Raw genomic sequence first — 51136 nt, forward strand, 5'->3', positions numbered from 1 at the left:
CTCACCGGCCCACGACCTGACCTCAGCAAGATCCCCACCCATGACAACACCAACGATCGACCTGCCTACCCGTCACGGCAAACACCGTTGCAGTATTAGGGCGCGTATCGGGTCGTGATCAATGAGCATCGCAGCTTCCGGGGCGGGTGTCCGTCTGGGGTACGGGGTCCGGCGATCTGCGGCTGCGCCGTGTGGGCGCGAGTGACCGGAAGCGATGCCGCAGGCAGGCAGCGGCGGGGCCCGAGGGCCCCGGCTGCGTGCCCGCCGGGATGGTGTGTCAGAGGACGGCGAGGCGGTCCACCAGCAGTTCCACCCTCTGCTCGGTGTCACCGGGCATCAGCCGTCCCGACCGGGTCAGGGTCGCAACCCCGTGCAGGGCCGCCCAGAACACCTCGGTGAACAGCCCCGGGTGGACGCCGTCCCCGGCAACCTCGCCGAGGCTCTCCAGTAGCGCGGCGAAGGCGTCCTTGAGCGGCTCCAAGGTGTCCTCCTGTGCGTACGCCAGACCGCCGTCGAGCTGGAAGATGGCGTCGTAGACCGCCGGGTTGCGTGCGGCGAAGTCGAGGTAGGCGCGCGCGAGGGCGGCGACCCGCTCGCGCGGGCCATCCACGGCGGCGGTCGCGGCCCGCACCGCCGCGGCCATCTCTGTGGCGCCCTGGAGGGCGACGGCGCCGATGATCTCGCGCTTGCCGCGGAAATGGCTGTAGAGCACGGGCTGGCTGTACTCGACGCGCTCGGCCAGCCGGCGCGTGGTGACCGCGTCCCAGCCCTGCTGCTCGGCGAGTTCACGGGCCGTCGCCACGATGAGGCGCTCGCGAACCGCCCGTTCGCGCTCCTTGCGTTCCTGTACCGACATAATTCGAATCCTAGCACCGCTAGACAAGCGAGCGACAGCAGCACTAGCGTTGCCACATCGGCTAGCAGCGCTAGATCCCAGGAGGGGCACCATGCTCAGCGCACTTCAGGTCATCACCACCGTGGTCGTCGGTCTGATGGTGGGGGTGGAGTTCTCCGTCGCCTTCGTCATGAACCCGATCTTCGACGCCCTCCCGGAGGACAGCAACCAGCAGGCCCACTCCCACGGGGGCCGGATGCTCGGCGCCGTGATGCCGGTCTGGTACATCGGCTCACTCGTCCTCGTCAGCATCTGGGCCGTCGCCGGATGGCACCACCACGGCACCGGCCTCGTCGTCGTCGCCGCCGCGCTGCTGATCGTCAGCGTGATCATGTCGATCCTGCTGCTCGTCCCGATCAACAACCAGGGCAAGACCTGGACCCCCGACAACCGGCCCGACGACTGGACGCAGCAGATGAAGCGCTGGGACCGCTACCACTACGTCCGCGTCGCCGTCATCGTCGCCGCCTTCGCCGTGCTGGTCGCCGCGCTCGTCTGAGCCAGGACACACCCACGGACCGATAGCGAGAAGAAGTACCGAAAATGGCCAAGCTGCAGAGTCTCGACCCGCACACACCGATGTTCGCGCAGTTCAAGGAGAAGACCGGGCCCATCGTCCTGGCCAACACCTTCGTCGTCCCGAAGGAGAGGACCGAAGCGTTCCTGGCCCTCTTTCGCAGGCAGGCCGAGTTCATGAAGGCCCAGCCGGGATTCGTCTCCCTGCAGATGCACAAGGGAACGGCGGGCAGCCGGCTCCTGATGAACGTCGCGGTCTGGGAGTCGACCGAGGCGCTCGCCACGGCGTTCGCCAGCCCGGAGTTCCAGCGCATGGTGGCCGAGTCCCCCAACGACATCGTGTCGTACCCGCACATCTTCGAGCAGATCGACGTATGACACGCCCCGAAAAGGAGTCACCATGCCCGTGGAACTGAATCACACCATCGTCCCCGCCCGTGACCCGCAAGCCTCGGCGCGGTTCCTGGCCGACATCCTCGGCCTGAGTGTCGATCCGCCGGTGGCGCACTTCACGCCGGCCACGCTGGCCAACCAAGTCAGCCTGGACTACGACCAGCTGGACGACTTCGAACCGCACCACTACGCGTTCATGGTCAGCGAGCAGGAGTTCGACGCCGCCCTCGCCCGCATCCAGCACGGTGGAATCACCCACTACGGCGATCCCGCCTGCCAAGACATCGGGCAGATCTACCGCAGTAAGCACACCGAAGGCCGCAGGGGCACCTACTTCCGCGACCCCGACGGACATCTCATGGAAATCCTCACCCGGGCGGCGCCGGGTCATGAGGCCGACGGCGGCGCAGCGGATCACGGCTTCGCTGGTGGCGGGATCGCGTTCGTAGATGCGCGGTCAGCCCCGCCGGCTCGGGGTCCCGCCCACCGACCAGACGTCCGGCAAATCGGCATCGGCGAAGACGAACCGGCAGGCCGGCGCGGTCAGAGACGCCCCGAGTAAGGCGATCCTGGCGCCCTGCCGGGCGGTAGGCGACCTGCTGGTCGCCGCCCTCATCCAACCCCGCGGGCCGACACCGCGCCGGTGGCGCGCAATCCCCACTCCCCGGGCGGCAGCGGGCCACCGAAATCCCGACATCCGGGAATGCAGTTGCCGCTCAGATCCCACAACTGCGATCCCGACAAACTACGCCCCTCGATCAGCCGCGTCCGCGCGGCCTGATCAGGCCCCACACGACTCAGCAAGCTCCACGAAGCTCACCAAGCTCACGAAGACTCGCAAGGAGAAGAACAATGCCGCTGAAGGAGATCAACACCGTCCTGGCCGCCGCCTTCATCCTCTTCATCCTCTGGTTCGGGGGGGGGGAGTTCATCCTGAGCCCGGAGACGACGGCGCCGAGCTTCGGCCTGCCGAGCTGGCCGTCGGGCGACGGCGACGGCTTCCTGATCACCAAGGGAATCCGCGACGTCGTCCTGGCCCTGGTCCTGGGCATCCTGCTGGTGACGGGCCACCGCCGGGCGCTGGGCTGGGTGCTGCTGATGGAGGCCCTCGCCGCGTACGGCGACATGACCACCGTGCTCGCCCACCACGGCTCCGTGGCCACCGCGCTCGGCGTCCACGCCCTGACCGCGACACTGATGGTGGTCAACGGCCTGCTGATAATGCGCGAGACCCGCAAGGTCGCGGCCGCTCCGACGACGCCCGCCCCGCAGCCCGCCTAACCTCGATCGTTCATGAGTCCTCGTCGGTGTGCTGACGGGGACTCTGTGTTTGCGAGGTGCGGTCTTTTCGGGGCTGGGGCACGTTGACGGTCCGGTTGTCGCGTCGGGTGGGCGCCGGGTTCCACTTTCCCGGTTTGGTGGCGCGGATCGTTGGGGCGGTCGGTGTGGCTGGTCAGCCGGGGCTCGGCAAGGCATTGAGCCGGTCGATTGCCCGGGTGACTTCGTCGGTCCAGGGCCATCGGGCGGTGAAGCGGAGCCAGCGGCGGCGGCCGGTGGTGACCAGTTGGGCGGCGGCGGAGAACAGTCGCAGGCGGAGTTTCTTGGGTTCCCAGCGGCGCGTTTCTGCAGTCAGGGCGAGCATCGGCATCCAGGCGAGGAGGTCGAGTGCGAGGGAGACGATCTCCAGCCAGATCCGGTTCTGTGCGGCGTCGTGCAGGGGCAGGTTGCGCAGGCCGGTGTCGCGGGCGTTTCGGATGCGGTCCTCGCAGCGGGCCCGCCTGCGGTGGCGTAGTTCAAGGTCGGCGAGCTGGCCGCCTTTGGTGTTGGTCGCGAAGCAGGTCAGTCGCAGTCCGTCGAGGTCGGTGAAGCGCAACTGGGCGCCGGGATGTGGCCGTTCCTTGCGGACGATCAGCCGCATCCCCTTGGGCCACGTGCTCAGGTCGGGCATGTCGGTGATCTCCGCGACCCAGGCGCCGGGCCGCTCGGCGCCTTCGGCGTCGTAAGCCGGTGTCCACGCCTTCTTCGGGATCTTCAGGACGGTCTGGTGGATGGCGTCGGTGATGGTCATGCCGACGGAATACGACAGCCACCGGCCCCGACGGGAGAGCCAGTCGAGGAAGGCGTGGGTGCCGCCGGCGGAGTCCGTGCGGATCAGTGTCTGCCGGCCCCGCCGCAGGTGTTTGGGGAGTTGGGCCAGGGCGAGCCCAGTGGTGGTGATGTGATCGCTCGCGGTGTTGGAGCCTGCGTTGCCGGGCCGCAGCAGGGCTGCCACCGGCACTCCGGAACCGGCCTGGCCGTGGTCGACGAACGCGACGAGCGGATGATGGCCAAAGGTCTTCTTCCAGGTCGCGGTGGCGTCCTGCTTCTCGGAGTGTGCAAGGACGAGCACGCCGTCGATGTCCACGATCACCGAGCCGTCGGCGGCGGGGCTGTTCGCCCCGGCCAGTTCCCAGACCCGCGAGCGTACTTCGGCCCGCGCCGACCGGATCGCGGTGAGCCATTTCGGTCCGGCTGCGGCGAGGGCGTCGATGAGCCGTGAGACCGTGGGGTCGGACGCCATCGGGCCGAACACGTCGGGCTCGGCCCGCAGCATGGCGACATCGGCGAGGCAGTCCCCGCCCAGAGCAACTCCGAGTGCGACATCCAGCAGAACCTTGCCTGGGTCGTGTACTGCCCGCGGCTTGCGCCACGGTGCCAATGCCACCGATATCGCGGTGTCCAGACCGGACTTGCGGACCGTCTCGACCAGCAGCACCGCCCCGGCCTGCGAGACCGCCCCGCTGCCACCGCCCTCGACGCGGACACGCGGGTACAACCCGATACGCTTGCTCACCTGGAGAGTGCTTCTTTCCGTGCAGCCAACAGGACCCTAGACAAGTCCCATCGTTGCAGTTCAGGAGCACTCTCCGCTTATTTGATCAAGGCATGGACGAGCACGCTCATGAAAGCGCGAGCCTAGGACCGCGACGGCAGCGTGAGCGCGGCGGAGGAACTGGCCCGGCTGCGGGCGGAGAACGCCCGGCTGCGCAAGGCCGAGCAGGAGTGGCAGCTGGAGCGCGAGATCCTGCGCCGGGCAGCGGCCTATTTCGCCCGAGAGGTGAAGTGAGCCCCCGCCTCTGGGACTTCATCTCCAACAACCGCGCCGACTTCGGCGTGCAGCGGATCTGCCGGGTGCTTGGGGTGTCCCGCGCCGGCTACTACCGGCATCTGGTCACCGAGCAGGCCCGAGCCGAGCGCCGGGCCGAGGAGAAGCGGACCGTGAGCGAGATCCGCGCCATCCACGCCGAACACCAGGGAGCGTATGGGGCTCCGCGCGTCCATGCGGAGCTGTGTGCGAGGGGACGGAGGATCAACCGCAAGCGCGTCACCCGGCTGATGCGGATCAACCACATCGTCGGCCGCCACCTACGCAAGAAGAAGCGGACGACGATCGCGGACAGGACCGCGCCGCCCGCGCCTGACCTGATCATGCGCGACTTCACCGCGGACACGCTGAATACCAGGTGGTGCGGCGACATCACTTACATAGCTGTCGGCTCGACGTGGTTCTATCTCGCCACGGTGATCGACATCTGCTCCAGGAAGGTGGTGGGCTGGTCGATCGCCGACCATATACGCACCTCGCTGGTCACCGACGCGATCGAGATGGCTGTGGTTGCCCGCAGCGGCCGGGTGCGAGGCGTCGTTTTCCACACGGACAGGGGCGCCCGATACAGCGCGGCCGCCTTCGCCGAGGTCTGCCGCCGGCACGGCATCCGCCGCAGCATGGGCCGGGTCGGCTCAAGCTATGACAATGCCCTCGCCGAGTCGTTCTTCCAGAGTCTCAAACGCGAGTTGCTCCACGGAAGGCACTGGACCTCGAAGGCACAGACCCGGCTGGAGCTGTTCCGCCGGCTGTCGTACTACAACCGGCGCCGTCGGCATTCCGCGCTCGGCTACCTCACACCAGCCGAGTTCGAACAGCAGCTGACCACATCACGTACGCTGTCACTCGTCGCATGAAACCCGGTGTCCACTCCCGGGGATCAACCTCATACCTCGACTTGCACCCTGCGTGATGAGTCGATAACGGTTCATGATCGCGATTCGCCGCAAAGTCGAGTTGAAGCTGACTCACGAATCAAGCAGCGCGCGACACGCCGTAGTGCCAGGCATCGAAACTTCCCTCTGGTCACTTTCACTCACCTGGCTGGCTGTCACTGCTCTGCGGGCCACATCAAGATCAGTTCGGTTAAGCCTGCGTCCGCTGCTCCCTCCCGCGGCCGGACCCGGCGCAGCGCGGCCGCTCTTCAGTCAGAGTCCGACCATTCCGAGCGGGCGCCCATCCTTGATCTGCACGATGACGAATGGATACCCGCTGCCAGTAGACGCTCGCTCCCACTGCCGTCGGACGAAGGCTTCGCCCGCCTCCTGCGAGTACGTCGCGGGAACAGTCATGATCAACGGGATGTAGTTGTCGGCGTACACGCGAATGCGCTCAGCCGGCTACGGGGATATGTACACAGGCTGCGTGGCCAGTCCGAGCGTCTCGGAGGGCGTGGTCATCCGCCATCTCAGGGTGGCGGACACGCATCGCCGTCCAGGGCTCCCTGCGGGCGTTGCCTGCGTCGGTGTTCCTCTCGGCGAGCCCGCACCTCATCGATCCGCCACCTCGTCTCCAAGCCCGGCCCCGGCCATCGCCGAGGCCCTTGGCTACCACGACAAGGCCGCAACACGACGGGTTGCCGATTCCGGAGAAACGTGAGCCCGAATCGCCCATCCGACTTTCAGGCAACTATGACCCGGCGCCCGCGCGTGTGGCCTGCTTGGCTGTCGATGTGCGCCGCCGCGGCCTCGGCGAGCGTGTACGACTTCTCGACCGGGATGTGGAGCTTTCCCCGCGAGATGAGGTCGGCGGCCACGGCGAGCGCTTCTGGCATGCTCCCGGCCACGCCAGAGAATCGGACACCGAGCTCCGGCGCACCGAGATCGGCGATGGAGATCACCTTCTGCGGGTTCCCAGTCAGATCGACGAGCTCGCGGATCACGCCCGAGCCGGCCAGATCGAGAGCCGCGTCGACATGGCCGAGCTGCCGCACCCGCTCGACCCAGCCCTCGCCATACGTCGTGGCGAGGGCGCCCAGGCTGCGCAGATAGTCCTGGTTCGCGGCCCCAGCCGTGCCGATCACCGTGATGCCGCGGTCTCGGGCGATCTGCAGCACCGCTGAGCCGACTCCTCCGGACGCGCCGCTGACCAGCAGCGTCTGCCCGGACTGCACACTGACCTCGCGGATGATGCGCAGCGCGGTCTCCACCACGGAGGGGTACCCGGCCGCCTTTTCGAACGTCACACCCTCGGGCATATGGGCCCAGGCCGACAGCACGGCGAACTCGGCATAGGTGCTGAAGCCTTCGCCGAACACATGGTCACCGACCTCGACTTCTTCGACGCCCTCGCCGACCTCGTCCACCACCCCAGCGGCGTCCAGTCCGACTCCGGAGGGCAACGCGATCGGATGGGCCCCCAGCTTCTGGCCTTCACGGATCCTCCAGTCGACGGGGTTAACGCCCGCCGCCCGCACAGCGATGCGTATCTGGCCGGGGCCCGCGTGGGGCTCCTCGGCGTCCACAAGGTTCAGAACGCCCGGACCGCCGAACTCGGCGAAGCTCACTTTCTTCATGCGGTGGACCATAGCACTAACGGTTAGCTTTTTGGAGCTGATGCAGGTTCGTATCTGATAGTGTCAGGGCATGACCGTGCCGCCCGGACGCCGTGAGCGCAAGAAGGCCGCGACCCGCCAGAAGATCGCCGACACGGCCCTCCGGCTCTTTTTGGAACGCGGGTACGAGGCGGTGGGAATCCGTGACGTGGCCGCTGAGGCCGACGTGGCCGTCACCACGCTCTTCTCCCACTTCGCCTCGAAAGAGGCCCTGGTGTTCGAGCAGGACGATGACTTCGAGCAACGCCTCACGCAGGCGGTCACCGGCCGGGCGCCGCACGAGCCGCTCATCCCCGTGCTACGCCGCGAGATCCAGTCCCTGGTCCGACATTGCACGGCGGACAGCGCCACCCCGATCTGGCGCATGATCGACGAATCTCCCGCCCTGCGGGAGTACGAGGAGTCGATGAGGCTGCGCCACGCGGAGTCGCTGGCATCGGCCATCGCCGCCGATCCCGACCTGTCACAGACCACAACGGCGAGCCGGACGATCGCGAGGTTCGTGATCGACGCCTACTCACTGGCCCGCGAGGCACCCAGTCCGGACGCCGCGTTGGACGAGATCTTCCGGATGATCGAGGCAGCCTGGGCCGTCACCTGCCCCTCCAGAAACTCCACCGGCACGGCCGGACTGTAGTCAGGACTCGACCCCGCCCGACGCTCACCCATCCGGGAAGCCGTCGCCAGGGCGTACAGCTTCATGTCTACGTACGGCCGTACCTCACTGAGCACACAGACCTGTACGCCGACAGTAGTCATCGCTCGATGCCTCCCGCACGAGAGGCAGATCGCCGAACTCCCAAGGACGGAGCAGGGACCTCTCGCCCGCGACATCCTCCCGGCCGGCCCTGGCGCCCGGAACCTCACCGAGCTGTTCGCCAGCATCGACGAGAAGCTCGACGCAGCGGCAGCAACGGCACCCAAGACGCAGTGCAGTGACCGTGACGTGCTGAACCTGTTGATCAAGCGTGCCAAGGTCCCTCACCTCGGGCCCGCGAACTACGGCTGGTTCACCGACCCATCCTGGGCACTCTGCCTCAAGCCGGCCGGCACCCCGACAGCCGACCGACCGCTGGTCGGGATGTGTGACTCCGCCCGTTGCCCGCAGGCCACCCATCACCTTTGCCACCGTCCCGTCGGGGCCGAGCACGCGGAACGCACCGGGACCTTCCTCGGCCAGCTCGGCACCACACGAAAGACCGAACACACCCGGCTTCAGGGCGACTACGACCGGGCCCTCCGCGTCGTGGCCGAGATCGACGCCGCCAGCGTGACCGAGGTTGAGGAGTCAGCGTGAGAATTCCCCGAGCCCAGCGGGCTGAGAACGAGAACCGTATCCGGGCAGCCATGGACCGCCTCGTGCGCGGCGAGCTCCCGCCCGGCGAAAAGTGCGACATCAAGACCCTCCCCCGTGAAGCGGGCGTCGACCGCACGGCCTTCTATGGCACCCGTCCCTACTCCCGGCTCCGTGCCGAGTTCGAGCGTCGCCGCCCGTTGACACCCATCTCGACGCCGACTGTGCTGAGCACCACCGGGACACCGATGGCCTTCGCGAACTTCGCCAGGTAACGGGTGTTGAGCTCGATGACCCTTCGATCCTGCTCGAAGAACAGGTCGAGCACCCCGTCCTGGTAGTCGATCAGTGCCAGGACGGTCTCCGAGGCGTCGAAGACGGGACGTGTCTGCTCACTCATGATGCTGCCTTTCTCGGGGTCATATCTCACCAGCCACGCGCCCAGCACTGAGGCCGACCGAGCGGTGAGGTGCGGCGGAGCGTCCGCCGCACCACGAGTTTCCGAGCAAGGACCAGGCCGGCACATCGGTCGTACGACTTCCGGTTGACGGACACCTACGGTGCAGTCGATCGACTGCACCAGGTGCAGGTACCGAGCAACTCCCTCACGCCCCGAGCACGCACACCGACCACGGGCGACCGCACTTCGCGCCCGCCATGAACTCCGCGTCGACGCAATTTCAGGGTGTCCAACGGGATTTCGCCGGCACCACGCACCAAGTTCCGAGACCAGGTGCGGACCAACTCGGCTTCGCGCAGGGTGATTCCATTCATTGCCGCAGGTCAGAGACGGGCGAGGCCGTGCAGCACAAGGAGACGAAGAACCTGCTGGAAGCACTCCTGCACGGCATCCCGCATCTGGGAGCAGTCCAAGATCGCTCGCCACGACAGCCACTTGCTTTGTGGGATTTCAACAAAACGCCAGGCCGAGCACCGCGGCCCCGCACCAGAGAGTGACTCGGTCGCCCGTCAGGCGGAATCGATCGGTGGCCACCCAGCCTGCAACGACCACCTCAGCGCCGCCGAGGTAGGACACGGACCCCTCACTGGTCGGCACGGCACTGCACCGGCGTGCCGAGTTCGCCGTCACGGCAAAAGCGGAGTTCGCCGCCCCGAACAGCACGGAGTGTCCGCACGTTCAGGATTCATCCACCGTGGACACTTCCACTTCTGGCCACCACGGTGTACGGCTTCGCCCCAATAACACCCCGTTGGGCTGGTCCGCAGTGCCCTACCCCATCCCGACCAACGGCAATCAGTCTCACCGTAGCCGCACGGAAGACCGCCCCTGACGCAATCACTGGCTGGAGCGTCCCGCCGCACCCCGTGCAGACGATGCGCGATCCACGCTGGACGTCGGCGTCCAGCCACAACCGAACGCACCCCGCTTCGGGAACGGGGCACGCCCACGGACGTTCTCGCGCGTGACCTTCGCTGCCGCAAGGCCGATACTGCCGACAGCGGCACTCCACCCGAGCCCCACCCGACCGTGCGCCCAACCTGACGAACCGTCACCAAAGTCAGCATTGAGTCAGCATCAGTACCGCCACAGCCCGCTCCCGGCCGCTACGGACCGCCAAGATCAAGAACTGCCCATACCTGCTCTGAACAGCAAAAAACACAGGTCGAAGACCCACCCGCTAAGCTTCCCAGGAGGTACCCATGAGGATGCTCATCAACGTCCCCGAAACCGTTGTCGCGGACGCGCTGCGCGGTATGGCCGCCGCTCATCCCGAGCTCACCGTGGATGTCGAGAATCGTGTCGTCCTACGGCGTGACGCGCCCGTGGCGGGGAAGGTTGCGCTCGTCTCCGGGGGCGGATCCGGGCACGAACCGTTGCATGCCGGGTTCGTCGGGCCGGGAATGCTCTCGGCGGCCTGTCCGGGAGAGGTGTTCACCTCGCCCGTGCCGGATCAGATGGTTCGGGCCGCCGCCGCGGTCGACAGCGGGGCGGGGGTGCTCTTCGTCGTCAAGAACTACACCGGTGACGTACTGAACTTCGAGATGGCCGCCGAGCTCGCCGAGGAGGAGGGGGTGCGGGTCGCCCAGGTGCTCGTCGATGACGACGTGGCGGTGACCGACAGCCTGTTCACGGCCGGGCGGCGTGGCACGGGCGCGACGCTGTTCGTCGAGAAGATCGCCGGGGCGGCGGCCGACGAGGGTGCGCCGTTGGAGCGGGTGGAGGCCATCGCCCGGCAGGTGAACGAGGCGTCGCGAAGTTTCGGCGTGGCGCTCAGCGCCGTCACCACGCCCGCCAAGGGGTCCCCCACGTTCGACCTGCCGTCGGGCGAGCTGGAGCTCGGGATCGGCATTCACGGCGAGCCGGGGCGGGAGCGGCGTCCGATGATGACGTCGCGGGAGATCGCGGACTTCGCCGTGGACGCGGTGCTGGAGGACCTGCGGCCGAACGCACCGGTGATCGTGCTGGTCAACGGGATGGGCGCGACGCCACTGCTGGAGCTGTACGGGTTCAATGCCGAGGTGCAGCGGGTGCTGTCCGAGCGGGGTGTGGTAGCGGCTCGTACGCTCGTGGGGAACTATGTGACCTCGCTCGACATGGCGGGCTGTTCGGTGACGCTCTGCCAGGCCGACGAGGAGTTGCTGCGCCTCTGGGACGCGCCGGTGGAGACTCCGGCGCTGCGCTGGGGCCGTTGACCCGCCGACAAGGAGATCATGTGCTCGACGCCGACTTCTTCCACCGTTGGATGACCGCGGCCGCGACCGCCGTGGACCGCGAGGCGGACCATCTCACCGAGCTCGACTCGGCGATCGGGGACGCCGACCACGGCAGCAATATGCAGCGCGGATTCGCCGCGGTGACCGCGGTCCTGAACAAGGAACAGCCGCCCACCCCGGGTGGTGTGCTGATGCTCGCCGGACGGCAGTTGATCTCGACGGTCGGCGGGGCCTCGGGCCCGTTGTACGGGACGCTGCTGCGACGCACCGGAAAGGCGCTGGGCGACGCGCCCGCCGTGACACCGCAGCAATTGGCGGAGGCGCTCGGGGTGGGCGTCGCGGCCGTGGCGCAGCTGGGCGGGGCGCATGCCGGGGACAAGACAATGCTCGACGCGCTGCTGCCGGCCGCCGAGGCACTCGACACGTCGTTCAAGGCGGCCCGGGAGGCGGCCGAGGCGGGAGCACTGGCGACGGTGCCCCTGCAGGCTCGCAAGGGCAGGGCGAGCTATCTGGGTGAGCGCAGCATCGGGCATCAGGATCCGGGGGCCACGTCCTCCGCGCTGCTGATCGCCGCGTTGGCGGATACCGACGGTGCCGACGGGGGTGACGCGTGAGCGGCGGGAAGCAGGTCGGGATCGTGCTGGTCTCGCACAGTGGCCCGGTGGCCGAGTCCGTCGCCGAGCTGGCCAGGGGCCTCGCCGCCGGTGGTGCGACGGCGCCGGTCGCCGCCGCGGGCGGCACGCCCGCGGGTGGGCTCGGGACCAGTGAGGAGCTGATCGCCGAGGCCGCCAGGTCGGTGGACGGTGGTGCGGGGGTCGCGTTGCTGGTGGATCTGGGCAGCGCGGTACTCACGGTCAAGACGATGCTGGCCGACGGCGACGAACTGCCGGTCGGCTCGCGGCTGGTGGACGCGCCGTTCCTGGAGGGCGCGGTGGCCGCCGTGGTCACCGCGTCGGCGGGCGGCGACATCGCGGAGGTGGAGGCCGCGGCGTCCGAGGCGTACGGGTATCGCAAGGTGTAGCAGCCGGAATTCCACGGTCCGTGAGGCCGCCTCGCACCCGGTGTTCATGGGGTGCGGGGCGGCTCCGGGCGGGTTCTCGGGCCGTCAGGCCGCCGGCGCCGACCAGGCTGCCTCGATCCTGACCTGCACCTTCTGTGTCGTGCCGTTGACCGTCACGGCGAGCGTGATCGTGCCCGGCCGGAGCCCGGTGAGGATGCCGGTGGACGGGTCGAGGACCGCCGTGTGGCGTGGGCGGGCACCGTCGCGGTCACCGATGCGGACGTTCGGGGATCCGGTCCAGTCCGCGGCCAGCGGGAAGCCGACCGGAACACGGCGGGCGCCCTGGGTGACGGTCGCCGTGACCTTTGTACGGCTTCCGGTACCGAGCACCGGCGGCGCCTCGATCTCCAGCGCGTCGACATGCGCACGGGTCTGCACGGAGACCCAGTCGGGACCGCCCTGCCACGGCCGCTGCCGGGCGATGGCCTGTTCACCGGAGTTGATGCGGTCGGCGCCGACCAGCGACCAGCCGGTGAAGCCGCCCTCGCCCGCCGGCCCGGCCGGTGCCTTCCCCGAGTTGCCGTTGATCAGGTACGGCACTCCGTCGACGTGCGAGGCGTGGAAGACCCCGACGTGGCTGCCGATGAAGGCGGCCCCCTTGCCCGTCGTACGACGGAAGTCGGCGAGCCAGTGTTCGACGAGGGCCGCTTCCTTCCGGTCCCCGAGCTGGCTGCCCTTCTGCACGGTCGGGTCTCGTGGCGGCACGTGCTCGATGAGCATGACCGAGTCGACGGTCCGGTCCTTCGCCGCCGCGTCCAGCTGGGCGCGCAACTGCTTGATCTGGGCGAAGCCCCCGGCGCGCAGGCTGAGGCCGGATGTGTCGAGGGTGACGAAGCGGGTGCCCTTGTGGTCGAACGTCCGCTGGGCGGGTCCGAATTCGGTGACGAAATTGTCGATGCTGCCGCCCATCACCTCATGGTTGCCCGGTACGTAGTACCAGGGCAGTGAGTCGCCGAGTTCCTCGGTGAGGATCCGGTGCGCGAAGGCCAGGTCCGCGGGCGATCCCTCGTCGATGAGGTCACCGTTGATCACCAGGAAGTCCGGTCGGGCGGCCTTGATCTCGCGCAGGGTGCGGCGTGCCTGGGCGACGATCGCGCTGTCCGGGTCGCGGGCGACGAACTGGGCGTCGGACATCACGGCGAACCGCCAGTCCCGCCGCTCGGTCACGGCGGCCGGATCGATCAACGGGTCCGCCGGTGCCGCCTGTTCGGGAAGGTCGACGGTGGGCGGCACCTGGGCGGTGAGCTCGTCGATGACGATTTCGCCCGTGTACTGCTGGGCTGCCGCGGTCTCCGCGAGGTAGAAGCGGAACACGGAGAGCGGCATGGCGGCTCCCGGGGGCACGGCGAAGGTGATCTGCCGCCAGCCGGTCCAGGTGACATACGGTCCACGCAGCAATTGGTCGGAACCCGCGGCGTCCTTGAGGTGGAGGGTCGGCCAGGCGCCCTTCCCGTCGCCCTTGATCCACAACTTGAACGACTGGGGCTGGCCGGGCACGGGGACGGGCTGGGGCGGGGCCGCGTAGGCGGCGCGGGTGGCGGTGGACCGGGTGAAGTCGTAGGTGAGTTTCAGGCCGGTGCCGGTGCGTCCGTCGGGCGTGCCCGAGAGGGATCCGCTCGCCCGTGCCTGGCTGAACTTCCAGGAGTCCGCGTCGTCGAAGGAGGAGACGGCCTGCTCGGTGAGGCCGACGCCGACGGCGAGGACGGTCGTGGTGCCCGCGACGGTCGCCCTGATCTGTCCGGCGCCGGCGCCGGTGCGTGAGGTGACTCTGTAGGAGCCCCGGCCGTCGTCGCGGACGTCGAAGAGCGCATGGTCGTAGTCGAGGGCGATGTCGCGCGGCTCGACGGGGGCGCTGGTGCCGTGGGCGTCGAGGCCGACGATGCCGAAGGTGCCGGTCGCGTCGGCGTCGGCGAGACCCACCCGTCGGGTGGTCGGCTCGATCCGGGCGAGCTGGTCGAGGACGGTCAGGGTGGTGGTACCGCGCGCCGCTCCCTTTTCGGCGCGTATGCCCGTGGTGCCGCCGCGGCGTGCGGTGAAGAGCCCGTGGCCGTCGACCGCGCCGACGGCGCTTCGCACCGTGTGCCAGCGCGGGGTGCCCTGGGCGGGGCCGTACGTCTCGTCGTATCCGGTCGCGGTGAGGCGTCGGCTGAGCCCGGGGAAGACGCGGTCGGGGTGGCCGCCCTTGACGGGGTCGACGCCCGGTGCGGAACCGGCCGGTGTGCGTGGCTGGACCCAGAAACCCTTGAGCCGGCCGCTGCCGTCGGGAGCGGTGAGGGCGAGACCGTTGGGGACGGTGCGTTCGCTGCCGTCGGACGGGCTGTTCTCCACGCGGAGCGCGTCGCTGCCGGGCTCGCGCGCAACGAGGGTCGACGATCCGCCGCCGTCCAGGTTGAGGGCGCTGTACGACCCGGCGCGCCGCATCATCAGGCCGAGTTCGGTGAGGGTGACGCCGCCGCTGTCGGCCTGCCTGCCGTCGACAGTGAGGATCTGCATGCTCCCGCCGTCCTTGGAGAAGCCGACGGCGGTGCGGGGTGCGGCGGTGTTGTTGCCCTCGCCGTCGTGGTTCTGCGGGACTCCGTCGACGACGAGGAGTTCGCGGCCGCCGACCGCGGTGCGGGGCACGGCGCCGCTGTCGGGGCGTGCCCGGTACGTCAGGGACACCGGGTCGCCGGGCTTCAGGGCGTCGAGTGCGGCGGCTGCTGCCTCGCGGCCGACGAGGACGGTGGTGTCGTCGGGGACGGCTCCTGATCCGGGGCTGTGCGCGACGGAGACGACCTTTCCGTCCCGTACGACCGCTTCGACGACGGGGGTCGCGTCATCCACGGTGAGGGCATGGTCGGCGCTGCCCCAGGCGGAGGTGTACGCGCCGATTCCCCCGGCCGGCACATTGGCGGCGTTGTACGCGGCGAGCGGCCGCTGTCCGGAGGGGAGAGTGAGGGTTCCCTCGAAGTGGAGGTTCAGGATGCGTCCCGCGCTGCCGGGGCCGATACCGACGGCCCGGTTGATTCCCGGGGCCGGGGACTGGACGGTGACGCCGTCCTTGATGCCGATCCCCTCCGGCGCACCGGTCTGGTTGATGTCGAAGAAGTCGGCGTTGATCGCGGCGACGGTGCGGCGGCCGCGGCCCGCGTCGTGTCCGGCGGCGAGTTCGGAGACCGTGTGCCGTTCGGAGACCTTGCCGGAGGAGAGGTAGTCGGCGTTCACCCCGCTGCCGACGAGGTCCACGGAGAGGGAGTCGACCCGTAGCCACTTGTCGGATTCGAGCCGGTCGTAGGAGCTGAGACGGACACCGGGGGCGATCGGGCGCGATGTGCGAGCGGTCTCGATCCCGTCGCCGTCCACGACGGATCCGAGCTCCCCCGCCGGGTTGCTCGCGGGCGGCGGGGCGACCGGTCTGAGGACTTCGGCGGCGGTACGGGGACGGGGGTCGGGGCCCGAATCGGCGAGGGCGGGCGAGATCGCGCCGGCCGTCAGGGCGCAGACCGTCGCGAGCAGTACGAGCGGTCGCGCGACACGCCTGTGGCTTCCCGCGGCCCCGGAGCGCGATCGGGTCGTTCTGTCGACTGTGCCTCGGGCCACAGATCCTCCTGGAATCGCGATGGTTGCGCGGCCCGGTCCACGGGCGGAAAGCGCTGTCGGCGCACAGCATGTCCGCGCCCACGGCGGCGCACCAGAGGGCATCGGGGACCTCGGGGGAAACAGCGCACGTCGACTCGATGACCGAGATGATCACTAGGACAGGGGTGTCGTCGGCGGCGGCGTTCGGCGCCGGCACGCAGACTTGAGGACATGTCATCCCAGAAGCGCTCCACACGCAGTGCGGGTCTTCTCCTGTTCCGCCGGCCGTCCGGGGCCGACCGCGCCGGGTTCGAGGTGCTCATCGGCCATATGGGCGGCCCGTTCTGGGCGGGCCGGGAGAGCGCGGCATGGTCGATCCCCAAGGGTGAGTACGGCCCCGACGAGGAGCCCGCGGCGGCCGCCCGTCGTGAGTTCGAGGAGGAGTTCGGCCGCCCGGCGCCGGAGGGCGAGTGGGTGGCGCTCGGTGAGGCCCGTCAGTCCGGCGGCAAGACCGTGACGGTGTGGGCGCTGGAGGCGGATCTCGATGCCACCGCGGCCGTTCCCGGGACGTTCACCATGGAGTGGCCGCGCGGGTCCGGTGTGTTGCGGGAGTTCCCCGAGGTCGACCGGTTCGCCTGGTGCGCGGCCCAGGAGGCGGCCGAGCGTCTGGTCACGGGGCAGCGGGTCTTCCTCGACCGGCTGCGGGAGCATGTAGGGGGCGGACGGGTGACGCCCGCTCAGGACGGCTCCTGAGCGGGCTGTTCGCCGTCGCGCGGCCGGTCTCCCGCCCGTACGGGCTCCGCCGGCCGATGCTCTTCCGGCCTCGGCCGACGGGAGTCACGGCACGACCGGACGGCCCTCGCACAGTTCCAGCCGGTCGCCGGTGAATCGGCTGCGGAAGCTGCGGTCGTGCGAGACGACGACAACGGCTCCGCGGTACTCCGTGAGCGCCGTCTCGACCTCCTCCACCAGGCTGAGCGCGATGTGATTCGTCGGCTCGTCGAGCACCAGCAGGTCGGCCGGGCGGGTGACCAGACGGGCCAGTGCGAGGCGCCGTTGCTGGCCGATGGAGAGGGCGGCGACCGGCACCGTCAGGTCCTCCGTACGGAAGAGGCCCAGAGCGAGGAGGTTCTCGGCGTGTTCGTCGGGGTGGCCCGGCCGCCCGGCGGCGAAGGCCGCCAGCAAGGAGCGGCGCGTCGGTCGTACGGGGAGCTCCTGGGGGAGATATCCGATCCTGGCCCGGCGGCGCACCGTTCCCTCGTCGGGGGTGAGTTCTCCGGCCAGGACCCGCAACAGGGTGGACTTCCCGGCGCCGTTGGGGCCGGTCACCAGAAGGCGCTGCCCGGGGGCCACGCGCAGCTCCGGCAGACGCAGCCGGTCGCCGACAGCGATGGAGCGGAGTGCGACGAGCGGTCCGGGTTCCGCCTCGCCGTCGGCTGCGACGGCGATGTCGGCGCGGAAGCGCAGGGGCCGGGGCGGGGCGGGCACGGGAGCCCCGCGCAGCCCGTCCAGGCGGGTTCTGGCTGCCCTGACCCGCCCGGACAGCTTGGCCTCGTGCGAACGGCGGTGCTTGCCCCAGCCCTCTCCCGGGTCCTTTCCCGTCCCGGCGAGGCGCCGTCCGGCCGCGCTCACGAGCTCTTCGGTACGCGCCACCTCGTCCAGCCATTCCTGGTGGTCCTGTGCCCAGCGGCGGCGGGCGGCGGCCTTCGCCGTGCGGTAGTTGTCCCAGCCGTCCCCGTACCGGACGACGCCGCGCAGATCACGGTCGACCTCCAGGATGACGTTGGTGGTCCGCTCCAGGAAGGTCCGGTCGTGGGTGATGACGACGACGGTGCCGCGGTGGGCGCGCAGGCGTTCCTCCAGCCAGGTGGTGGCGCGGAGGTCGAGGTGGTTGGTCGGCTCGTCGAGCAGGAGGAGCTCGGGATCGGCCGCCAGCACGCAGGCGAGCGCGAGCCGGGACCGTTCGCCTCCCGACAGCGTGCCGAGGACCCGTTCACGGATGAGATGGCCGAGTCCGAGGCCGTGGAACGCCGCGTCGACGCGGGCGTCGGCCTGGTATCCGCCGCGTTCCTCGTACGCCGTCAGCAGATCGCCGTACGCGGTGAGCCGGGGGCCGTCCGGGGCCCCGGGTTCGGCGAGCGCCTCTTCGGCGGCACGGATCTCCTGTTCGAGCGTGCGCAGTTCGGCGAGGGCCGTGTCGACGGCGTCCTGGACGGTGTGACCGGGGGTGAGAGCCGGGGTCTGGGAGAGGTGGCCGGCGCCGCCGGGGAAGCGGACGGCGATCTCGCCGCTGTCCGGAGCCTCCCCTTGGGCCATCAGCCGGAGAAGCGTGGACTTTCCGGAGCCGTTCTCGCCGATCACTCCGGCTCTGTCTCCGGGGCGGACGGTGAGTGACACCTGGTCGAGGACGGTTCGGTCCCCGTAGCTCTTGGAGACGTCCTTCATGGTCAGCTGGGCGCGGGTGTGCTGGGGAGTCATGGGTGCTTTCCCTGAGGTGACATGCCTCGGCGGCGCACGACGGTGCGCGGCGGGGCAGGGCTGTCGGACGGGCGGAAGGGACCGCGGCACGCGGGGGACCCTCGGGGTCACGCGGCGACGCTCGACGTCGCGCGGCGGCGTCCCTGCCCGGAATCAGCGAAAGAAGTAGTACGAACCCATGGGCGCCAGTGTAGCCACGGTCGCGGGGCGGTCCGGGAGAATTTCCGGCCGTCCTACGAACGGTTCAGACGAGGCGTACCGGGTAGGTGCCGAAGCCGCACGCGATGAAGGACTCCAGAGGAGCCGGTGCCGCGGCGTCGTCCGCGCGCAGACCGGGAAGACGGGCGAACAGGGCGGGCAGCGCGATCGACGCCTCCAGCCGGGCCAATGGGGCGCCGACGCAGAAGTGGACGCCGTAACCGAAGGAGAGGTGTTCCTTGTCGGCCCGGGAGATGACGAATCTGTCCGCCTGCGCACCGTGCCGCTCGGGGTCGCGGCCGGCCATGGCGTAGGTCGCGAGGATCGCGTCGCCGCGTGCGACGGTGACGCCGTCGGGGAGTTCGATGTCCTCGACCGCGTAGCGCAGCGGCAGGTTGGTGATCGGTGGGGCCCAGCGCAGGGTCTCCTCGATGACGTGGTTCCAGGGGACCTCGCCGCCGAGCACCCGGGCGAGCTGCTCGGGGTGGGTGAGCAGGGCGTGGACGGCGTTGCCGATCAGGTTGACGGTGGTCGCGTGGCCTGCGGCGATGACGAGGAGGAGGGTGCCGATGAGTTCGGTCTCGGTGAGGCTGGACCCCTCCTCGTCGCGGGTGGCGATCAGCACGCTGGTGAGGTCCTCGGGAGGGTGGTCACGCTTGGCGGCGACCAGCCCCACGAGGAGTTCATGGACCTCCTGCAGGGGGGCGAGGGCCTGTTCCGACGTCGCGGTGGTGGCGAAGATCTCGCTGACGAGCCGTGCGCTGTCGGCCCTTCGGCCCTCTGGAAGACCGAAGAGTTCGCAGATGACGCCCACCGGCAGCCGGTGGGCGAAGTCGGCCCGCAGGTCGGCCCGGCCGTCGGGAGAGGCTGCCATCCGGTCGAGCAGCGTCGCGGTGATCTCTTCGATGCGGGGCCGGAACGCGTCCGTCCGCCGTTTGGTGAAGGCGGGCGTGACGAGCTTGCGCAACCGGCGGTGGTCGGCGCCGTACGCGGTGAACATGTCGCTCACACCGACCCAGGTGTTGACCCAGCTCTCCCGGAGCTCGCCGCCCTGCCAGGCCGGCCAGTGCTGGTCGGGGTCCTTGGACACCCGGTCGTCGGCCAGCAGTCGCTTGAGCACTTCGTACCGGGTTGGTGCCCATGCCCTGATGCCACCGGGGAACTCGACCAGGACGGCGGAGCCATGCGGTCGGAGCGATTCCGCCTCGCCGTGGATGTCGCGCCCCGCGGGGTCGATGACGAACGGTTGCTGCCCCATGGGATTCTCCCGTCTGCGTCGCGGAACGGCCGGCACGGGCGTTGGCAGTACAGGAACTTATGTTCGGGGTAGAGCGACGGAGCACAAAAGGGCGCGCAACGGCTCGAAGGAGCCAGAAGGGGCGTACTACGGATTCTCTCCCTGGGCCGCTTCGATACTGCTGTGCAGATCGTTCGTCGCGTCGAGCGTGGCGGCTCCGGAGACGACCAGGCAGGCCAGCAGTGCCGCGGCGGCCACCCGGCCCATGCGGGGGCGTGGGGCGCTCCGGCCGAGCAGCGCCGCGACGCGACGGGGTACGGGTCCGGCGGCCGCGGCTAGCGCCACTCGTGGGCGGGGCCGGGCGGCTCCCTCGGCGGCGCGAGCGGCGAGGGCGGCGCGGCCGATGGCCCGGGCGGCGACCCGTCGGTCACCGACCGCCGAGGCGGCGGCCTCGTCGGCGCAGCGCTCCAGGGCATAGCGCATGGGGGCGCGCAGCGAACGCAGCGCGGGGTGACAGAGCGCCGCCAGTTCGGCGGCGGCGATGAAGAGGTGGTGGCGGCCCGTGAGATGGGCGCGTTCGTGTGCCAGCAGGGCGTCGCGTTCGGCGGGGTCCAGGGCGCGCAGCATGCCGGTGGTGACGACGATCCGGCCGGGAGTGCCGGGACGCCCTGGCAGGGCGTAGGCGTCGGGGCGGCTGTCGCGCAGGACGGCCAGTTCGTCATCCGCGCACCCGGGCGACCGCGCGGCCCGGTGCAGCTCCGCCCAGTGGCGGTGGGTGGCGCGGGCGACCGCGGCGGCGCAGCCCGCGAGCAGCGCCAGCGCCGCGGCCGCGAGGGGGACGGCGACGACGGGAGCCGCCTCGGAGAGCGGCCTGACGAGTTCACCGAGGGCGGAGACGGCGGAGAACCGGGTGGCTCCGGGCACCACCAGCAGGGCCAGGGCGAGCAGGCTGCACAGGGCGAGACCGACGCCTGTCGAGGCGAGCAGCCGTACGGCGCGTACGGGCGACAGGGCGTCCGCCAGCCGGCGGGCTGCGGGCACCGCGACGAAGGGCATCAGCAGCGGAACCCAAACGGCGTAGATCATCGGGCTTCTCCGTCGAGCAGGTCCCGGAGCAACTGCTCGTCCTCGTCGGTGAGCTGTGACACGAATCGTGCCAGCACGGTACTGCGGTCCTCCTCCTTCCGCAGCTCGCTGTGCATCCGGCGGGCGGTCAGCCCGGGTGCGTCCTCGGTCGGGGTGTACGCGAATCCCCGGCCGGCCCGGGTGCGGGTGACCGTACCCTTTTCGTAGAGGCGCGACAGAATCGTCGTGACGGTGGTGCGGGCGAGTGCCGCCCCGATCGCGCCCTGCACCTGACCGGGGGTGAGCGGCGTTTCGGCCGTCCACAGGGCTGCCAGGATCGTGGATTCCAGCTCACCGGACGGGCGCCGCTCCGATGCGGTGCGATGCGGCGCCGTGCTCTCGGGTGCCGTCTGCGGTGACGGCCCCGGGGCGGGTTCGCCGTGCGGGCGGGGGGCGGGTTCTCCGCTCGATATCCCCTTCACCTGGGACATGGGAACTCTCCTCCCCCTTCGGGCGTCTACAGTGACGTAGACCGTCTACATCACTGTAGTCAGTCCGGGCGTTCCGTCGGGCCGCCCGCTCACCATTATGGGAGACCCTCCACCGTGTCCGTATTCTCACTGGCGGCCGCGCCACAAGCGGTGAACGTGCTGGACGCAGGTTCACTGCTCGGAGCGTTCGGCGCGCTCGGCATCGCCGTCGTGCTCTTCGCCGAGACGGGACTGCTCGTCGGCTTCTTCCTGCCCGGCGATTCGCTGCTGTTCACGGCGGGCCTTCTCTGCGTGTCGGGCACCCACGGTCCGGTCCATCTGTCGCTGCCGCAGGTGCTGATCGCCGCCGTCGCCGGTGCGCTGCTCGGTGCGCAGGCGGGATACTGGATCGGGCGCCGCGGTGGCCGGGCCCTCCTCGCCCGCAGCCGCGCCAGACGACTGCACGAGGGCGCCGCCCGCGCCGAGGAGCTGCTCGGCAGATACGGCCATGCGCGGGCGATCGTGCTGGCCCGCTTCGTACCCGTCGTGCGCACGGTGCTCAATCCGCTCGCCGGGGCGCTCAACGTCCCTGCCGGACTGTTCACACTGTGGCAGGTCGTCGGCGGGGCCGTGTGGACCGTGGGGCTGGTCCTCGCGGGGTACGCGCTGGGCTCCTCGGTGCCCAACGTCGACCGTTATCTGCTGCCGATCGTCGCTGTCGTGGTCGTGGTCTCCCTGATCCCGCTCGCCGCCGAACTGCTGCGCTCCCGCGGCCGGCGCACCGCAGAAGGAGAGAACAGCTGATGCCACTCGCCTCCACGGCCACCTCGATCGACGGTGGCCTGTACACCTGGATCACCGAGCTGGCCCAGCGCTCCCCCGCCGCTCTGGACTCGGTCGTCCGCCTCTGGTCGGACTACGGGCTCGCGCTGTTCGCCCTGCTGATGCTCGCGTCCTGGTGGCGCTCGCGCTACGCGGGGCCCGCCCGCACCGCCATGGCGCTCTGCACCCCGCTCGTCGTGGTGGCCGCGTATCTCGTCAACGACGTGATCAAGTCGCTCTTCCATGAGCAGCGGCCCTGCCAGACCCTCCATGTCGTGACGGTGGAGGCGTGCCCCGCACTCGGTGACTGGTCCTTCCCCAGCAACCATGCCGCCATCGCGGCGGCCGCGGCGGTGGCGATCTGGCTGACCGACCGCCGGCTCGGGGCCATCGCGGTGCCCGCCGCGCTGCTGATGGCGGCGTCCCGGGTCTGGATCGGTGTGCACTACCCGCACGATGTGCTGATCGGGCTGGTCACCGGCGCGCTGGTCGCCTGGCCCTTGACGGTCGCGGCACGACGCTGCGCCCCGGCTGTGGTGCGCCTGCGCGAGAGCCCGCTGCGCCCCCTGGTGGCGAACCGGTGACCGGGAGCGCTTCGACGCTCGCGGGCGGCCGGTCCGCGCCCGTCGCGTTATCGCTCCGCGCGCCGCTGGGGGCCGCGCTGGTGGGGCTGCTCGGACTCGTCGGGCTGGCGGCTCTCGTCCTGGCCGCCCGGCACGGCTCCCCGCCGGCCCTGGACCGGACCACCCACGACTGGTCGTTGCGGCACCGGCCGTCGGGCCTCGTGGCGACCGCTCGGGCCGTCACGGCCACCGGCACCGGGGTGTTCCCGTACGCGGCGGCGGTGACGGCCGGGCTGATCGCGGGCGGTGACACGCGTCGACGGCTGGGATACGCGGTGGGGGCACTGGCCTTCCTGCTGCTCGCGCAGGGCGTCCGCTACGGCCTCATGGAGCTGATCGCCCGGCCCCGCCCACCGCTGGACGACTGGGCCACGCACGCCTCGGGCTTCGCCTTCCCCTCCGGCCACGCGACGACGTCCGCGCTGATGGCCGGTCTGCTGCTCACGGCCATCGGTGTCCGGGTGCACGGCCGGAGGGTGCCTCGTCCGCTTCGCGCCGCCGTCGCGGGCCTGATCGTCTGCTGGGCCGCGGCCGTCGGCCTGAGCCGGGTTCTGCTCGGGGTGCACTGGGCGACGGACGTGCTCGCCGGATGGCTGTTCGCCGCGGTCTGGATCGGACTCGGGACCGCGCTGATACGGACGGCGCTGCCGCTTTCGCGGTGACCGGTCCCGCTCAGGTCCCACCCTCATCGAGGTCCGTGCGATGCCCCTCATGTCTTCCGTGCGTCCCACCCGTGCCGTCCGTCCGCCGATGGTGCCGCGTGCGCTCTCGCTGCTCCAGCGTCGGCTGACCTGGGTGACGGTCACCGCCTACGCGGCGGCCGCGCTGCTGCCAGGGGCCGGACTGGCCCTGCGGCGGTTTCAGGTCGCCGCTGTGCCCCTGCCCGGCGGCTCGCGCACGCAGCTCACCCTGCCGTCGCTCCTGCTGGGCTATCTGCTGTTCAACGCGGCGTTACGGGTGCCGGCCGGCGGGCTGCCCCGGCTCGCCCGCCGACCGCTGTCACTCCTGGTCGGAACGGCCGCCAACACGCTCATTCCGCTGGTCCTGCTGCCCTGTCTGGCCGTGGTCCTGGGGCGACTGCCCGATGCGGACGGCTGCAGCGGGCTGATCACCGGACTCGCGCTCGTGGGAGCCATGCCGGTCGCAGCCGGTGCCACGGTCTGGGGCGGTCGGGCGGGCGGCAACCACTCACTGGTCGTGGGGATCGTGCTCGCCTCCACGATGCTCAGTCCGCTGACCATCCCGCTGATGCTCTCGGTGGCCTCGACCGTGACACGCGGCCACTACGCCCATGATCTGTCGCGGATGGCCGCGACGGACGGCGGGGCGTTCGCCGTGATCAGTGTGATCGTGCCGTGCGCCGCCGGTCTGGCCGTCCAGCGGCTGACTCCCCGCCCCGTGCTCGAACGGCATCTGCCCTGGTCGGGGCTGCTCGGAGTCGTCGCCGCGGTGCTGCTCACGTACAGCAACGCCTGCGGGGCTCTCGGCGGCTTCCTGTTCCATCCGCGGCCTGCACTGCTGGTCGCGGCCGTCGTCGTGGCCGGGGCACTGTGCGCGGCTTCCTTCGTGATCGGCTGGTGTCTGGCCCGTACGGTACGGGCCAATCGGGCGGACACCGTGGCGATCACGCTCAGTTGCGGAATGAACAACAGCAGCGCCGGTGCCGTGCTGGCGGCGACCCATCTGCCCAGCAGCCCCCAGGTGCTGCTGCCGGTTCTCGCGTACAGCCTGCTGCAGAAGTGCGGGGCGGGGCTGGCGGACTCGATGCTGCGCCGCAGGGCAGGCACCGGGGCCCGCGAGCCCGGCCTGAGCCGGACGAATGACCTTAGTGACCGGGCAGGCGGATGACGGCGCGGCCGCCGTCGAGGTCGACGGTGCAGCGGTGGGGCGGGGCGCCGTCCTCCTCGTCGTCGCGCAGCAGCAGGGCGCTCCGGCGTTCCTTGAGCTCGCTCTGCTTGCCGGGCGAGAAGCTCGCGTGCAACTGCTCGAACCCGGTCGCCGACACCTGGCCCTGGCGGGCACCGTTGCGCCACGGCAGCAGACCGGCCCGGCCCGCACGGAGCATCAGCTGGTCAAGAAAGGCGACGACGGTCAGGCCGATCACCAACCCGGGCAGTGTCATCAGCGCGACGAATTCCATCGGCCCAGTGTTGCCGATGCGCGGGCGGTGCGCATCGGTCGCGGGTATGACGGTGCGGGCCGTCGCACCGCGCGACGGCCCGCGGCGTCCTGAGGATCGGGGCCCGACCGGTCAGCCGTTGGGGAGGATGACCGCCCGGCCGTTGATCTTGCCGTCGTGCAGCCGCTCGTACGCCAGCGGCGCCTCGTCCAGCGTGTAGGTCTCGACGTGGACCTCGACCGCTCCCGCGCGGGCGAGGTCGAGCACCTCGGCGAGTTCGGCGCGCGATCCCCAGTAGGGGGAGGTCACCGTCGTGTTGTACGGCAGCGAGCCGAAGCCGACCGGCAGCGCACCGCCGCCGAGGCCGACGATCGTGACATCGGAGTCGATGGCGGCCGTGGCCCCGGCGGTGGCGACGGTCGGCGGGGCTCCGACGAAGTCGAGGACGACCTGCGCTCCGACACCGCCGGTCAGTTCGCGGACCTTCGTCGCGGCGTGCTCGTCCGAGAGCACCGTCTCGTGGGCGCCGACGGCACGGGCCAGGGCCAGTTTCTCGTCCGTGACGTCGAGGGCGATGACCCGGACGGCCGTCATGGCGCGCAGCAGCTGGATCGCGACATGGCCGAGACCGCCTGTGCCGATGACGACGGCGGTGGCACCGGGCACCAGCTTGGGCAGGGACCGCTTGATCGCGTGGTAGGGAGTCAGGCCGGCGTCGGTGAGCGGCACGGCCTGGACCGGGTCGAGGTCGCCCAGCGGCAACAGATGGCGGGCGTCGTCCACGATCATGTACTCGGCCATGGCGCCGGGAGATCCGAGTCCGGGCGGGGTGATGCCGAGTTCGTTGGCGCGCAGGCAGTAGTTCTCCTTGCCCTCGGCGCACTTGACGCACGTACCGCAGCCCCAGGGGCCGTAGACCGCGACGGGCTCTCCGATCGAGAGGCCCTTCACGCCGTCGCCGAGTGCGGCGACGGTGCCGACGCCCTCATGGCCGAGGGTGAGCGGCAGCGGGAAGGGTATCTGCTCCGCGGGCCGGCTCATCACGGCGATGTCGGAGTGGCAGACGCCGGCGGCGGTGACCTTCAGCATCACCTGGCCGGGGCCGGGCTCCGGATCGGGCAGGGTGACGACCTCGGGCGCCGAGCCGACGGCGCGGTACTGGACGGCCTTCATGGGGTTCTCCTCACTCTTTGCTCACTGTTGCTCGCCCCCGTTCCCCCGTGCGCCGTTCAGGAGGCGGAGTAACCGCCGTCCACCAGGTGGTAGCTGCCGTGGATGAAGGAGGCGCGGTCGGAGAGCAGGAACGCGGCGAGTTCGGCGACCTCCTCCGCCTTGCCGAGGCGCCCGGCCGGGTGCAGCGAGATGAGGTGGTCGCGGGCGGGGCCGTCCGTGTTGCGCAGCAGGGGCGTGTCGATGAAGCCGGGGCCGACGGCGTTGACCCGGACGTCCCGTGCCGCGTATTCGAGGGCGGCCGTCTTGGTGAGGCCGACGACGCCGTGCTTGGCGGCCACATAGGCGGGAGACCCGGCGAAACCGTTGGTGCCGAGGATCGACGACATGTTGACGACGGCACCGCCGCCCGCCGCGACGATGGCGGGGAGTTCGTAGCGCATCGAGTAGAAGACACCGCTGAGGTTGGTGGCGACGACCCGGTCCCAGTCCTCTATCGCGTACTCCCCGGTGGGGTTGCTCGGCCCGCCGATGCCCGCGTTGTTGACGGCGAGGTGCAGGGCGCCGAAGGTGTCGACGGCGAATCGCACACCCGCTTCGACGGAGGCGGGGTCGGTCACGTCCATGGCGACCGCGGCGGCCTTCGCCCCGGCGTTCTCCAGTTCGGCGACGGCCTTGCGGGCGTTGGCCTCGTCGTAGTCGGCGACGACGACGGACGCGCCGCCCGCGGCCAGCCGGTGGGCGAGGGCCAGCCCGATGCCGGAGGCGCCGCCGGTGACGAGGGCGGTCCTGCCTGCGAACTCCTGGTCTGCGGGGGTGAGGGAGGTGCTCATGAGGTGGTGTTTCCTTCCGTGGTGCTGTGTGACGCCGGCCCGGCGGGAAGCTGCGCGAGCAGTTCTCCGGAGAGGGCGTCGAAGGCTTGCCCGACCAGTTGGGGCAGGTCGTCCGGGTGTCCGCCGCGTACCCAGGCGGCCTGGGCCGCCAGGAGCGCCCCGGCACCCGCGGCGACCATGACGGCGGGGCGGATGTCCAGTCGGGCGTCGACCCCGAGCCGGTCCGCGACGATGGTGACCGAGTCCTCCTGGGCGTCCACCCGGATGTGGTGGAACGCCGCGTAGAGGGTCGGCTCCTGCTCGGCGAGGACCAGCAGGTCGAAGATCCGGGCGCGGCGGTGCCAGGCCTGTGCGCCGGGGTCGTCGAGCCAGTCGAGGACGGCATGGCGGTACGCGGTGAGCGGGGGCTCGTCGGCGGGGCGTGCGCGCAGGGCGTCGTTGATCCGGTCGCCGTCGCCCCGGAGCGAGTCCAGAACGGCGGCTTCCTTGCCGGCGAAGTACCGGCTGAAGGTGCGCCGGTCGACGTCCGCGCGTTCCGCGATCTCCTCGACCGTCACTTCCTTCAGCCCCCGGTCGAGTACGAGCTCGAACGCGGCCTGCGCCAGTGCGTCCCGGGTCCTGCGGGCCTTGCGGCTCCGTCGCTCCGGGGTCTTCCGTTCCGGATTCATACGTGCATCGTACACCTAAAAATGTCCCACCGCGACAGAAGTCTCATCGGGACATCGGATCGCCGTACAGCCGCCCCCATGCGTTCCTACCGGCGGGTGAACGTCTCGGCGGCGCGGCGGGCACCGTGGTCTGCCACCGGGCACGGGCGACGACCGCCTGCCGGTGCCCGGCACAGCGCGAGCACGGCGATGTCATCGCGTCGCACGCCCCCGGAGAAGGCCTCCAGGTCGGTGTGGAGCGCGTCGAGCACCTCGCGCGGCCCCCGCTGCGCCCAGTGGCCCAGCCGGGTGTCCAGGGGGTAGAAGGCGCCCGACACGTCGCGGGCCTCGGTGACCCCGTCCGTGAACAGCAGGAGCGTGGCGTCGGGCGGGAAATCCAGCCGCTCCGCGACCCGCGCCTCCGCGCTGAGCTCCGCCATGCCCAGCGGCACGGATGTGCGGCGCAGCACAACCGCGCGGGCCACGCCGTCGTGCAGCACCCGGGGCGGAGTTGACGGCCTGCACCCGGTCCTCGCCGTCGACGCCGAGCACCAGGGCGGTGACGAAGCGTTCGATCTCCCCGGTCTGGGCGGAGAAGGCGTTGTGCCGTGCGACCGCGTCCTCCAGCGCGTCGACCACGCCGGTCAGGGTGGGCTCGCGGATGGCGGCTTCCCGGAACGCGCCGAGCACGGCGAAGCCCGCCCCGATCGCGGCGAGCCCCTTGCCCTGGACGTCCCCGATGATCACCCGCGTTCCGTAGGGCGACTGGACGACCTCGTAGATGTCGCCGCCGACCAGCCGGTCCTCCTCGATCGGCGTATAGATGGCGTGGGCGAGGATCTGGTCGGTCAGGATGGGCAACGGGCGCAGGATCTGCCGCTGGAGTGCGACGGCGGCGAAGCGGAGCCTGGCGATCTCGGCGGCATGGCGGATCCGCAGCGCGCAGGCGCCGACGCCCAGGAAGCAGGCCAGCACGGTGAAGACGACACTGCTGGTGACGGACCAGAACGTTCCCCCGGTCACCAACCGCGAGCAGACGGCGACGGTCGTGATCCAGGTGGCCACGCCCACGGTCTGCCGGATCGTTCCGAAGACCGAGACGAGTGCGGGCACGACCACCAGCAACGGTACGAGGTGCATTTCGTCGCCGGTGCGGATGTCGAGGGCGCCGACCAGGACGGTCAGCAGCGCCAGCCCGCCGAACAGTGCTCCGTTGCCGACCCGGGGGGCGAAGACGGCCGCCTCCCCCGCGTCCGTGTGCGGGAGCGCCGCTCCACGCCTCGCCGCCTGGCGCCGGAGCCCGATCGTCACGGCCCGTTCCTCCCGGGATCTGCCGGCCCCGTGCCGGCGTTCGTTCCCAGTCCATCCGGATCAGCGGGGCCGGCACACGGGGCTTACGGCCTCTCGGTCCGCGCCGAAGGTCCCGGAACAGGAGGTGGCGGTGACCTTCGGCCCGAGGTCCCCGGGCCGAAGGTCACCGTGCCGCGCGTCAGCGCACGGCCGCCGAATGGAGGCCGCCGGACCCCGACAGGCGCGTCGGCGGGTGCTCCGGTACGAGCGCCGAGAGGAAGGACGTCCGGCGACGGAGCACGAATCCCAGCGATTCGTAGAGCCGGACGGCATTGGTGTTGGTGGCGGAGGCGTGCAGGAACGGTGTTTCGCCGCGTTCCCTGATCTCGTGGGCGACGGCGAGGACGAGCCCACCGCCGAGCCCCTGACCGCGCACGGACTCGTCCGTGCAGACACCGCTGATCTCGCTCCAGCCGGGCGGGTGCAGCCGTTCGCCGGCCATCGCCACGAGCGCCCCCTCGCGCCGGACGCCGAGGTAGGTGCCGAGCTCGACCGTACGGGGCAGGAACGGCCCCGGGCGGGTACGGGCGACCAGGTCGAGCATCTCGGGCACGTCGGCGGGTCCCAGCCGTACGGCCTCCGGAAAGGGGGCCGCGGCGATCCCGCCGTCGACGAGCTGGACCCCCTCGGCGTGGAAGGTGATCTCCCAGTCTGCCGGTGGCGGCTCGCGGAAGGCGGTGATCGTGACGGCGCCGCCGGCTCCGGCGAGCGCCGCGGCATCGGCCCAGTCCTCGGTGTCCGGCGCCTGTGGGACCGATACCCACGGGGCCACGTCCGCCGGGTAGCGCAGAACACGCCCACGGTGCTCGGCGAAATGGGCGTGCGGGCCGGTCAGCGCGGCGCGGACCGGGTTGTCGAGCGGGTGCGAGTCACCGGCAGCGGCATGGGGCACGCTCATGCGGCCACCTCGATCACGATCTTGCCGCGCGTGTGTCCGCTCTCCACGGCGCGCAGTGCCGCTCCGGCCTCGCCGAGCGGGAAGGTCCCGGTCACATACGTCCGCAGGACCCCGGTGACGACGAGGTTCGCCACCTCGTCGAGGACTGCCGCGGTGCGGGTCCGCGCGACGGCCGCGCCTCCGAGCTCCGCCGCCAGTGGTTTGTCCCCGGCGCTCACGAGCGTGGCCGCGTCCGCGAGCAGCGGGGCCACGGCACGCAAGGTGTCCCCGCCGGCCAGGTCGAAGATCGCGTCGATGCCGTCGGGGGCCGCCGCGCGCACCCGGTCGGCGAGTCCGTCGCCGGATGCGACGTGCACCGCGCCGAGCGACTCGACGAAGTCCTTCTTGTCCGCGCTCGCCGCGCCGATGACCCGGGCGCCGGCGTGGCGCGCCAGCTGCACCGCGGCCGTTCCCACGCCACCTCCGGCCCCGGTGATCAACAGGGTCGAACCGGGGGTGGGTGCGAGCTGGCGTACGCCGTCGTACGCGGTGGCCGACGCGACCGGCAGCGCGGCCGCGTCGGTGAACGACAGCGCGGCCGGCTTGTGTGCGGTCACAGCGGCGGGCAGCAGCGTGTACTCGGCGTACCCGCCGGTCACCGGGTTGCCGAAGACCTCGTCGCCGACCTCGAATCCTTCGACGTCCGGACCCACGCCCTCGACGACTCCGGCGGCCTCGCTGCCGAAGACGGTGGGAAACGGCTGCGGCTCGCTGCCGGGCCGGGTGTATCCCGTGCGCAGCTTCCAGTCGACCGGGTTGACCCCGGCCGCCCGGACGGCGACGAGCAGTTCACCGGGACCGGGCACCGGCACTTCCTGCTCGGCGAGGGCCTCCACCTCCGGCCCGCCGTTGCGGGTGAACACGTACGCCTTGGGCATGGGCTCCCTCTCTCCTGTTCATGGCGCCGACGGTTCGCGGCGCCGACGACCGGGCCGGTCACCGCTGGGTGCACCGGTCCCGTCATCACTCCGTACAGCAGCAGGAAGGTCGGATTCAGGGCACGTATTCCCGGGCCGGCGGGGTGTTCACCGGGCCGCAACGATTCAGCGGACGCCGCCCGTGACCGGGTCGACGACCTTGTTCACGAGGAGTTCGAGCAGCTTCCGGTCGTCGTCCGCAGTCCCCCGTTCGGCGGGTGTGTCCGGGTTGACGTCGAGGAGCACATGGGTGGCGCCCAGCTCGCCGAGTTCCGCCAGGTCGGTCCGGATCCGGTCGATCGTGCCGTGCCCGGCGGGGCGTTCGCTCCCCAGGAGTGCGTCGGTGACGCGGATCTGCAGCCGCGGCACGAGGGCGGGAACGGGGCGCCCGACCCGCTCGGCCTCCTCGGCGATCACCGGAAGCCCGGACCGGATCACATCGAGCGGCAGCCGGTACGGATGCCAGCCCTCGCCGAGCCGGGCCGCGCGGCGCTGAGCGGCGGCCGAGTTGCCACCCACCCAGACCGGCAGACAGGGAGCGGACGCGGGTGCCGGAGCGGTCCGGACCTCCTGGTAGGAGACATGCTCGCCCCGGAATGTCGTGGAGTCCTCGGCCCAGGCCGCGCGGATGGCGGCGAGGTATTCGTCGGTGATCCGTCCCCGCTCCGCGAAGGGCACGCCCAGCGCTTCGTATTCGGCCCTGGACCAGCCGATCCCCGCACCGAGGATGAATCCGTCGGCGTTCAGGTTGTCGATGTTGGCGGCGAGCCGGGCCGTCTGCAGCGGGTGCCGGTACGGGATCACCGTGACGGTCGTGCCGAGCACCAGCCCCGGCACCCGTCCGGCGATGTGCGCGGCGAGCACGAACTGGTCGTAGAACGGGGCCGGATACGTCTCGTGCACATCGGGGGTGACCGCGATGTGGTCGGAGATCATCGCGAAGGAGTACCCCAGATCCCGTGCCTCGACGGCCTGTTGGAGGAGACCCGCCGGGGTGGTTCCGACGCCGAAATTGAGTATGTTCACACCGAATTTCACCTGTGGAGCCTAACAACCGGACAGCGCAGGGCCGTTCCGGCCGGAAGGAGCGGGCGCCGCCGCCCCGGCAATGAAGGGCGGGATTCGCCTCCTCGACGAGGGAAGGACGGACGGCCGCCGACTCCCCCGCATGCCAGGCCGCTTGGCCACTTTCGGGTAATCACCCCGTGAAGTCGTAGCGGTGGCGGGCGGGTCCGGGGCGAGTGCGTCGGCATCGTCGGCGAGTCCGGCAGCAGCAGGTCCCTGGCGATGCGGGCCATGGCCGGACTCCTGCCGGCCGGGTCCGGGGTGACGGCCGGGTCCGTACGGATCGACGGCCAGGAGGCCCTCACGCCGACAGCGCGCGAGCGGCACGCCTCGCGCGGCAGGCGCGTCGCGCGGCAGGCGCGTCGCGCGGCAGGCGCGTCGCGCGGCAGGCGCGTCGCGCGGCAGGCGCGTCGCGCGGCAGGCGCGTCGCGCTGCTGATGCAGGACCCGTTCACCATGCTGCATCCGCAGCTGACCTGCGGCCGTCAGATCACCGACGGGCTGCGCGGGCTCGGCGGCGAGTTCAGAACACGCAAGCGGAAGGCCGCCGGACGCGCGGAGATGGAGCGACGGCTCGCCGTGGCCGGGCCCGCCACCGATTTCTCCTCAACCACCGGCGGATATAAGCCGGTCACCCCCGACGCGCCGCCGACTGTGGCAGTCTGGAGGTGACCGTCCCACCGGGCTCCCCCGTACCGGTGGGGCGGTTGCGCTGACCGGCGCGGCTCAGCCGGCACGAATGTGACGGATCATCATGACGCTTCCGGCCATTGATGCCGTGTGACGTGATCAACTCCCGCCTCTTCGCATGAGAACCTCCTTCGGGGGCAGGCGCATACACCTCACCTACGACCAGGGGAGCGTGACGAAATGACGGCGCACACTGCGCGGACTGCCGGTGCGGAGCGAGCGGAGGGTGCACGGTCGACACCGGCAGTCGTGCCGTTCGACACCGGCGTGGGTCCGGGGCGGGCCCCCGGCGCCGGGGAGGTCTCGGAGCTTGCCGCCGACACCGGCGAGCTGCCGTGGATCGAGGACGCGGGAAAGGTCGCTCCGGCCGACGCGCGGGATCTGTCCCGGCTGTTCTTCGAGCGCCTCCAGGTCCTGGAGGAGGGAACCGCCGCCCACCAGTACGCGCGCAACACCCTCATCGAGATGAACCTCTCCCTCGTCCGGTTCGCCGCGGGACGGTTCCGGCACCGGGGCGGCGGTGACATGGAGGACATCGTCCAGGTCGGCACCATCGGGCTGATCAAGGCCATCGACCGGTTCGACCTCTCCCGCGAGGTCGAGTTCACCTCCTTCGCGGTCCCGTACATCACCGGCGAGATCAAACGGTTCTTCCGCGACACCAGCTGGGCGGTGCACGTGCCGCGCAGGCTCCAGGAATTGCGGGTCGACATCGCCAGGACGAGGGATTCCCTGTCCGCGGAACTCGACCGCGACCCCACGGTCCCGGAGCTGGCCGAGCAGCTGGGGCTCAGCGAGGACGAGGTCACCGAGGGCATCGTGGCGGCCAACGGGTACACGGCGGGTTCGCTGGACGTACCGGCCGATCCGGCGGACACGGGACGACACAAGGCACCGGGGCGCACCTTCGCCGATGTCCTGGGCGCACCCGATCCCGCGATCGAGACGGTCGAGAACCTGCATACGCTCGCGCCGCTGCTGGGCGATCTCGACGACCGTGAGCGCCGGATCATCGACATGCGTTTCGGCCAGGAGATGACCCAGTCACAGATCGGCGCGGAGCTCGGCATCTCGCAGATGCATGTGTCACGACTGATCAGCAGGATTCTGCTGAAGCTCCGCAGCGGGATGTTCGTCGAGGAATGACGTGGCCGGACGCGGTCTCCGGCTGATGCCGAGCGGGAGACCGCCCCGCCCCGGCCCGGCACCCGTGCTCGCACGTCGCGGCCGAATGAAGTCGGACGTACGCACCCGACGGTCGACAGGCCGCCTCCGTATGTCCCCGCGCCTCTGCGCGGGACGAGCCGGCCGAGGTGGGGTCAGCCGCCGTCCTCCCCCGGTGCCCGGCCGGCGTAAAAGGTGGCGATCATGTCCTCGCCGCCGTGCCCCGCCGCCTCGGCACGCACGAAGCGGTCGGCCGAGGCGGCGACCAGGTCCAGCCGCACACCCGATGCCCCGGCGGCGGCCAGGATGAGGCGGGCGTCCTTGAGGGCCGTGGACAGGGTGAAGCTCGGGGTGAGGTCACCGGTGAGGACTGCGGCGGACTTGCCCTGGAGATACGGGGAGTCCAACGCACCGCCCCTCATGGCATCGAGGAACGTCCGGGGATCGATCTCCAGGCCCTCGGCCAGGTTGAGGCATTCCGCGACACTGTTGACCAGGTTGATCACCCAGGTGTTGACCACGAGTTTCAGCCGCGAGGCCGCTCCCGGGTCCTCGGCGACCCAGACCGTGCGCTGTCCGACCGCGTCCAGCACGGGTTCCACGGTCTCCCGGACTGCGGACGGACCGGAGACGAAGACCGTCAACGTGCCTTGTTCCGCGGGCTGTTTGGTGCCGGCGACCGGTGCGTCGAGATAGATCAGGCCCAGGTCCGCCGCGCGCCGGACGAGATCGTCGGTGGCGTCGGGCCCGACCGTCGAGCTCTGGAGCAGCACCTGCCCCGCGTGCAGGCCGGGTGACGCGGCGGTGAGCGCGGCGGCGACGGCCGGGCCGTCGCGGAGCATGGTGAGGATGACATCGGCGCCGCGTACGGCTTCCTCCGCCGTCCGGGTGACCATGGCGCCGTCGGCGGCGAGCGGGGCCGCCTTGGCCTGCGTGCGGTTCCAGGCGCGGACGTCGAGTCCGGCCCGGAGCAGGCTCCGGGCCATGCCTGATCCCATGATTCCGGTACCGAGGACGGCGACGGTCGGCCGTTTCCGTGCGGTTTCGGCAGCGCTTGGGTTCATGGGAGGACTCCCTTCGTCGGCCGCGCCTTCGCGGTCGCGGCGCGGTGGGTTCTCAGGATTGCCTCATCGCGCCTTCGAGGACGGCAGCGTGCACGGCCCTGGCGAGTCGCGCGCCCCAGCGGGAGCGCGGTCCCGCGAAGGCCTCCCCCGGGGCGGGTCCCGGGCAGGGGGCGGCGACGCACACGGCGTCGGTGGGGGTGCCGGAGCAGTCGAGTCCGGCGTCCAGGAGCGCCTGGACCTTGGCCTCGGTGGCCGTGGCGACCGCGTTGACGAGTGCGGCGTCGGAGAGGGCCACTGGGAGGGTGACGACGATGTTGACCGTGCCCGGCCGGGGTGGTTCCCCGGTGTCCTCGGCCGGGGCGGCGGCCCAGCCGCGTACGCCGAGTCCACAGGTGGCGGTCGCCGTCACCCCCTCGTCGGCCGCGACGGTGTACGCGGTGACATCAGCGGCCGTCATCAGGCCTGCGCCGGGCCCCGTGAGGTGTTCCGCCGCGGCGATCTCGGCGAGGTGGCGGTCGGGGTCGAGACGGGGATAGCCGCCGGGCACCTGGGCGTTGAGGATCCAGGCGCGTGGGCCGATGCCGCCGCCGAGCACGGCGCTGCTGCACACCCGCCAGCCCGGCCCCAGCCGCCACACCAGATAGTGGAGGTCCAGCCCCTCCTCGTGCCGGGCGAGCAGTTCACCGCGCTGTTGGGGCAGCCGGATTCGTACGGAACGGATGAGGCACCCCCGGTGGCGCGGCAGGACGAGGTCGGCAGTCGGCCGGTCGATCATATGTGCCGGGGGCACGGGCAGGGGCTTCGGCGGTGGCTCCGGTGAGCCGTCGGTGCTCCGGTGAGCCGTCGGTGTGGATTCCCGTACCGCACGGACGGGAGCGGGGGCCTTCAGTCCGCGACGGGCGCGGTGGCGGGCCGGAGCCGTACCGGAAGAGTCCCTGTGCTGTTGCCGACGAACCCGGCGTGCCGGGGCAGTTCGGTGCCGGGGACGGCGAGCTCCAGCTCCGGGAAGCGAGTGAACAATTGTTCCAGGGCGATCGTGGCTTCCATCCGGGCGAGCGGCGCGCCCAGGCAGTAGTGCGGTCCGTGGCCGAGCGAGAGATGTCGGGCCGCGGTGTCCCTGGCCCGTCTGGTCACGTCGAAGAGGTCGGCATCGGGCCCGTGCGCGGCCTTGTCCCGACCGGCGGCCGAGTATCCGGCGAGCACGGGTGTGCCCTTGGGGACGACGGTCCCGTCGATGGTGAGGTCACGGGTCGGATAGCGGAAGGGGAAGTAGCTGACCGGGCTGTCCCAGCGCAGTGTCTCCTCCACCACGTCGGCCCACCGTGCCCGGCCGGACCTCACCAGCCCGAGCTGGTCGGGGTGGGTGCACAGGGCCCGTACGGTGTTGGTGACGAGGTTCAGCGTCGTCTCGTGTCCCGCGATGATCATCAGGAGCAGGGTGCCGATGAGCTCCTGCTGACCGAGTCGGCCACCGCCTTCGTCACGGGCGGCGATCAGGGCGCTGGTCAGATCGTCGCCCGGCTGCACCGCGCGGGCGGCGGCGACCGCTGCAAGCAGGGCCACCAGCTCCCTGTTGGCGGCGATCGCCTCCTCGGGGCCGGTGTCGGTAGCGACCACCTGGTTCGAGAGACGGTGCAGCCGGTCCTGGTGCCGGGCGTCGACCCCGAGGAGGTCGCAGATGACGCCCATCGGCAGCGGCAGGGCGAACCGGGCGCGCAGATCGACCGTGCCGTCGCCCTCGGCGGCGGCACGGTCGACGCCGTCGAGCAGTTCGGCGGTGACGGTCTCGATCCGCGGCCGCAGCGCTTCGACCCGCCGTGCGGTGAACGCTTTGCCGACCAGTGAGCGCAGCCGCCGGTGGTCCTCGCCGTCGGCCGTCGTCATGCCCCGCACGGTCGCGAATGTCTTCAGCGGCCAGCCGTCGGGGATGCGTCCCTCGGCCAGCTCGGTGAAGTGGCGTGCGTCCTTGGCCACGTCGGGGTGGGCGAGGAACTCCTTGAGCGCCTCGTGTCCGAGGACCGCCATCCCGGCCACGTCGCCCGGGAGCACGACGGATGCCACGGCTCCTCGGGCGAGCAGCCCGGCGTTGTCCGCGTGCGGGCAGCCGCCGGCCGGGTCCATGCGGTACGGGGTGCTGGTCAACGGGGACTCTCCTGACGGTCGTCGGCCGGTGGGCGGTACCCGAGGGCGATGGGGACGGCAACCCGTTCGATTTCGCCGATCCTAGGGGCGATGCCGTCGACGGGAAGGGCTGTTGTCCCGAACGGGGACACCTCGGTATGCGAACGGGGCCCCGCTCGGTCCCGTCATGGGGCGGTACGCCCCGCGCGCGCGGATTCGCGGTCCGGCGGCACGCCCGGCACGGCGCGCGGACGCCCGGTATCGGGTCGACCGTCCGCGGTCGCCCGGAAGCGTGCGGCGCCTCGACGCATGTCCGGCCGCCGCTCGGGTGGGGCGCACGGCGCACACCCGCCACGCCTCCGCACCTCACCCGATTGGCCTAACGCGGGAGCGGCGTGCGCACCGCCGTGACGGGCGGCCAGCGCCGAGGCGCCGAGCATGCGGGGGACGGGCTCCGCAGGTGGGGAGGTTGCAGCGTCCATCCGGGTGAGGCGCGATGGAAATCGGACGCGCCTCCCCTGATGGACCCAGCCACAGGACGCGCCCAGGCGAGGAGGAATCGGTCATGGGAGCCGCTGACGGTTTCACGGATTCCGGAGAGCTCGACGGCCTGACGGTGTACGACAACGCCGGCGAGAAGATCGGCAGTGTGGGCCGGGTGTATGTCGACGACAACACCGGCCGCCCGGACTGGATCACGGTGAAGACCGGCCTGTTCGGCATGAAGGAGAGTTTCGTGCCTCTTGCGGGGGCTCGTCGTGTGGGCTCCGACCTGCACATCTCACATCCGAAGGACCGCGTCAAGGAAGCCCCCCGGGTGGACGCGGACGCGCATCTGTCGGTGGCGGAGGAGGAAGAGCTCTACCGCCATTACGGCCTTGCCAGAAACACCACCGCCAGGCTCAGTGGCCGCGCGGACACCGGGAGGACGACGTCCGGGACCGGCACCACGGCCATGGGCGCGGCGGGAGCCGCCGGAGCCGGAGCCATGGGCGAGGCCGGCACCGGGCGCACGACCGGGAGCGACAGGCCGACCGCGGCCGGAACCCCGGCAACCGGCGCCGGCACCCCCCGGGCCACCACGTCACGGACGAGCGGCCTGGCCGGCGCGGGCACCGGTACGGGCTCGGGCACTCGCGGCGATGCCGGGACGGCCGGCGCGGCCCGTCCACTCGTCGGCGCCGGGGCGGGTTCCGAGCGGTCCGCCGCCGACCTGGGCGGCAAGGAGGAGCTGATCCGCTCCGAGGAGCAACTGCTCATCGGCACCGAGGAGTACGAGAGCGGCAAGGCCCGTCTGCACAAATACGTCGTCACCGAGAACGTCACCAGGACGGTGCCGGTGACGCACGAAGAGGTGCGGGTGATCCGTGAACCCCTTCAGCCCGGCGACAGGTCTGCGGCGGGGCGTTCGGACATCCGTGAGCAGGATGTCGAGCTCACTCTGCACGCCGAGCGTGCCACGATGCGCAAGGAGACGGTGCCCGTCGAACGGGTCCGCATGGAGACCAAGCGGGTGACCGAGCAGAAGGAGATCTCCGCCGAACTCCGCAAGGAGCAGATCGACTACGCCGACAGCAAGGGCATCGGTTCCAAGGACATCGGTGGCAAGGACCTGGGCGGCGAGTTCGGCCGGGGACGCCACCGCTGACCCCGCACACCGTGGCGTACCGCCGCGGCGCAACCATGAGTGAGGGGCGGACCCGTGTGTGCCGGGGTCCGCCCTCTCGCTGTCGGCGGCCGGGGCGCTCGGGCACGAAGCGCACCGAGGGCCGCCCGTCGGGGCCGTCCGGAGCGACCCGCGCGCTGACCCGGTAGACATCGGCGATGAGTTCCTCGGTGATCACTTCCGAGGGGGTTCCGGCGGCCACCACGCGCCCCTGCTTCATGACGACGATCCGGTCGCAGAACATCGCGGACAGATTGAGGTCGTACAGAGCGATCACACCGGTGAGGGGCAACGAGGCGATCAGTGACATCAGTTCCAGCTGGTGCTGGATGTCCAGGTGGTTCGTCGGCGCGTCGAGCAGCAGTTCACACGGTTGCTGGGCCAGTGCGCGCGATCTGGGCCCATACGCGGAGCCCGTTGTACGGCGTCCCGCGCCGGGTACCGGACCGCAGGTGCCGGCAGGTCTTCGGACTCGGGTTCCTGCGGACGAAACGCCTTCCCAGGACACCCGAGGGTGCTCCCAGTGGCCGTGGCCCCGCCCGCCCCCCTCACCGCTGCGCGTCAGTTCCGGATTCTCGCCGGATTCCCTGGCCCCTTCGTGGAGTTCGACTGGCTCCGGCCAGCCATCACGGGCCTCTGCTCAGCTCACGGGCGGTGTTGTGGCCGGTGGTACGCCGGGCCGTTTCCCGTCGCACCACCTGCCTGGTGCCTACGGGCGCTGAAGAGCGATCACGGCGTTGTGTCCGCCGAATCCGAAGGAGTGACTGACGGCACGCCGGATGGGCTGCCGCAGCGGGGACTTGGTGACGCAGTTGATGTCGAACTCGGGCGCCGGTGCGTCCAGATTGGCGATCGGCGGCACGACCGCGCGTTGCAGCGTCAGGACGGTCAGTCCGGCCTCGATCGCCCCGGCCGCCCCCATGCAGTGCCCCAGGACGCCCTTCGGGGCGGTGACGGGCGGCCGGTGCGGATAGACCCGGGCGATGAGGGCGGCCTCGGTGGCGTCGTTGACCGGGGTGGCCGTGCCGTGTGCGTTGACGTGCTCGACGTCCTCTGCCGCCCAGCCCGCGTCGCGCAGCGCGATCTCCACCGCCTTGCGGGCCACCGCGCCGGACGGATGCGGACTGATGGGATGGTGGGCGTCGGTGGTGGCCCCGGTGCCCGCGACCAGCGCCCGCGGTGCCGCCCCTCGGGCGCGGGCGTCGTCCGCCCGTTCCAGCACCATGACGGCGGCGCCCTCACCCATGACCAGCCCGGCCCGGTCGGCCGCGAAGGGCCGGCACTGCCCGGCAGCGTCGCCGTCCCGCCGGGCCCCGGCTCCGGATCGGGCGAACCCGGCCATGGCGGCCGGGTAGACGATCGACTCGGTGGCTCCGGCGATCGCGATGTCGCACTGCCCCGTGATCAGCAGATCGCGGGCGACGGACAGGGCGGTGACGCCGGACGAACAGGCCGTGCACGGCGCCAGGCTGGGACCGGTGGCCCGCAGCTGGATCGCGATCTCGGCCGCCGGCATGTTCGGAATGGTGAGCAGGATGCCCGACGGAGAGGTGGCGTCGGGTCCGAGCCGGTCGAGCACGACGGCCTGCTCGGTCAGTGAGGCGGAGCCCCCGCTGCTGGTGCCGACGACCACCGCGACCCTGCCGCCCTCCCACTCCGCCGGGTCGAGCCCGGCGTCGGCGACCGCCTCCCGGGCGGCGAGAACGGCGAACTTGGTGTACCTCCCCATCCGGAACGAGGTGCGGCCGCCGATCTCGGCGTCCAGATCGATTCCGTCGACCGTGCAGGCGAAATCGATCGCGCAGCCTTCGAGCGCCGCGACGGTACGCACCGGCGAGATCCCGGCACACACACCCTTCCAGGTGGATTCGGTGTCGTTGCCGACCGGGGTGATCATGCCCAGGCCGGTGACGGCGATGACGGGCCTGTTCATCGGGCGTTGCTCATCGGTGCCGCGCTGCTCGCCGGCGCCCCGCCGCCGGCCCCGTCGACGAAACGCGTGATCTCGGCCAGGGTGGCGCCCTTGGGGAGCGTGTCGAAGTCTCCCCGGCCGCCCAGCGTCTCCCTGATGAGCACGGCGAACTCGGCGACGGCGAGGGAGTCCATCTCCAGGCTGTCCATCGTGGAATCCGGACGGATCTCGGCAGCGGGCACTTTGAAGGTGCGTGTCAGAACCTCGGTGATCTTGGGATGAATCACACTCATGGGCTTCCTCTCCATCATTCGGTACGACTGCCGGTGACGGCGGGGCACCGTCCCGACGCCGAATCAACTGGGTGACGTGCCTCCAGTTACGCCTTGTGCCGAACCGATTCGCCACCGCCGCGCCGCGGCTGCGTGCGCCACCGGTCCAGGACGGCCGCCGTACCCCAGAAGACCAGCAGCACAGCGCGGACACCGAGGGCTTCGGCCGCCTCCCGCACCGGGCGGGATCGCACGGTTGTTCCCGTTCTTGTCACGGCCCTCACCGTTCCCCCCGAGCCGTCGCCCGGTCCCCGTCCGGCTGCCAGCCGGCCCCCGGGTCGTCGTACGCCTCGATGTAGTCGGCCCCCGCGATGGGCCAGTCGGCGAGCAGTTCCGGCGGCAGTGCGAAGGAGTCCACGAGGGCGGGCAGATGAGCGGCGACAGCGGTGATCAGCCGGTCCACGGCATCCGGCAGATCATTGACCTGATCACCCGTCAGATGTCCTGCGGCCAGCAGATCCCCGCTGTTCCGGGAGATCCGGTCGAGCACGAACAGCTTGTGCAGGTCGACCAGTCGCTCACGGGCGGGACCGTCCGGAAGACCGGTCACCGCGTCCGCGTACGCCTCGGCCGCCTGACGGTGGGCGTGCGCCTCGACACCACGCAGGGCCGGCCCGGACGCGGCGTTCCACCGGCCCAGCGGATCACCGTGCGGTGCGCGGCCCATCCGCTCCCTGGCCCGGTGGAACCAGATCCCCTCCAGGGCAGCCAGAAGCCTGCCGAGGAACCGGGGATCGTCGAGGTCGCCGGATTCCCCGCCGGAGGGAGCACCGCGGCCGGCCGGTTCGGTGGCGAAGAGCATTTCCGCGGCGGCCTTGGCGTGGATGGCCAGGTTGTCGCCCTCGGCCGTGATGGCGCCTTCCACCCCGGTGATGAGTTCGCTCATGCCGTTGTGCTCCAAAAGCGCCTGCGCACCGCACCGTTCACGGCATTCGACGATCACGGACCTGGCCTGCCAGGTGATCCACCCCTTGGCGACGGCGACCAGTCGTTCCGCCTCCTCGTGGTCCGGACCCGGTCCGTCCACCCGCGCCTCCCAGCGGTCCAGGGCCCGGCGGTGCAGCAGGCTCATCGCGAAGACGGTGGCCATGGCACGGGCGAGCGGGCCGTGGTGGCTGCGGTGGGCGATCACCGGCACCTGACGGGAGCCGCGGGGCCCGGAGATGTACCGGTGGCCGCCGTAGCGCACGGCGACCGCGAGCGTCGCGCGCGCGGAGCCGACCGCGCAGGCGCTCATCGAGATCTTGCCGGAGGTGACGCGTCCGATCGACGCGAGGAGGCGGCTCCTGCGGTTACCGACGGCGCTGCTGAACTCGCCGTCGTCACCGATCCGTCCATGGTCCCCGCCGAGCAACGCGTCGCGTGCCACGAAGACCTCGTCGAAGGAGGTCAGACAGTGGTCCACCGGGCTCCCCGTGCGCGTGGGAAGCCTGCGGACCCGTACACCGGGCAGGGCCCGGACGGCATCGGTGAGCGGTACGAGGAAGAGGAAGACCCCGTGATCGGTGCCGTCGACCAGCAGGCGCGCGGCCACGAGCCCCGTCTTGGGCCCGCCCGCCGGACTGGTGTTGGGCATGAACTTCTGGGCGCCCGCGTGGGGCGTGCGCAGAACGAACCCGTCGCGTCCGCGGTCGTAGGCGGCCGTGGTCTCGACGGCCGCCGCGTCGTTGCCGTGCGCCACCTCCGTACAGAGAAAGGTGCCGACGCTCCGCAGCCGCAGGAAGTCCGACAGATCGCGCCGTCCGTCGCCGTCGTGGTCGAGGAGGCTGCCGAGAAAGAGGTTGTAGTGGATGCCCGCCACGGTGGTGAGTGCCGGGTCGACCGGGCCGAGCCATTCGTGCAGGGCTGCGAGGGCACGCGGGTCGGCGGCGAGCCGGGCGCCGCTGTCGAGGCAGTCGTTGAGGATCCGGAGCCGCTCGTAGGAGAGTCGCAGGCGCTCCTCGGGAGTGCGGCGGTCCGGTCGGCGGAACGGTTCTGAGCTGATCAGCCGCTGCCAGAACGCGTGCTCCCGGCGGAAGCCTTCGCCCAGGAGCACGCCGGTGAGCAGGTCCGTGGACCGTCCGGCGGAGGGGCTGTCGATCGTTGCGGTCATGAGACAACAACGATCAGTCAACGGCGAGGACACCGGGAGCCGTCCGCGTCCGGCCGTCCGTTTCGGCCCGCTGGAAGGCGAGCACGACGTTGTGTCCGCCGAAACCGAAGGAGTGGCTGAGTGCCCGCTCGACGTCCTGCACACGGGGTTCCTTGACCACGCAGTCGAGGTCGAACCCGTCCGGCAGCGAGTCCAGATTGGCAATCGGCGGGACGAGACCGTGCTCCAGGGTCAGTACGGTGGCCACCGCTTCGATCGCCCCGGCCGCGGCGAGGGTGTGCCCGAGCACGCCCTTCGGGGCGGTCACTGTAGGACGGTGGGGGAAGAGTCCCGAGATGAGCGCGGTCTCCATCGCGTCGTTCAGCGGGGTCGAGGTGCCGTGCGCATTGATGTGATCGACGTCGCGGGCCGCCCAGCCCGCCTCGCGCAGAGCCGCGCCCACGGCCCTGTGCGCACCCGCTCCGTCCGGATGCGGGGCCGTGGGGTGGTGGGCATCGGTGGCCGAACCCGTACCGGTCAGCAGGGCTCGCGGCCGTCCGCCACGGGCGTGCGCGTCGGGCGTCCGCTCCAGCACGAGGACGGCGGCACCCTCGCCGATCACGAATCCGTCCCGGTCCGCGGCGAACGGCCGCGACGCCCCCGCCGGATCGCCGGTCCGCAGGGAGAGCGCGCCCATTGCCGTGAACGCGCTCACCACCAGCGGAGTCAGTACGGACTCCGCGCCGCCCGCCACCACCACATCGCACCGTCCGCTCGTCAGCAGGTCACGGGCCACGGCGATCGCGGTCGCCCCGGACGCGCACGCCGTGGCCGGCGCCAGACTCGGGCCGTGCGCCCGCAACGCGATGGCGACCTCTCCCGCGGCGGCGTTGGGCATCATCATCGGAACCAGGAGCGGCGACACCGCCTCCGGCCCGGCATCATCCAGCTTGCGCAGATTGTCGGCGAACACGGACACCCCTCCCACGCCGACACCCAGCACCACCCCCACCCGGTCGCCGTCCCAGCGCTCCGGTGACAGTCCCGCGTCCGCCACGGCCTGCCGGGCGGCGACCAGCGCCATCTTCACGAACCTCGCCATCCGCCACACCGAGCGTCCGCCGACGGCCTCGTCCAGGTCGATCCCGTCCACCGGACCGGCGAAGTCGACCGGCAGCCCGGCCAGTTCGTCGCAGCGGCGAGCCGTGGAAACGCCCTCGCACAGTCCCGCCCAGAAGGTGCGCTCGTCCGCGCCCGCGGAGGTCACCATCCCCATGCCCGTCACCGCGACGCCCACGTCGGTCCGCCCCATGTTCCCGCCCCCTCCTCGTAATCGATCACGCCTACCGGTTGTCGAACGGCAGTAGCCCCGATGAGGATGCGCTCACTGGGCCGAACGGGTCATCACCGGGCCGAGTGGACCGGGTCCCGCCGCGCGTCCGCTGACCGCGGTCACCCGTCCGCAGCAGTCCGCCGCGCTGTGCGCACAGGCAGGGCATCCCCTGGGGACATGGAAGCGGACGGCGATCGGCCGGAGTCCCCGGAGACAGGCGCGGAACTGGCGGCCCTGCGCGCCAGGGTGACGGCGCTGGAGGCCCGTCCCCCCGAGCGGCACCGGCCGCGGGCGCGTTCGTTCCTCGCGGCGCTGCTCATCGTCGTCGCGGCCGTCCTCACGCCGCTGGGCATCATGTCCACCTGGGCGAAGAACCAGCTCGGCAACACCGACAACTACGTGGCGATGATGGCTCCGCTCGCATCCGACCCCGATGTGCAGACCGCGGTGACCGACCGCGTCACCGACGCCGTCATGAAACACCTCGATGTGAAGGCGCTGCTGGCCGATGTCGCCCCCGCGGACCGGCCGGTGGTCGACAAGGCCCTCTCCCGGCTGAGCGGCCCGCTCAACACGGGGATTTCGGATTTCGTGCACGGGACGGTGAAGAAGTTCGTCGCCGGCAATGCCTTCCGGACGATCTGGACCGACCTCAACCGGACCGCCCAGTCCGCGACGGTGAAGGCACTGACCGGAAGCGGCGGCGGCGCGGTGCAGCTCAGCGGCGACACCGTCACCATCGACCTCGCACCCGTCATCGACCGGACCAAGCAGCGCCTCGTCGACCGGGGACTGACGATCGCCGCGAAACTCCCCGAGATCCACACCGACTTCACGGTGCTGACCTCCGACTCGGTCGGCAAGGCCAAGAAGTGGTTCCGGGCGCTCCAGATCATCGGTTTCTGGCTGCCGCCGGTCACTGTGGTGCTGGCCGCGGGCGGGGTGCTTCTGGCGGTGCGCCGCCGCCGCGCGCTGGTCGCGACGGCCCTGGCGGTCGCCGCGGGTGCCGCGGTGCTGGGGCTGGCCGTATGGGTGGGCCGGGCGTTCTATCTCGACAGTCTCCCGCCCGAGGTGTCGCAGGCGGCGGCCGGTTCCGTGTTCGACGCCCTGTCCGGCTCTGTGCGTGCCGCGGTCCGCCTCGTCGTCACGCTCGGCATCGTGGTGGCCCTGGCCGCTTGGCTCACCGGTGGCGGTCGCGCCGCGGTCCGCGTCGGGGCCATGTTCAGCGGCGGCATCGGCGCCGTGCGGGAGGCGGCCGGTTTCACCGGTGGCCCGGTCGGCAGGTGGGTGCACCGCACCAGGCGCGGACTGAACTGGACGGTGGTCGTGGTGGCCGCGGCGGTCCTGGTGGCGTGGGACCGGCCGACGGGCCTGGTCACTGTGTGGATCGCGTTGTGCGCGCTGTTCGCCCTCGCCGTCGTCGAGTTCCTCGACGACGACAGCGGGCCCCGGCCGGTGGCACCCGGGTGAGCAACGGCGCCTCGGGGCGCGGCCGACGGTCTGTGCACCGTGCGGGCCGGATGTCCTCGGCCGGGCACCGGCCCGGCGCCGCGTGGACTCCGCGCCGCCCGGCCGGCCCGGCCCGGCAGGCCCGCGCCGACGGCGGGAGGGTGCCGTCGGCGCGGGGGCGGCGGCACCGTCGTGGTCAGCGCCGGGCGAGCGCCGCCTTCAGCTCCGTCTCGTCCGGCGGGTTGGCGCCGGACCGTGCAACGGTGACGGCGGCGCAGGCCGCAGCGTGACGCAGGACATCGGTCACCGTGGCCCGGTCCAGCGAGCGCAGTTGTTCCCGGCCGTCCGCGCCGAGCAGTCCGTGCGAGGCGAGGGCGTGCAAGGTGCCCGACATGAAGGCGTCGCCCGCCCCCACGGTGTCGACGACGACGGTGGGCAGCGCCTCGACCGCCACCTGCCCACCGGGAACGACGGCCAGTGCGCCGTCACCTCCCCGGGTGACCAGGACGACGGCCGGGCCGGTGGCGAGCCACCGCTCGGCGACCTGCTCCGGCTCCTGGCCCGGATACAGCCACTCCAGGTCCTCGTCGCTGGCCTTGACCACATCGCTGAGTGCGACGCACCGCTCGATCTTGCGGACGGCCGCGTCGTGGTCGCCCATCAGCTCCGGCCGGACATTGGGGTCGTAGCTGACGGTCGCGGACGTCCGCAGCGACTCGACGGCGGCGAGGACGGTGGCCGCTCCGGGCTCCCTCACCGTCGCGATGGAGCCGGTGTGGACGTGGTGGGGCGTCCGGTCCAGGGAGACCGGGGCGAGCGTCCAGGTGATCTCGAAGGTGTACGCCGCCCGGCCGGCCGGGTCCAGGGTCACGGCGGCGGACGGGGTGGGAGCCGTGGCGCCGTCCGTGCGGACCTCGACCCCGACGCCGGTCAGGTGGTTCCTGAGCAGCCGGCCGTTGTCGTCCGGGCCGAGCTGGGTGAGCAGGGTGGCACCGTGCCCGAGCCTGGCGAGGCCGTACGCCACATTCGCCGGGCTGCCACCCGGGTGGACCTGATCGGCCTCGCCCGGCAGCCGGACGATGTCGGCGACGCATTCGCCGATGACCAGCAGGTCGAGTCTGTCGAGCATGGGGTGGGGTCTCCTAGAGTGCGGTGACGACGGTGTCCTGGTAGGCGGTGCGGCCTCCGAGCACACTGAGCCCGATCCTGCCGCGTGCATGGCGGGGGTCGGTCGCGTCAATGACCGGCCGCCGTCGACGAGCGCCCGGACGGTTGTGGTCGGCTCCAGGTCGCCACTACGAGGGGTGGGCCAAGGGTGCCACGAGATGTGACGGACAAAGTCCCCCACCCCTCCGGGAGGGGTGGGGGACTCGGGTCGGCGCGCGGGCCTGTAGGGGTACGCAGACGGACCTGCTCGCGTCCGTACGCGGGCCCGCTCGGACCCGTACGCGGACCTGCTCCCGTCCGTACGCGGACCTGCTCCCGTCCGTACGCGGACCTGCTCCCGTCCGTACGCGGACCTGCTCGCGTCCGTACGCGGGCCCGCTCGGGTGCGTATGTGGGTCAGGGCGCGTCCTCGCGTCCCTCATCGCCGTACCGGCGCTCGAATTTGGCGATCTGTCCCTCGGGGTCGACCACCCGGGCCTTACCGGTGAAGAAGGGATGGCTCTCCGCGGAGATCTCCACGTCGACGACGGGGTAGCTGTTGCCGTCGTCCCAGTCGACCGTCTGCTCGCTCGATGCGGTGGACCGGGTCAGAAAGGCGTAACCCGCCGAACGGTCCCGGAAGACGACCGGACGGTAGGGCGGGTGCTTGTCCTGCTGCATGCCTGCTCCTGGGGGACGTGCGATGTCGGCTCGGGGCACTCCAGGCCAGCCTCGCGAACCAGCGCGGCCCGCGCGATCGGAAGCGCCCGTACGGGGCATCGGCACACACGCTCCGCGCGGCGGGCGGGGGCGGCCGCGCTCCGCGGCCGAGCACGTCATCGCCGGTGGGCGGCGGCCTCCAGCGCATCACCCACGAGCGTCAGGAACCGCGCGTGGGCCTGCGGGCTGCAGACCGGCTCCGGGTTCCAGGGCAGCACACGCGCGCCCTGCTCGATCGCCGACCACGCCTCGCCGGTCCGGAGTTCGTCGAGAGGGGTGGCGTTGGCCCGGACATCGGCGAGCACGATGGCCGGGCGCAGAGTCGCGGCCTGCGCCCAGCCGACCGTCGACCAGTTCGCGCCGGGCCCCTCCGCCGGTTCCACGAGGTCGACGCCGAGCTCGGCCAGCGCACGCAGCTCGGGCCACATGCGGGGGCGGGCGAGGTGTGCCTGATCCTGACCGGCCGGGGAGAGGGCGAGCACCCGGGGCCGGTCCGGTCCGGCGGCGAGTGTGCGCAGCCGGTCCCGGGCGGCGTCCAGCTCCCGTGCCGCCGACGCGGGCTCCTCGGCGCCGAGCGAGCGGGCCAGCCCGGCGAAGCGTTCACCGGTCTCCGCGAGCGTGCGCGCCTGCCCCACGTCGACGACGACGACCGGGACATGCTCCTCCAGATGTTTGGCGGTCTCCGGGGCGAGCCCGTAGATGTGACCGCCGCCGTAGCTGACGGCCACGACGAGGTCCGGCTCGACGCTCAGCAGGGTGTCCACGTCCAGCGCGCTGCCCGCGCCGAGATAACCCACCTCGGTCAATGGCAGTGATCCGGTCTTCGCCGTGTCCGGCACGGCGCGGTCGTCGTGATCGGAGCCGAATATCGCGCTCGGGCGTATGCCCTGGTCCCACAGGGTCGCCCCGGCCTGGACGTAGGCGAGCACCCGCGTCGGGCGCCGCTCTGCGGCCGACAACTGTCCACGATCGTCGGAGAACTGCCACACGGTCTGCTCCCTCACGTCACACGCCCCTCGGCACCGGCCGGTTCGCCCCTTTTCCCGGGTCGTACACCAGTACCTGCCCAGCGAACACCCACGGCACCCCCTGCGCGGCCGGTCCGGCGCGGAGGACGCGAAGACGCCCGCGCGCGGCCCGGACCGGCGCTCCGGTACTGTCCCGGCGGTCCGCTACAGGTCCGGTTCGGTGCCGCGTCCCAGATACGTGAGGGGCCCGGGGTCGGGTACCCGGATCTCGCCGAAGCCGAGCCGGTCGTAGAAGGCCCTGGCCGGGGTGTTGGCGGTGAGCATGGACAGGTGCACCGCCTCGACCCCCTTGCTCCGCAGTGCGGCCAGGAACGTACGCATCAGCACTCTGCCGTACCCCTTCCGCTGCCAGGCGGGCAGCAGATCGATGTGCAAGTGCGCGGGATGGTCGGCGAGTTCGGGGAGGACCATCCGCTCCGGGGTGTGCAGCAGGGCGGCCATCCCCTCACTGGGGGTGCGCGAGGTGTCGTCCGGTGCCGGGAAGCGGTCCCGGACGAGGGGCAGCCACCGCTTGCGGAACTCCCGCACGAACCGCGGTGTGTCGGCGGCGCCCAGGATGTATCCGACCGCTCGGCCCGTACCGTCGTCGATCACGAAGGCCAGGTCGGGTTCGAGGTACGCGTACGGGGCGGCGAAGATCGACGGGACCAGCTCCGGGTCCGGGTACAGATGCCGGGAGTCGCCGCCGTTGTCGGCCGTCCGGACGCAGATGTCCGCGAGGGCCGCACGGTCGTCGGGGTGGTAGGCCCGTAAGCGGGCGGGCTTGTTCATCGGCTCATCCTGACGGGCCTGGGAGCGCTCCCACAAGTCTCGTACAGAAAATCTTCGAACAGGGCCGTGTTGCGTGTCGATCCGGGCGACGGCCGTTCGTACAGAGGACACGACACCGGCACGGCGCCGGCGTCGTGTCCGAGGAGGAACAGCATGAAGCACTACCTGCTCAGCGTGGTCACACCGGCCGAGGGGAAGCCGCCCTCCCCCGAGGCGCTGGAAGGGATCATGCGGAACGTGGACGGCTTCCACCACGAGCTCCGGCAGGCCGGGGCCTGGGTGTTCGCCGGCGGGCTGAGCTCCCCGGACATGGCCACGGTCGTGCGGGCGACGGACGGCGACACGCTGCTCACCGACGGCCCCTACATCGAGGGGAAGGAGTACCTCGGCGGGCTGTGCATCATCAAGGCGCCCGATCTGGATGCCGCCCTCGCATGGGGCCGCAAGGCCGCGCGGGCGATCACACTGCCCATCGAGGTCCGGCCGTTCGAGGGTGAAGCGGAGGGCTGATGCCCGGCACACCCGGACCGTCCACCCCGGTGGGCACATCCGGACCGTCCACCCCTGCCGCCGGCGCGGCGGCAGGGGCCGTGGCCGTCGGGGCCGGTGCCGCCGGCCCCGACGGGCCCGTGCGGGACGACCGGCAGCGTCCGGTCCTCGCCTGCTGACGCCACCGTCGAGCACACGGAGAACGCGGCCGAGCGGGACTTCCTCCGGCGCCGCCGAAGGGCGCCGCCGAAGGGCCGAGGGCAGGCTCAGCCGGCCCCCACTCCCAGCCCGGTCAGGAACGCCGCTGCGGCCGGAGTGGGACGGAAGCGGCTCCAGACCAGCCGCTCGGTGCGTGCGGGCGCGTCACGGACGGACAGCACATGTACGCCGGCCAGTTCCGCCGCGAAGGCGGAAGGCAGCATGGCGATCCCGAGCCCGCTGCGGACCAGCCGCACGATGAAGTCGGTGCCGCTCACCTCGAACGCCACCTCGCGGGTGAGACCCATCGCCGCGAACGCCTCCTCCGACTGCGCACGGGCCGCGGTGCCGCCGGGGTAGTCGACGAACATCTCCTTCGCCAGCCGCTCCAGGCCCACTTCCGACTTCCCTGCCAGGGGGTGGGCCGGGGCGACCACGGCGACCAGTTCGCCGGTGGCAAGTTCGTGATCGCTCACGCCCTTCGGCCGGTAGCTCGGCAGCACGCCCAGGAACGCCACGTCGAGCGCGCCGTCCCGCACATCCTGGACCAGGTCCTTGCTCGCCCCGTCCCGAAGGACGATGTGCACCTTCGGATAGCGGAGATGGAACGCCCGCAGCGCCGCCGGGACATCGACCGCGGCAATGGTCGGGATGGATCCGACCGCGAGACGGCCACGGACCTCCCCCGCCGTGGCGGCGACTTCGGCACGGGCCCGCTCCGCCGCGTCGAGCGCCTGCCTGGCCTCCGGCAGGAACGCCTCGCCCGCCGCGGTGAGCCGTACCTGACGGCTCGTGCGGTCGAAGAGCCGAGCACCCAGCTCCTTCTCCAGCCGGGCGACCTGATGACTCAACGCGGACTGGACGACTGTCCCGTCCCATTCGACCTTCTCGCCAGGCACGTCGGTGACCAGGGGATAGGCAAATCACGGTGAACACGGCAGCTCACGAAATCCCAGGAGAC

Annotated in this window: 50 protein-coding genes, 3 pseudogenes and 1 riboswitch; of the genes and pseudogenes, 22 read left to right on the forward strand and 31 right to left on the reverse strand. The window is 71.2% G+C overall.

The features are described 5' to 3' along the window. Positions 1-277: 277 nt before the first annotated feature. Complete coding sequence (locus ACZ68L_RS39765; protein ID WP_469587809.1) at positions 278-856, reverse strand: TetR/AcrR family transcriptional regulator; 579 nt, start codon at positions 854-856, stop codon at positions 278-280. A 91-nt stretch (positions 857-947) separates the two neighbouring features. Here ACZ68L_RS39765 and ACZ68L_RS39770 point away from each other — a divergent pair, with 91 nt between their 5' ends. From ACZ68L_RS39770 to ACZ68L_RS39785, 4 genes are all read left to right on the forward strand, one after another. Further along, a complete protein-coding gene (locus ACZ68L_RS39770; RefSeq protein WP_469587812.1) occupies positions 948-1394 on the forward strand; it encodes an anthrone oxygenase family protein in 447 nt (148 codons plus the stop codon). Between the two features lie 44 nt (positions 1395-1438). After that, positions 1439-1789 (forward strand): antibiotic biosynthesis monooxygenase family protein, encoded by a 351-nt coding sequence (locus tag ACZ68L_RS39775; protein ID WP_469587815.1) that lies wholly within the window; start codon positions 1439-1441, stop codon positions 1787-1789. A gap of 22 nt (positions 1790-1811) precedes the next feature. Next, positions 1812-2366, forward strand: a complete 555-nt coding sequence (locus ACZ68L_RS39780; protein ID WP_469587818.1) for a VOC family protein — start codon at positions 1812-1814, stop codon at positions 2364-2366. 290 nt (positions 2367-2656) lie between these two features. Then, on the forward strand, positions 2657-3085 hold the full coding sequence (locus ACZ68L_RS39785) for a DUF4267 domain-containing protein (RefSeq protein ID WP_469587821.1): 429 nt from the start codon (positions 2657-2659) through the stop codon (positions 3083-3085). 172 nt (positions 3086-3257) lie between these two features. On the opposite strand, the gene ACZ68L_RS39790 is transcribed toward ACZ68L_RS39785, so the two are convergent. Beyond that, complete coding sequence (locus tag ACZ68L_RS39790; protein ID WP_469587824.1) at positions 3258-4637, reverse strand: IS1380 family transposase; 1380 nt, start codon at positions 4635-4637, stop codon at positions 3258-3260. A 150-nt stretch (positions 4638-4787) separates the two neighbouring features. On the opposite strand from ACZ68L_RS39790, the pseudogene ACZ68L_RS39795 reads away from it, so the two are divergent. Next, positions 4788-5806: pseudogene (locus ACZ68L_RS39795) on the forward strand (IS3 family transposase); the annotation flags it as partial. A 764-nt stretch (positions 5807-6570) separates the two neighbouring features. Here ACZ68L_RS39795 and ACZ68L_RS39800 read toward each other — a convergent pair. Then, complete coding sequence (locus tag ACZ68L_RS39800) at positions 6571-7464, reverse strand: NADP-dependent oxidoreductase (RefSeq protein WP_469587827.1); 894 nt, start codon at positions 7462-7464, stop codon at positions 6571-6573. A gap of 70 nt (positions 7465-7534) precedes the next feature. Here ACZ68L_RS39800 and ACZ68L_RS39805 point away from each other — a divergent pair, with 70 nt between their 5' ends. Together ACZ68L_RS39805 and ACZ68L_RS39810 are read left to right on the forward strand one after the other, a co-directional pair. Next, positions 7535-8140 (forward strand): TetR/AcrR family transcriptional regulator, encoded by a 606-nt coding sequence (locus ACZ68L_RS39805; RefSeq protein WP_469587829.1) that lies wholly within the window; start codon positions 7535-7537, stop codon positions 8138-8140. 63 nt (positions 8141-8203) lie between these two features. Beyond that, a complete protein-coding gene (locus tag ACZ68L_RS39810) occupies positions 8204-8800 on the forward strand; it encodes a hypothetical protein (protein ID WP_469587831.1) in 597 nt (198 codons plus the stop codon). A 157-nt stretch (positions 8801-8957) separates the two neighbouring features. Here the strand turns inward: ACZ68L_RS39810 and ACZ68L_RS39815 are convergent, their stop codons facing one another. Then, the gene (locus ACZ68L_RS39815; RefSeq protein ID WP_469587833.1) at positions 8958-9197 is read right to left on the reverse strand and encodes a hypothetical protein; all 240 of its coding nucleotides are present in this window, start codon (positions 9195-9197) and stop codon (positions 8958-8960) included. Positions 9198-10459: 1262 nt separating this feature from the next. On the opposite strand from ACZ68L_RS39815, the gene dhaK reads away from it, so the two are divergent. Genes dhaK through ACZ68L_RS39830 form a run of 3 tightly spaced genes read left to right on the forward strand, consistent with a single transcriptional unit; the run spans position 10460 to position 12494 of the window. After that, complete coding sequence (gene dhaK, locus ACZ68L_RS39820; protein WP_469587836.1) at positions 10460-11452, forward strand: dihydroxyacetone kinase subunit DhaK; 993 nt, start codon at positions 10460-10462, stop codon at positions 11450-11452. A gap of 20 nt (positions 11453-11472) precedes the next feature. Then, on the forward strand, positions 11473-12087 hold the full coding sequence (dhaL, locus tag ACZ68L_RS39825) for a dihydroxyacetone kinase subunit DhaL (protein ID WP_469587838.1): 615 nt from the start codon (positions 11473-11475) through the stop codon (positions 12085-12087). Continuing rightward, a complete protein-coding gene (locus ACZ68L_RS39830) occupies positions 12084-12494 on the forward strand; it encodes a PTS-dependent dihydroxyacetone kinase phosphotransferase subunit DhaM (RefSeq protein ID WP_469587841.1) in 411 nt (136 codons plus the stop codon). Before dhaL ends, ACZ68L_RS39830 begins: the two co-directional genes overlap by 4 nt. A gap of 84 nt (positions 12495-12578) precedes the next feature. Here the strand turns inward: ACZ68L_RS39830 and ACZ68L_RS39835 are convergent, their stop codons facing one another. Beyond that, positions 12579-16028: a phosphodiester glycosidase family protein gene (locus ACZ68L_RS39835; protein WP_469587928.1), complete on the reverse strand. Its 3450-nt coding sequence runs from the start codon at positions 16026-16028 to the stop codon at positions 12579-12581. 294 nt (positions 16029-16322) lie between these two features. Between ACZ68L_RS39835 and ACZ68L_RS39840 the strand changes: the two genes are divergently transcribed. Then, positions 16323-16844: an NUDIX hydrolase gene (locus ACZ68L_RS39840; RefSeq protein ID WP_469587844.1), complete on the forward strand. Its 522-nt coding sequence runs from the start codon at positions 16323-16325 to the stop codon at positions 16842-16844. An 84-nt stretch (positions 16845-16928) separates the two neighbouring features. Here the strand turns inward: ACZ68L_RS39840 and abc-f are convergent, their stop codons facing one another. From abc-f to ACZ68L_RS39860, 4 genes are all read right to left on the reverse strand, one after another. Continuing rightward, positions 16929-18569 (reverse strand): ribosomal protection-like ABC-F family protein, encoded by a 1641-nt coding sequence (gene abc-f, locus ACZ68L_RS39845; RefSeq protein WP_469587846.1) that lies wholly within the window; start codon positions 18567-18569, stop codon positions 16929-16931. A gap of 244 nt (positions 18570-18813) precedes the next feature. Next, positions 18814-20025 (reverse strand): cytochrome P450 family protein, encoded by a 1212-nt coding sequence (locus tag ACZ68L_RS39850; RefSeq protein WP_469587849.1) that lies wholly within the window; start codon positions 20023-20025, stop codon positions 18814-18816. A gap of 126 nt (positions 20026-20151) precedes the next feature. Then, complete coding sequence (locus ACZ68L_RS39855) at positions 20152-21090, reverse strand: M56 family metallopeptidase (protein WP_469587850.1); 939 nt, start codon at positions 21088-21090, stop codon at positions 20152-20154. After that, the gene (locus tag ACZ68L_RS39860; protein ID WP_469587930.1) at positions 21087-21419 is read right to left on the reverse strand and encodes a BlaI/MecI/CopY family transcriptional regulator; all 333 of its coding nucleotides are present in this window, start codon (positions 21417-21419) and stop codon (positions 21087-21089) included. Before ACZ68L_RS39860 ends, ACZ68L_RS39855 begins: the two co-directional genes overlap by 4 nt. Before the next feature lie 255 nt (positions 21420-21674). Between ACZ68L_RS39860 and ACZ68L_RS39865 the strand changes: the two genes are divergently transcribed. Genes ACZ68L_RS39865 through ACZ68L_RS39880 form a run of 4 tightly spaced genes read left to right on the forward strand, consistent with a single transcriptional unit; the run spans position 21675 to position 24832 of the window. Beyond that, on the forward strand, positions 21675-22343 hold the full coding sequence (locus tag ACZ68L_RS39865) for a DedA family protein (RefSeq protein ID WP_469587853.1): 669 nt from the start codon (positions 21675-21677) through the stop codon (positions 22341-22343). Continuing rightward, entirely contained in the window at positions 22343-22945 is a 603-nt protein-coding gene (locus ACZ68L_RS39870; protein ID WP_469587856.1) for a phosphatase PAP2 family protein, read from the forward strand. Before ACZ68L_RS39865 ends, ACZ68L_RS39870 begins: the two co-directional genes overlap by 1 nt. After that, positions 22942-23646: a phosphatase PAP2 family protein gene (locus ACZ68L_RS39875; RefSeq protein WP_469587859.1), complete on the forward strand. Its 705-nt coding sequence runs from the start codon at positions 22942-22944 to the stop codon at positions 23644-23646. The genes ACZ68L_RS39870 and ACZ68L_RS39875 overlap by 4 nt, the downstream gene beginning before the upstream one ends. A gap of 49 nt (positions 23647-23695) precedes the next feature. Continuing rightward, entirely contained in the window at positions 23696-24832 is a 1137-nt protein-coding gene (locus ACZ68L_RS39880; protein ID WP_469587862.1) for a bile acid:sodium symporter family protein, read from the forward strand. On the opposite strand, the gene ACZ68L_RS39885 is transcribed toward ACZ68L_RS39880, so the two are convergent. The 8 genes and pseudogenes from ACZ68L_RS39885 to ACZ68L_RS39920 form a co-directional block, all read right to left on the reverse strand. Beyond that, positions 24810-25124, reverse strand: a complete 315-nt coding sequence (locus tag ACZ68L_RS39885) for a DUF6191 domain-containing protein (RefSeq protein ID WP_469587865.1) — start codon at positions 25122-25124, stop codon at positions 24810-24812. The genes ACZ68L_RS39880 and ACZ68L_RS39885 overlap by 23 nt on opposite strands. A 111-nt stretch (positions 25125-25235) precedes the next feature. Further along, positions 25236-26276 (reverse strand): NAD(P)-dependent alcohol dehydrogenase, encoded by a 1041-nt coding sequence (locus ACZ68L_RS39890; RefSeq protein WP_469587867.1) that lies wholly within the window; start codon positions 26274-26276, stop codon positions 25236-25238. Positions 26277-26332: 56 nt separating this feature from the next. Next, complete coding sequence (locus tag ACZ68L_RS39895; RefSeq protein ID WP_469587870.1) at positions 26333-27106, reverse strand: SDR family NAD(P)-dependent oxidoreductase; 774 nt, start codon at positions 27104-27106, stop codon at positions 26333-26335. Continuing rightward, a complete protein-coding gene (locus ACZ68L_RS39900) occupies positions 27103-27774 on the reverse strand; it encodes a TetR family transcriptional regulator (protein ID WP_469587871.1) in 672 nt (223 codons plus the stop codon). The genes ACZ68L_RS39895 and ACZ68L_RS39900 overlap by 4 nt, the downstream gene beginning before the upstream one ends. Positions 27775-27860: 86 nt before the next feature. After that, positions 27861-29064 (reverse strand): annotated as a pseudogene (locus ACZ68L_RS39905) (PP2C family protein-serine/threonine phosphatase). Between the two features lie 178 nt (positions 29065-29242). Beyond that, complete coding sequence (locus ACZ68L_RS39910) at positions 29243-30001, reverse strand: GNAT family N-acetyltransferase (RefSeq protein WP_469587874.1); 759 nt, start codon at positions 29999-30001, stop codon at positions 29243-29245. Beyond that, the gene (locus ACZ68L_RS39915) at positions 29998-30918 is read right to left on the reverse strand and encodes an NADP-dependent oxidoreductase (RefSeq protein ID WP_469587877.1); all 921 of its coding nucleotides are present in this window, start codon (positions 30916-30918) and stop codon (positions 29998-30000) included. The genes ACZ68L_RS39910 and ACZ68L_RS39915 overlap by 4 nt, the downstream gene beginning before the upstream one ends. A 165-nt stretch (positions 30919-31083) precedes the next feature. Next, positions 31084-31983, reverse strand: coding sequence for a TIGR03619 family F420-dependent LLM class oxidoreductase (locus ACZ68L_RS39920; RefSeq protein WP_469587879.1), 900 nt, complete (start codon positions 31981-31983; stop codon positions 31084-31086). A gap of 261 nt (positions 31984-32244) precedes the next feature. Between ACZ68L_RS39920 and ACZ68L_RS39925 the strand changes: the two genes are divergently transcribed. The 3 genes from ACZ68L_RS39925 to ACZ68L_RS39935 all read left to right on the forward strand — a co-directional run bounded on the left by ACZ68L_RS39925 (position 32245) and on the right by ACZ68L_RS39935 (position 33857). Then, complete coding sequence (locus ACZ68L_RS39925) at positions 32245-32460, forward strand: hypothetical protein (protein ID WP_469587880.1); 216 nt, start codon at positions 32245-32247, stop codon at positions 32458-32460. Positions 32461-32477: 17 nt separating this feature from the next. Beyond that, positions 32478-32693, forward strand: a complete 216-nt coding sequence (locus ACZ68L_RS39930) for a hypothetical protein (protein ID WP_469587883.1) — start codon at positions 32478-32480, stop codon at positions 32691-32693. Between the two features lie 198 nt (positions 32694-32891). Beyond that, on the forward strand, positions 32892-33857 hold the full coding sequence (locus ACZ68L_RS39935) for an RNA polymerase sigma factor SigF (RefSeq protein WP_469587884.1): 966 nt from the start codon (positions 32892-32894) through the stop codon (positions 33855-33857). Between the two features lie 173 nt (positions 33858-34030). On the opposite strand, the gene ACZ68L_RS39940 is transcribed toward ACZ68L_RS39935, so the two are convergent. From ACZ68L_RS39940 to ACZ68L_RS39950, 3 genes are all read right to left on the reverse strand, one after another. After that, a complete protein-coding gene (locus ACZ68L_RS39940; RefSeq protein WP_469587887.1) occupies positions 34031-34939 on the reverse strand; it encodes an NAD(P)-dependent oxidoreductase in 909 nt (302 codons plus the stop codon). Positions 34940-34991: 52 nt separating this feature from the next. Continuing rightward, complete coding sequence (locus ACZ68L_RS39945; RefSeq protein WP_469587932.1) at positions 34992-35714, reverse strand: adenosylcobinamide amidohydrolase; 723 nt, start codon at positions 35712-35714, stop codon at positions 34992-34994. 110 nt (positions 35715-35824) lie between these two features. Next, positions 35825-37060 carry a cytochrome P450 family protein gene (locus ACZ68L_RS39950; RefSeq protein WP_469587935.1) on the reverse strand — a complete coding sequence of 412 codons (1236 nt, stop codon included), beginning with the start codon at positions 37058-37060 and terminating at the stop codon, positions 35825-35827. 565 nt (positions 37061-37625) lie between these two features. On the opposite strand from ACZ68L_RS39950, the gene ACZ68L_RS39955 reads away from it, so the two are divergent. Next, on the forward strand, positions 37626-38708 hold the full coding sequence (locus ACZ68L_RS39955) for a PRC and DUF2382 domain-containing protein (protein WP_469587890.1): 1083 nt from the start codon (positions 37626-37628) through the stop codon (positions 38706-38708). A 94-nt stretch (positions 38709-38802) separates the two neighbouring features. Here ACZ68L_RS39955 and ACZ68L_RS39960 read toward each other — a convergent pair. The 6 genes and pseudogenes from ACZ68L_RS39960 to ACZ68L_RS39985 form a co-directional block, all read right to left on the reverse strand. Beyond that, a pseudogene (locus tag ACZ68L_RS39960) lies at positions 38803-39120 on the reverse strand (ATP-binding cassette domain-containing protein); the annotation flags it as partial. Between the two features lie 46 nt (positions 39121-39166). After that, positions 39167-39355: riboswitch (cobalamin riboswitch) on the reverse strand. 80 nt (positions 39356-39435) lie between these two features. Next, positions 39436-40659: a beta-ketoacyl-[acyl-carrier-protein] synthase family protein gene (locus tag ACZ68L_RS39965; RefSeq protein WP_469587893.1), complete on the reverse strand. Its 1224-nt coding sequence runs from the start codon at positions 40657-40659 to the stop codon at positions 39436-39438. Beyond that, positions 40656-40931 (reverse strand): acyl carrier protein, encoded by a 276-nt coding sequence (locus tag ACZ68L_RS39970; RefSeq protein ID WP_469587896.1) that lies wholly within the window; start codon positions 40929-40931, stop codon positions 40656-40658. The genes ACZ68L_RS39965 and ACZ68L_RS39970 overlap by 4 nt, the downstream gene beginning before the upstream one ends. A gap of 86 nt (positions 40932-41017) precedes the next feature. Continuing rightward, complete coding sequence (locus ACZ68L_RS39975) at positions 41018-41164, reverse strand: hypothetical protein (protein ID WP_469587899.1); 147 nt, start codon at positions 41162-41164, stop codon at positions 41018-41020. Between the two features lie 26 nt (positions 41165-41190). Next, positions 41191-43062 (reverse strand): acyl-CoA dehydrogenase family protein, encoded by a 1872-nt coding sequence (locus ACZ68L_RS39980; RefSeq protein ID WP_469587902.1) that lies wholly within the window; start codon positions 43060-43062, stop codon positions 41191-41193. Between the two features lie 13 nt (positions 43063-43075). Beyond that, positions 43076-44353: a beta-ketoacyl-[acyl-carrier-protein] synthase family protein gene (locus ACZ68L_RS39985; RefSeq protein WP_469587905.1), complete on the reverse strand. Its 1278-nt coding sequence runs from the start codon at positions 44351-44353 to the stop codon at positions 43076-43078. 198 nt (positions 44354-44551) lie between these two features. Between ACZ68L_RS39985 and ACZ68L_RS39990 the strand changes: the two genes are divergently transcribed. Next, complete coding sequence (locus tag ACZ68L_RS39990; RefSeq protein ID WP_469587907.1) at positions 44552-45844, forward strand: hypothetical protein; 1293 nt, start codon at positions 44552-44554, stop codon at positions 45842-45844. A 175-nt stretch (positions 45845-46019) separates the two neighbouring features. Here ACZ68L_RS39990 and ACZ68L_RS39995 read toward each other — a convergent pair whose 3' ends face one another. The 4 genes from ACZ68L_RS39995 to ACZ68L_RS40010 all read right to left on the reverse strand — a co-directional run bounded on the left by ACZ68L_RS39995 (position 46020) and on the right by ACZ68L_RS40010 (position 49488). Then, on the reverse strand, positions 46020-46952 hold the full coding sequence (locus ACZ68L_RS39995; protein WP_469587910.1) for a carbohydrate kinase family protein: 933 nt from the start codon (positions 46950-46952) through the stop codon (positions 46020-46022). Positions 46953-47386: 434 nt separating this feature from the next. Beyond that, a complete protein-coding gene (locus ACZ68L_RS40000) occupies positions 47387-47650 on the reverse strand; it encodes a type B 50S ribosomal protein L31 (RefSeq protein ID WP_469587912.1) in 264 nt (87 codons plus the stop codon). A 155-nt stretch (positions 47651-47805) separates the two neighbouring features. Then, positions 47806-48693 carry an ABC transporter substrate-binding protein gene (locus ACZ68L_RS40005; protein ID WP_469587915.1) on the reverse strand — a complete coding sequence of 296 codons (888 nt, stop codon included), beginning with the start codon at positions 48691-48693 and terminating at the stop codon, positions 47806-47808. A gap of 168 nt (positions 48694-48861) precedes the next feature. Beyond that, positions 48862-49488 (reverse strand): GNAT family N-acetyltransferase, encoded by a 627-nt coding sequence (locus ACZ68L_RS40010; protein WP_469587917.1) that lies wholly within the window; start codon positions 49486-49488, stop codon positions 48862-48864. A gap of 153 nt (positions 49489-49641) precedes the next feature. Here ACZ68L_RS40010 and ACZ68L_RS40015 point away from each other — a divergent pair, with 153 nt between their 5' ends. Then, positions 49642-49998 (forward strand): YciI family protein, encoded by a 357-nt coding sequence (locus tag ACZ68L_RS40015; RefSeq protein WP_469587920.1) that lies wholly within the window; start codon positions 49642-49644, stop codon positions 49996-49998. After that, positions 49998-50156 (forward strand): hypothetical protein, encoded by a 159-nt coding sequence (locus ACZ68L_RS40020; RefSeq protein WP_469587922.1) that lies wholly within the window; start codon positions 49998-50000, stop codon positions 50154-50156. Before ACZ68L_RS40015 ends, ACZ68L_RS40020 begins: the two co-directional genes overlap by 1 nt. An 87-nt stretch (positions 50157-50243) precedes the next feature. Here the strand turns inward: ACZ68L_RS40020 and ACZ68L_RS40025 are convergent, their stop codons facing one another. Further along, positions 50244-51074, reverse strand: coding sequence for a LysR substrate-binding domain-containing protein (locus tag ACZ68L_RS40025; protein WP_469587925.1), 831 nt, complete (start codon positions 51072-51074; stop codon positions 50244-50246). Positions 51075-51136: the final 62 nt, after the last annotated feature.

The organism is Streptomyces sp. NPDC104309 (assembly GCF_055584025.1).

Bases quoted from the DNA above. Each gene is read 5' to 3' on its own strand.
- ACZ68L_RS39805 (WP_469587829.1), top strand. From the start codon at position 7,535: ATGACCGTGCCGCCCGGACGCCGTGAGCGCAAGAAGGCCGCGACCCGC.
- ACZ68L_RS39895 (WP_469587870.1), bottom strand. From the start codon at position 27,106: ATGAGCACCTCCCTCACCCCCGCAGACCAGGAGTTCGCAGGCAGGACC.
- ACZ68L_RS39765 (WP_469587809.1), bottom strand. From the start codon at position 856: ATGTCGGTACAGGAACGCAAGGAGCGCGAACGGGCGGTTCGCGAGCGC.
- dhaK (WP_469587836.1), top strand. From the start codon at position 10,460: ATGAGGATGCTCATCAACGTCCCCGAAACCGTTGTCGCGGACGCGCTG.
- ACZ68L_RS39915 (WP_469587877.1), bottom strand. From the start codon at position 30,918: ATGCCCAAGGCGTACGTGTTCACCCGCAACGGCGGGCCGGAGGTGGAG.
- ACZ68L_RS39815 (WP_469587833.1), bottom strand. From the start codon at position 9,197: ATGAGTGAGCAGACACGTCCCGTCTTCGACGCCTCGGAGACCGTCCTG.
- ACZ68L_RS39850 (WP_469587849.1), bottom strand. From the start codon at position 20,025: ATGGGGCAGCAACCGTTCGTCATCGACCCCGCGGGGCGCGACATCCAC.
- ACZ68L_RS39785 (WP_469587821.1), top strand. From the start codon at position 2,657: ATGCCGCTGAAGGAGATCAACACCGTCCTGGCCGCCGCCTTCATCCTC.
- ACZ68L_RS39855 (WP_469587850.1), bottom strand. From the start codon at position 21,090: ATGATCTACGCCGTTTGGGTTCCGCTGCTGATGCCCTTCGTCGCGGTG.
- ACZ68L_RS39780 (WP_469587818.1), top strand. From the start codon at position 1,812: ATGCCCGTGGAACTGAATCACACCATCGTCCCCGCCCGTGACCCGCAA.
- abc-f (WP_469587846.1), bottom strand. From the start codon at position 18,569: ATGACTCCCCAGCACACCCGCGCCCAGCTGACCATGAAGGACGTCTCC.
- ACZ68L_RS39935 (WP_469587884.1), top strand. From the start codon at position 32,892: ATGACGGCGCACACTGCGCGGACTGCCGGTGCGGAGCGAGCGGAGGGT.
- ACZ68L_RS39885 (WP_469587865.1), bottom strand. From the start codon at position 25,124: ATGGAATTCGTCGCGCTGATGACACTGCCCGGGTTGGTGATCGGCCTG.
- ACZ68L_RS39990 (WP_469587907.1), top strand. From the start codon at position 44,552: ATGGAAGCGGACGGCGATCGGCCGGAGTCCCCGGAGACAGGCGCGGAA.
- ACZ68L_RS39900 (WP_469587871.1), bottom strand. From the start codon at position 27,774: ATGAATCCGGAACGGAAGACCCCGGAGCGACGGAGCCGCAAGGCCCGC.
- ACZ68L_RS39925 (WP_469587880.1), top strand. From the start codon at position 32,245: ATGCGGGCCATGGCCGGACTCCTGCCGGCCGGGTCCGGGGTGACGGCC.
- ACZ68L_RS39775 (WP_469587815.1), top strand. From the start codon at position 1,439: ATGGCCAAGCTGCAGAGTCTCGACCCGCACACACCGATGTTCGCGCAG.
- ACZ68L_RS39945 (WP_469587932.1), bottom strand. From the start codon at position 35,714: ATGATCGACCGGCCGACTGCCGACCTCGTCCTGCCGCGCCACCGGGGG.
- ACZ68L_RS39890 (WP_469587867.1), bottom strand. From the start codon at position 26,276: ATGAAGGCCGTCCAGTACCGCGCCGTCGGCTCGGCGCCCGAGGTCGTC.
- ACZ68L_RS39880 (WP_469587862.1), top strand. From the start codon at position 23,696: ATGTCTTCCGTGCGTCCCACCCGTGCCGTCCGTCCGCCGATGGTGCCG.
- ACZ68L_RS39955 (WP_469587890.1), top strand. From the start codon at position 37,626: ATGGGAGCCGCTGACGGTTTCACGGATTCCGGAGAGCTCGACGGCCTG.
- ACZ68L_RS39910 (WP_469587874.1), bottom strand. From the start codon at position 30,001: ATGAGCGTGCCCCATGCCGCTGCCGGTGACTCGCACCCGCTCGACAAC.
- ACZ68L_RS39870 (WP_469587856.1), top strand. From the start codon at position 22,343: ATGCCACTCGCCTCCACGGCCACCTCGATCGACGGTGGCCTGTACACC.
- ACZ68L_RS39940 (WP_469587887.1), bottom strand. From the start codon at position 34,939: ATGAACCCAAGCGCTGCCGAAACCGCACGGAAACGGCCGACCGTCGCC.
- ACZ68L_RS40020 (WP_469587922.1), top strand. From the start codon at position 49,998: ATGCCCGGCACACCCGGACCGTCCACCCCGGTGGGCACATCCGGACCG.
- ACZ68L_RS39980 (WP_469587902.1), bottom strand. From the start codon at position 43,062: ATGACCGCAACGATCGACAGCCCCTCCGCCGGACGGTCCACGGACCTG.
- ACZ68L_RS39950 (WP_469587935.1), bottom strand. From the start codon at position 37,060: ATGGACCCGGCCGGCGGCTGCCCGCACGCGGACAACGCCGGGCTGCTC.
- ACZ68L_RS40000 (WP_469587912.1), bottom strand. From the start codon at position 47,650: ATGCAGCAGGACAAGCACCCGCCCTACCGTCCGGTCGTCTTCCGGGAC.
- ACZ68L_RS39840 (WP_469587844.1), top strand. From the start codon at position 16,323: ATGTCATCCCAGAAGCGCTCCACACGCAGTGCGGGTCTTCTCCTGTTC.
- ACZ68L_RS40010 (WP_469587917.1), bottom strand. From the start codon at position 49,488: ATGAACAAGCCCGCCCGCTTACGGGCCTACCACCCCGACGACCGTGCG.
- ACZ68L_RS39970 (WP_469587896.1), bottom strand. From the start codon at position 40,931: ATGAGTGTGATTCATCCCAAGATCACCGAGGTTCTGACACGCACCTTC.
- ACZ68L_RS39810 (WP_469587831.1), top strand. From the start codon at position 8,204: ATGTCTACGTACGGCCGTACCTCACTGAGCACACAGACCTGTACGCCG.
- ACZ68L_RS40015 (WP_469587920.1), top strand. From the start codon at position 49,642: ATGAAGCACTACCTGCTCAGCGTGGTCACACCGGCCGAGGGGAAGCCG.
- ACZ68L_RS39770 (WP_469587812.1), top strand. From the start codon at position 948: ATGCTCAGCGCACTTCAGGTCATCACCACCGTGGTCGTCGGTCTGATG.
- ACZ68L_RS39800 (WP_469587827.1), bottom strand. From the start codon at position 7,464: ATGAAGAAAGTGAGCTTCGCCGAGTTCGGCGGTCCGGGCGTTCTGAAC.
- ACZ68L_RS39930 (WP_469587883.1), top strand. From the start codon at position 32,478: ATGCTGCATCCGCAGCTGACCTGCGGCCGTCAGATCACCGACGGGCTG.
- ACZ68L_RS39985 (WP_469587905.1), bottom strand. From the start codon at position 44,353: ATGGGGCGGACCGACGTGGGCGTCGCGGTGACGGGCATGGGGATGGTG.
- ACZ68L_RS39995 (WP_469587910.1), bottom strand. From the start codon at position 46,952: ATGCTCGACAGACTCGACCTGCTGGTCATCGGCGAATGCGTCGCCGAC.
- ACZ68L_RS39965 (WP_469587893.1), bottom strand. From the start codon at position 40,659: ATGAACAGGCCCGTCATCGCCGTCACCGGCCTGGGCATGATCACCCCG.